Here is a 56,196-nt window from a genome sequence, read left to right on the forward strand (position 1 = left end):
TCCGTAGGGAGCCGAAGGCGTACGAGGATGACGCAGGGGCAGTCCGGAGCGAAGGCTCCGGACCGCAATCGTTGACCCGCGCACCCCAGGCCCCCAACGCACAGTGCGCCTAAAGAACCAAATCCACCCCCACGGCACACAACGCCTAAAGAACCCAAATCCAACCCCATCCCACCTCAAGACCCCAACCCATTCCCATCAAGGAAAACCCGCAATAGAAAACCAGAATACCCACCCCGACAATTTCTATTACCCCCAACTCGCCCCGCCCCCTAGACTCCCCATATCCCCCACCCGGAGAGCAACATGCCCGCCTACGGCCCGCCATTGAATTTCCAGCGCTGGATTCAAGACCACGCTCATCTTCTCAAGCCGCCGGTTGGCAACCAGCAGATCTGGCAAGACGCCGACTTCATCGTCACCGTCGTGGGCGGCCCGAACCATCGCACCGACTATCACGACGACCCGCTGGAAGAATTCTTCTATCAGATCAAAGGCAACGCCTGGCTATCGCTCTGGGTCGACGGCAAACCCGAACGTGTCGACCTCAAAGAAGGCGACATCTTCCTCTTGCCGCCACACGTCCGCCATTCCCCGCAACGCCCTGAAGCCGACAGCGCCTGTCTCGTCATCGAACGTCAGCGCCCCTTGGGAATGCTTGACGGCTTCGAATGGTATTGCCCACATTGCGGCCACCTCGTCCATCGCGTCGAAGTGCAGCTAAAGAGCATCGTCACCGACCTGCCGCCGCTGTTCCAGGCCTTCTACGCCAGCACCGAACAACGCACCTGCCCCGGCTGCGGTGAAGTCCACCCCGGCAAAGGCCACACACAGCAGCCCCACCCCACCCAACACGCCACACCCGCCTAACGCCACCACCCAGCGAAGCCGTTCCCATGATTCAGAAAATCGACATGCATGCCCACTTCTTTCCGCCCATCACGCGGCAGGAAGCGGCGGCGCTTGATCCCGTCAACGCGCCCTGGCTGCGCCCCGATGGCGACGGTTCCACCGGCCAGATCATGGCGGGCGACCGGCCGTTCCGCCCCGTTGACGCCACCTTGTGGGACCCGGCGCTGCGCATCAAACAGATGGACCGCCACGGCGTCGACCTACAGATCCTGTGCGCCACGCCCATCATGTTCGGCTACACCTACCCCGCGCAGGCCGCGGCTGACTGGGCGGCGCGCATGAATGACCTGGCGCTGGAACACTGCGCACATGCGCCGACGCGCTTGAAAGCGCTGGCGCAAGTGCCGCTGCAAGACCTGGACCTGGCCTGCAAGGAAGCCACGCGCGCACGCGCAGCAGGACACCTGGGCGTGCAGATCGGCAACCACGTCGGCCCGCGCGATCTCGACGACGACACGCTCGTGCAGTTTCTGATCCACTGCGCCCACGACAACATCCCCGTGCTCGTCCATCCGTGGGACATGATGACCGACGGCCGCATGAAGAAATGGATGCTGCCGTGGCTCGTCGCCATGCCCGCCGAAACGCAGCTGGGCATTCTGTCGTTGATTCTGTCGGGCGCGTTTGAACGCATTCCCCGCAGCCTGAAGCTGTGCTTCGCGCATGGCGGCGGCAGCTTCGCGTTCCTGCTGGGCCGTGTCGATAACGCCTGGCGGCATCGCGACATCGTCCGTGAAGATTGCCCGCAACTGCCCTCGTCCTACACCGACCGCTTCTACACCGACAGCGCCGTCTTCGACCCGCACGCGCTACGCCTCTTGATCGACGTCATGGGCGAAGACCGCGTGCTGCTCGGCTCCGACTACCCCTACCCGCTAGGCGAGCAGGAAGTCGGCCGCCTGGTCACGCATGCCGAGCTGGTGCCGGGCGTGCGGCAGAAGATTCTGTTCCGCAACACGATGACGTTCTTCGGCCTGAACGCGTAACACGTCACGCACGACCGCGCAGCGCAGCACAACGCAACGCAACGCAGCACAACGCACCACCACACCACGACCGTGACACACGGCAACTCAAGGGAAACCATCATGACACGCACCTCCATGCTGACCGCCGCCGCGGTTGTGGGCTTGACGCTATCGGCCACTGCCTTGGCCGATGTGAAGATCGGCCTGTTGACGACCTTGACCGGCCCCGGCTCCGTGCTCGGCCAGGACCAGCTGGATGGCTTCATGCTGGCTGTGGACCAAGGCGGCGGCAAGCTGGGCGGCGTGCCGGTGCAGGTCATCAAGGAAGACGATCAGTTCAAACCCGAAGTGGGCGTGCAGGCCGCGCGCAAGCTGGTGCAAAGCGACAAAGTGCCGATCATCACCGGCGTGGTGTATTCCAACGTAATGCTTGCCGTGGTGCGCCCGGTCACCAGCGCTGGCGTGTTCCTGGTGGGCTCGAACGCCGGCCCCACCAATCTGGCCGGCAAAGACTGTTCGCCGTATTTCTTTTCAACGTCGTGGAACAACACGCAGCGCCACGAAGGCAGCGGTGAAATGGCCAACCAGATGGGCTTCAAGAAAGTCTATCTGCTGGCGCCCAACTACCAGGCCGGCAAAGACGCCATGGCTGGCTTCAAACGCTTCTATAAAGGCGACATCGCCAACGAAGTGTTCACGCAGGTCAACCAGCCCGACTACTCGGTGGAACTGGCCGCGCTGGCCGACGCCAAGCCCGACGCCGCCTACGTGTTCTTTCCCGGCGGCATGGGCGTGAACTTCATCAAGCAGTATCGGCAGGCGGGGCTCTTTGGCAAGATTCCGCTGCTGTCGGTGGACACCATCGACGGCGCTACGCTGCCCGCCCTGCAAAAAGATGCGCTGGGCGCCGTCACCAACGTGCCCTACTCGCCTGACCTGGACAACGCCGCCAACAAGGCGTTTGCCGCAGCGTTCCGCCAGAAATACGGCCGCGAGCCGTCCAGCTACGCCGCGCAATCGTTCGATGCCGCGCAGCTGATCGGCTCGGCGCTGAAGAAAACCGGCGGCAAGACCGACGACAAAGACGCCTTGCGCAAAGCGATGGAAGCCGCTGACTTCCCCTCGGTGCGCGGCGAATTCCGCTATCAGCCCAATCACTTCCCGGTGGCCGGCTTCTTCCGCGCCGACGTCGAAGCGGGCGCGGATGGCAAGGTGGCGTTCGTGAACAAAGGCCCGATCTTTCCGGACCTGGCCAAGGTCTCGGACCAGTACGCCGCCCAGTGCGTCATGAAGTAATTGCCATGTCGATGACGCTGCTGCTGGTGCAGACCTTGAACGGCCTGCAACTTGGCATTCTGCTTTTCCTGCTGGCGGCCGGCCTGACGCTGGTGTTCGGCATCATGAACTTCATCAACCTGGCGCACGGTTCGCTCTACATGATGGGCGCGTTCATCGCGGCCACCGTGTTCCGCCACACCGGCTCGTTCCTGCTGGCTGCCGCCGCCGTCATCGCGGGCATGGCGGCGCTGGGGCTGCTGCTGGACCGCATCGCGCTGGCGCGCCTGTATCCGCGCGAACACCTGGACCAGGTGCTGGCCACCTTCGGCTTGATCCTGTTCTTCAATGAGCTCACGCGCATCATCTGGGGGCCGGCGCCCATCAGCATGGGCCTGCCGTCTTGGCTGTCGGGCACCATCGACATCCTGGGCGTCACGTATCCGCTGTACCGCTTCCTGATCATCGTGGTGGGCTTGCTGGTGGCGGCCGGCTGCTATGTGCTGATCCACCGCACACGGCTGGGCATGCTGATTCGCGCCGGGTCCACCGACCGCATGATGGTGGGCGCGCTGGGCGTGAACATCGCGCGACTGAACACCTTGCTGTTCGTGCTGGGCGCGGTGCTGGCGGGTTTGGCGGGGCTGATGGCAGGACCCATCCTGTCGGCCCAGACGGGCATGGGCGAACCCATTTTGATCCTGACCTTGGTGGTCATCGTCATCGGCGGCATCGGCTCGGTGCGCGGCGCGTTTCTGGCCGCGCTGATGGTGGGGCTGATCGACACGCTGGGCCGCGCATTGCTGCCGACCTTGCTGCGCGCCGCCTTGCCACCCGCCGCCGCCAACGCGGCAGGCCCGGCCATTGCGTCGATGCTGATCTACGTGGTGATGGCGCTGGTGCTGGCCATGCGGCCGCAAGGCCTGTTTCCCGTCAAGCACGGATAAGGAGAACACCATGCTTCAGTTCTCTCCGCGCACCCTCGTCGCCACCGCCCTGTTGCTGTTGCTGGCGCTGGTGCCCGCCTACGCGCAATGGCAGGGCGAACCTTTTCTGCTGGCGCTATTCGGCCGCGTGCTGGTCTACGGCGTGGCGGCGCTAGCGTTGAATCTGCTGCTGGGGTTTGGCGGCATGGTCAGCTTTGGCCACGCGTTGTACCTGGGGCTGGGCGCGTATTCCGTCGGCGTGATGTCGCACTACGGCATTGAAAGCGGCTGGCTGCATCTGGCGGGCGCGCTGGGCGCGTGCGCCGTCGTTGGGCTTGTCAGCGGCTACGTGGTGATGCGCACCTCTGGCATCGCCTTCATCATGATCACGCTGGCGTTTGCGCAGATGTTTTATTTTCTGGCGACGGGGCTGGATGGCTTTGGCGGCGACGACGGCATGTCGCTGTTCGCCGGCAGCGACTTCGGCCTCTTCCGCCTGGATACGCCGCTTGCGCTGTACTACGCGGCGTTTGGCGTCATGCTGGCCGTGCTGTGGCTGATGCACCGCCTGATCCACGCGCCATTCGGCATGGCGTTGCGCGGCTGCCAGGCCAATGAACGGCGCATGCGCGCACTGGGCTTTCCCACCTTGCGCTACCGGCTGGCGGCCTACGTGATATCAGCCATGATCTGCGGCGTGGCCGGCGTGCTGCTGGCGAACCTGACCATGTACGTGTCGCCATCCTATCTGGCGTGGACGACGTCCGGCGAGTTGATCGTGATGGTGGTGCTGGGCGGCATCGGCACGCTGTTCGGGCCGGTCGTCGGCGCGCTGACGTTCCTGCTGCTGGAAGAAGGCCTGAAGCTCTTAACCGGCCATTGGATGCTGATCATGGGCCTGCTGATCGTGGGCGTGGTGCTGGTATCGCGCCGGGGTGTGTACGGAAACTTGCGCGACACGCCGTGGCGCAAGCGCGCCGCGCCACTGCGCACGCCATCAGGAGAAACGCGATGAGCGCCGCGCTGCAAGTCGACAATCTGGTCAAGCGCTATGGCGGCCTGACCGTCACCGACAAGCTGTCTTTGAATGTACTGCCGGGTGAACTGCATGCCGTGATCGGGCCAAACGGCGCGGGCAAGACCACGCTGATCGGCCAGCTCAGCGGGGAACTACGGCCCGACGCCGGACGCGTGCTGCTCAACGGCCGAGACATCACACGCATGCCGGTGGAAAAGCGCGTGCGCCACGGCCTGGCGCGTTCGTATCAGATCACCTCGGTCTTCAAGCCCTTCACCGCGCTGGAAAACGTGGTGATGGCGGTGCAGGCGCGGCGCGGCCACAGCTTTCGGTTCTGGACGCCCGTGCTGTCCACCGCGGCGCTGACCGAACCCGCCCACGATGCGCTGGCGCTTGCTGGTTTATCCGCCCGCGCCCACACCCCTGCGGGCGAGCTTGCACATGGTGAGTTGCGGCAACTGGAGCTGGCCATGGTGCTGGCCTGCCAACCGTCGCTGCTGTTGCTGGACGAACCGATGGCGGGCATGAGCCAGCACGAATCCGAAGCCATGACCCGCCTGCTGCTGCAACTGCGCGGGCACTACACGATTCTGCTGGTGGAACACGATATGCAAGCCGTCTTCGCGCTGTCTGATCGCATCACCGTGCTGGTCTACGGCAGCGCGCTGGCGTGCGGCACGGCGGACGAGATTCGCAACAACGCACAGGTGCGCGAATGCTATCTGGGCAGTGAACGGGGAAGCGGCGGAGCCAGAGCCAGCGCCAGAGCTAGAGTCAACGCCAATGCCAAAGCAACACACCCGCAGGAGACCGCCGCATGAGCACCCTGCTATCGCTACGCGGCGTGACTGCGCACTATGGCGCCAGCCAGGCGCTGTTCGGCATCGACCTGGATATCGGCCCCGGCGAGTTCGTGACTTTGCTGGGCCGCAACGGCATGGGCAAGTCCACCACCGTGAAAGCGGTGATGGGGCTGACCCGCGCCACCCAAGGCACCATCACCTTCGACGGGCGCGACATCAGCCGGCTGCCCGCCTATAAGGTCGCGCAATGCGGCATTGGCCTGGTGCCCGAAGGCCGCCATATCTTTCCCAACTTGTCGGTGCGCGAAAACCTCATCGCCACCGCCCACAACCGCCAAGGCGCCGCGCAACCGTGGACGCTGGAACGCGTCTACGCGTTGTTTCCGCGCTTGTCGGAACGTGCGCGGCACTTGGGCAGCCACCTGTCGGGCGGCGAACAGCAGATGCTGGCCATCGGGCGGGCGCTGTTGACCAACCCCCGGCTGCTGATTCTGGATGAAGCCACTGAAGGGCTGGCCCCTGTCGTGCGCGAAGAAATCTGGAACGCCCTGGACACCTTGAAGCAGACCGGGCTGGCGGTGCTGTGCATCGACAAAAACCTGGAACCGCTGCTGGCCACGGCCGACCATCACGCCATCGTGGAAAAGGGCCGCGTGGCATGGACCGGATCGTCGCAGGCGTTTTTGGATGACGAGCCCCGGCTGCTGCAATACCTGGGTGTGTAGTTTTAGGGCCGCCGCACCGGCGGCGCCACGCCCAGCCGCTGGCTCCACGCCTGTATCTCGTCCCATAGCGCAGGCGGCACGGGGATGCCGTCGCGTTGGCGTTCACGCTGCGCCACGGCTTCCGGGTCGCCCGGCAGGCGTGGCGCGCCCGGTGCTTGCGACAACTCCATCGCCATCGCCGCGACCACACCTGCCAACGCCGCACCGCCAGCAAAGCGCGCCGGGTCGATCACGATGAAGAACGCGCCAAGCTCGCGCGGCCGCTCTAACTCGGCGTACATCGGCGAAATATGCGGGCCGAACGGATTGCCGTTCAGCGGCCCGCACAGCAGTTCGATCATCATCGCCAGCCCGTAGCCCTTGTAGCCGTATTCCTCGCCGCCCAAGGGCCGCAATGCGCGCACCTGTTCCGCATCGGTGCAATCAACGCCCTGCGCGTCCAGCGCCACGCCAGGCGGCAAGCCCACGCCGTCGCGCCGCGCGTTCATGACGCGGTTCCACGGAATGGCGGTGGTGGCCATGTCCAGGCACAGCGGCTCGGCGCCCGCGCGCGGGAACGCCAGCGAAATGGGGTTGGTGCCAAAGAACGCCTGATGGCCGCCGAAAGGCGCGGCGATGGAATCCGAATGCGTGAAGGCGATGCCGATCAAGCCCTGGCGCGCCGCCGCGCGGCTATACAGACCCACGGCGCCGCAGTGCGACGAATCGCTGACGCCGACGGCCGCGATGCCCGCCTCGCGCGCAAGGTCGATGGCAAGCGCATTGGCGCGGTGCGCCACCACAATGCCCTGCCCCTGTCCGCCATGCAGCTGCGCGGTGCCGGGTCCGGTACGTTCAACGCGCATGTCGGGCTGCGCCAGGATGGAGCCCTGCGCGACGCGGTTCAGGTAATGCGGCAGCCGGGCGATGCCGTGGGAATCAATGCCCCACAGGCTGGTCTGCGCCAGGCTGGCCGTCAGGCAGCGCGCATCATCGTCGGTAAAGCCCTGCACGCGCAGGCAATCGTTGCCCCAGCGTTCCCACTCAACGGCGTCCACTCGGCTTTCCGCATGCATGCAGCGCTCCTTAAGTTGCGGCCTCCACGGCGTGCATCACGCCATGCTCGCGCAGGGTTTCCAGATGGGTCGCCAGCGCCTCGACGAATTCGGGCGATTTGCCCAACTCACCGAAGACCGGTTTGAAGCTCGCCAGCACCATCGCCCGGCGGTGCGCGGAAGCCGACGGCGCCGATGCCCGCGCCGCCACATCGGCGCGCGACACCAGCTTGGCCAGACGCGCCGCCAGCGGATCTTGAATGACGTAGCGCCCGCCCTGCTCATCGACACCGCGCAGATAGTGCAGCCACGCCGCCACCGCAAGCGTCAGGCGCTGGATGTCGTCGCCCGTGCGCAGCCGGTCGCGGATCGTGTCCAGCAGCCGTTGCGGCAATTTCTGCGATCCGTCCATGGCGACCTGCGGCGTCGGATGCCGCAGCGCCGCGTTGGCGATGCGCGCCAAAAAGCGGCGGCGGTATTCCTCCAGCCCGCTGTCCGGAATGCCCTTCAACGTGGGCGCAATTTCCAGCCGCATCATCGCGTCGACAAAGTCGCGCAGCGCCGGGGTCTGGACCGACTGGCTGATCGTCTCGTGCCCCAGCAGCGCGCCCAGATAGGCGAAGGTGGAGTGCGGGCCGTTCACCATGCGCAGCTTCAGGCGTTCGTATGGCGCGGCGTTGCGCACGAAGGTCGCGCCGCCCTGCGTTTCCCATGCAGGCCGGCCGGCGGCGAATTTGTCTTCGATCACCCAGTTCAGATAGGGCTCGCCCACCACAGGCCAGGCGTCTTCCACGCCCAGACGCCCGGTGATGCGCTGGCGGTCTTCGTCATCCGTGCCGGGCACGATGCGGTCGACCATGGAATTCGGAAACGTGCAGTGCGTGTCGATCCACGCCGTCAGCGCCACGTCTACGCGCAGCGCAAAGGCCAGCACCAGGCTGCGCAGCATGTCGCCGTTGCCACGCAGGTTGTCGCACGACATCAAGGTGACTGGCGGCAGGCCGCGCTCGCGGCGCAGTGCCAGCCCGTAGACCAGGATGCCGATCGTGCTGCGCGGGCGATGCGGGTTTTCCAGGTCGTGAAGAATGTCGGGGTCGTCCCAGCGCAGGTAGCCGGTGGCGGGTTCGTGGCTGTAGCCTTTCTCCGTCACGGTCAGGCTCACGATGCGCGTTTGCGGATAGGCAATGCGCTCTAAAACGGCGTTGGGGTCTTCTTCGGCCACCATCACGCGCAGCACCGAGCCCACCACACGCAGCTGTTCGCGCGTGTTGCCGTCGGGGCCGCCGTCGCGTAGCGCCAGCGTGTACAGGCCGTCTTGCGGCGTCAACGCGTCACGCGTGGCGGCGCTGCGCAGCGACACGCCCAGAATGCCCCAGCTCAAATCGCCACTGGCCTGCATCGCCAGATCCGTCAACACCGCCTGATGCGCGCGGTGAAAGGCGCCCAGCCCCAGATGCACGATGCCGGGCGTCAGGCGGCTGCGGTCATAAAGGGGTTTTTCCACGTCTGCGGGCAGGCGCGGCAACGACTCCGTATTCAAACGTTCAAGCATGGTTGACCAATGGCGTAAGGCGCCATGCACCTGTCGGATGACCGGCCAGTCGGCGCGCGATGAGGATATCCGTAGACGCCGTTTTCTTCGACACCGCGACAGTGACCAAATGCAACGGCGGCGCCCACGATGCCGCCGCTACATCACCGCGCCCAACGCCCAAGGCACGAATTCGTTTTGGCCATAGCCGTGTTCTTCGCTGCGCGTGCGGTGCCCCGACGCGGTTTTCAGCATCAGCTGGAAGATGCGCTCGCCCATCTGCGCCACGCTTTGCGCGCCGTCGACGACTTCACCGCAATTGATGTCGATGTCGTCCGACTGGCGCTGCCACAACGCCGTATTGGTCGACAGCTTCAACGACGGCGCGGGCGCACAGCCGTAGGCCGAGCCGCGCCCGGTGGTGAAGCAGATCAGGTTGGCGCCGCCCGCGACCTGGCCCGTGGCGGACACGGGGTCGTAGCCCGGCGTGTCCATGAACACCAGCCCGCGCGTGCGCACGGGTTCGGCGTACTCGAACACGTCGGTCAGGTTCGTGGTGCCGCTTTTGGCGATGGCGCCCAGCGACTTTTCCAGAATGGTCGTCAGCCCGCCTGCCTTGTTGCCGGCCGACGGGTTGTTGTCCATCTCGGCGTCGTTGCGGGCGCAGTAGTCTTCCCACCAGCGCACGCGCGCCAGCAGCTTGTCGGCAATGGCTGGGGTTTCGGCGCGGCGCGTCAGCAGGTGTTCGCCGCCATAGATTTCGGGCGTTTCGGACAGGATGGCGGTGCCGCCATGGCGCACCAGCAAGTCCACCGCTGCCCCCAACGCCGGGTTGGCGCTGATGCCCGAATAGCCGTCAGACCCGCCGCATTGCAGACCCACGGTCAGGTGGCTGGCGGGCACCGGCTGGCGGCGCACCTGGTTCGCCTGCTCCAGCATTTGCTCCACCAGTTCGATGCCGCGCGCCACCGTCTTGCGTGTGCCGCCCGTGTCCTGAATGTTGAAGGTGTGCAGCAAGCCACTTTCGCGCAAGCCCTCTTGTTCCATCAGGCCGCCGATCTGATTCGTTTCGCAGCCCAGCCCCACCACCATCAGCCCGCCAAAATTGGCGTGCCGCGCGTAGCCGCCCAAGGTCCGGCGCAACACGCGCAGCGGTTCGCCTTCGCTGCCGGTGGCGCAGCCCGCGCCGTGCGTCAGCGCCACCACGCCGTCCACGTTCGGACAGGACGCCAGCGCTTCAGGATGGATGTCGCGGCGAAAGTGGTCGGCGATGGCGCGCGCGACCGTGGCCGAACAGTTCACGCTGGTCAGGATGCCGATGTAGTTGCGCGTGGCGACGCGGCCATCGGCGCGCACGATACCGTCGAAGGTGGCGGGTTGCGCCACGTAGTCGGTGGGATGCGCGCCCTGCCCCACCGCGTAGTCCCGTTCGAAGTCCGAGAACTCCAGGTTCTGCGTATGCACGTGCTGGCCCGGCGCGATGTCTTGCCGCGCCACGCCAATGATCTGGTTGTAGCGGCGCACCGGCTGGCCCGCCGCGATGGCGCGCACGGCCACTTTGTGACCGGGCGGCACCAGCCCCTGCACCGTCACCCCTTCGCCTTCCAGCCGCGTGCCGCTGACGAGTTGCCGCCGCGCGATCACGACGTTGTCCGCCGGGTGGATGCGTATCACTGCCATGTCTGCGTGGGACATGAGACCTCCGGAAAGTTAAGGGGTGCGCGGGGCGATGACCTTCACCGAAATCGACGGGGAAGGGTCAACGCAAATTGCAGACGGGGGCTTCATGGGAGGGCTTGACGAGGCTACCCATCGATCAGCGCCGGGTCCCAGGCATGCACGCGCTGGCGCTGTTCACCCAGCCCTGCGATGCCCAGCTTCATCTCGTCGCCCGCTTTCAGGTACACGGGCGCGGGCTTTTGCCCCATGCCCACGCCGGGCGGCGTGCCCGTGCTGATGAGATCGCCCGGATACAGCGTCATGAAGCGGCTGACGTACGCCACCAGTTGCGCCACGCCGAACACCATCGTGCGGGTGCTGCCGTTCTGAAAACGCTTGCCGTTCACTTCCAGCCACATCTCCAGGTCTTGCGGGTTGGGGATCTCGTCCGCCGTGGCCAGCCACGGGCCGATGGGGCCGAAGGTATCGCAACCCTTGCCCTTGTCCCACGTGCCGCCGCGTTCAATTTGATATTCCCGTTCAGACACGTCGTTCACGATGCAGTAGCCGGCCACGTGCTTCATGGCGTCGGCCTCGCTGACATAGCGCGCGCGTTCGCCGATGACCACCCCCAGCTCCACTTCCCAATCCGTCTTGACGGAATCCTGCGGCAGCACGACCGGGTCGTTCGGGCCCACGACTGCGGACGTGGGCTTCATGAAGATGACGGGCTCGGCCGGCACGGCCAGGCCGGATTCCGCCGCATGATCGGCGTAGTTCAAGCCGATGCAGATGAACTTGCCCATGCCACGCCACGGCGGCGCGACGCGGCCGGGGTTGGCCACCAGAGGCAGCGATGCCGGGTCCAGCGCGCGCAATTCGGCAAGCCGCACGCCGGCCAGCGTTTCGGCGGTGATGTCGGGCAGTACGCCAGACAGGTCGCGCACATTGCCTTGCATGTCGATCAGGCCGGGCTTCTCGGCGCCCTTGGCGCCATAACGCATCAATTTCATATCGGTTCCTTGTTGCGAAAAATGGGTGCGGTCAGTTGGACCAGCCGCCGTCGATCACCTGCGTGGTGCCGGTGGTGAAGGCGGATTCGTCACTGGCAAGATACACCGCCAGCGCGGCAATTTCTTCGGTGCGGCCGATGCGGCCCATCGGTTGGCGTGCGGTGAATGCGGCTTCAACGGCGGCAACGGGCTGCCCGCTGGCCTGCGCCTGCGCGTCAATGCGTTGCCGTAACGATGGGGATTCCACCGTGCCGGGGCAGATGGCGTTGCACCGGATGCCCTGGGCCACGAAGTCGGCGGCCACGGCCTTGGTCAAGCCGATGACGGCGGCCTTGGTCGCGCCATACGCGCAGCGGTTCGGCGCGCCTTTGATGCTGCCCGCTACCGACGCCATGTTCACAATCGATCCGCCGCCGCGCGCCAGCATGCCGGGCAGGCAGGCGCGCATCAGCCGGTACATGGACCGCACATTCAAATTGAACGAAAAATCCCACGCGTCTTCATCGCAATCCAGAATGGTGCCGGCGTGTACGAAGCCCGCGCCGTTGAACAGCACGTTGACCGGCCCCGCGCCCTCCACCAGCGCTTGAATGGCGCGGCCGTCGGTCACATCCACCACTTGGGTGCGGCAGCCCGACAACGTGCCTAACGCGTCAGCATTGATGTCCACGGCCAGCACATCCGCGCCTTCGCGCGCAAACGCTTCCGCTACCGCGCGGCCGATGCCTTGGCCGGCGGCAGTGACGATGGCGGTCTTGCCTTGCAGTCTTTGCGACATGAGTACGCGCTCCTTATTTGCCGGCCATGCCCATGGCGGTGGGCAGCCACAACGTGATCTGCGGGATGTAGGTAATGGCGATCAGCGCCACGAACAGCGGCACCAGCCACGGCAGAATGGCCATCGTGGTGCGTTCAACCGATAGCCGCGCCACCCGCGCCAGCACGAACAGCACCATGCCCATTGGTGGATGCAGCAGGCCGATCATCAGGTTCAAGGTCATGATGAGACCGAAGTGGATCGGGTCGATGCCCAGCTTCAACACGATGGGCAGCAGGATCGGAACAAGAATGGTGATGGCGGCGATGGTGTCGATGAAGCAGCCGACGATCAGGATCAGCACGTTCGCCATCAGCAGAAACACCCACTTGTTCTGCGTCACGCTCAGAATGGCGTCGGTCAGCGTTTGCGCGGCTTGCGTGGTGGTCAGCAGCCACGCGAAGACGGATGCCGCCGTCACGATGAACAACACAGAGGCGGTCGTTTCGATGGTGTCGAAGGTGGCTTTGGCCAAGGTCTTGAATGTCATTGAGCGATAGCGCACCAAGCCCAGGAACAACGCCCAGATCACCGCGGCCACGGCGGCTTCGGTGGGCGTGAACCAGCCCAGCGTCATGCCGCCAATCAAGATCACCGGCGCCATCAACGCCATCACCGCAGAAAAGTTGAAGCGCCAATCCAGCGCCAGCAGCGCCACGAATGCAATGCCAGTGGCCACGTTGGGCGACACGCCGGCTAGCGTCATCAGCCAGATCGACAAAGGAAACGACAGCACAATCAGCACTTCCAGGCCCGCGCCGCCCAGCCGCTTCCAGTTGAAGGCCACGTCACCGCCCCAGTTATTACGGCGGGCGTAATAGGCCACGGTCAGCATCATCAGGATGGTCAGCACCGCGCCCGGCAACAAGCCGGCCAGGAACAGCGAGCCGATCGACACGTTGGCCATCATGCCGTAGATAACGAAGGGCAAAGACGGCGGAATGATGGGGCCCAACGTGGCCGAGGCCGCCGTTACCCCGACGGCGAATTCCGTTTCGTAGCCATGATCTTTCATGGCTTTGATTTCGATGGTGCCTAGCCCCGCGGCGTCGGCAATGGCCGTGCCGGACATGCCGGCAAACACCACCGAGCCGATGATGTTCACCTGCCCCAGCCCGCCGCGCATCCAGCCCACCAACGCGACCGCAAAGTTATAGATGCGGCCGGTGATGCCGGCGATGTTCATCAAGTTGCCGGCCAGAATGAAGAACGGCACGGCCAGCAAAGGAAACGATTCGACGCCCGCAATCATGCGCTGCGCGACCACCACATCCGGCACGCTGCCCGAGATCAATACGAACAACAGCGATGCGCCTGCCATGGACACCGCCACCGGCAAGCCCAGAATCATCAACAGCAGAAAGGTTCCAATCAGTGTGCCCATGAGTCGCTCCTGGAATGGCACTGCGGATACATAAGGGTGTGGCGCGGCGCGCCGTTCAGTCGAGCGACTCGTAGGCCGCCGGGTTTTCCAGAATCGAATAGCCCTGCCGCCAGTTCTGCACGGACACTTGAAGGGACCGCAGGAACATCATGACGAAGCCCGCCAGCGCAACCCAGTACACGTAGGACTTGTTCCAGAACAAGGTGGTCATGGGCTCGTCGCCCACCAGCACGATGTAGCGATACGTCAGCCACACGGCATAGCCGAAGAAGGCCGAGCGCAACACGTCGATCAACGTAGACAGCACGCGGCTGACAGGTTTGGGCAGGTAGCGGTACAGGAAGTCCACCTGAATATGGCGGCAGGCGCGCACGCACATCGCAGCGCCCAGGAACACCACGCCAATCAGGCAATACACCGCCAACTCTTCGGTCCACGCGTACGAATCATTCAGCACGTAGCGCGAGAAGAATTGCAGGAAGACGAGCCCCGCCATCGTCCAGAATATCGCCAGGCAGATCCAGTCTTCGGGCGCGTAGCCGGCCAGGCTGACTTCGTGATGGTCGGCCTCTTCGAAGCTATGGACGATCTCGTCGACGGATGACTGATGCGGGCCGGGTGGCGACGCGGCGTGGCCGGGCGCCGGGGTCGGGCCATGGTTGACGGCCGCCATGGGCGCCGCTTTTGCGTTCACGTGCATGAAGTTCCCCTGGTCGGAATCGGGTATCGAGCGCCGGGTATCAAACGGTGGCCGGCAACGGCGGGCCAACACGGCCCGCCGCCGCGGCTTACTTCACCGCCTGGATCTTTTCCCAATCCGATTTCTGATAGCCGTACTGCTCGAACGGCACCTTCTCCAGCACGGTCTTGCGGAAGTCGTCGACGTTGACTTCGGCCACGTTCAAGCCGCGCTTCTTGAACACTTCGACCATTTTCTTTTCGCTGTCGGCAACTTCGGATGACGCCTTTTCCGCTGCCTGCTGCGCAACCTCCGCGAAGATCTTCTTGTCTTCATCAGACAAGCTCTTCCACAACTTGCCCGAGATCACCGTGTTCAGGTGGTCAACGATGTGGCCCGTCAGGATGATGTTCTTCTGCACTTCGTAGAACTTCTTCGCTTCGATGGTGGTGAGCGGGTTTTCCTGCGCTTCCACCGTGCCGTTCTGCAAGGCCAGGTACACCTCGGCGAACGCGATGGGCGCGGTATTGGCGCCACAGGCGCGCGGCATGGCCAGGTAGGCGGCCACGTCCGGCACGCGAATCTTCATGCCCTTCATTTCCGAACACTTGGTGAAGGCGCGATTCGATGTCGTCTGGCGCGTGCCGTAGTAGGTGGTGGCGACGATGTGGTTGCCGCTTTTTTCGTCGTAGCCGCCCGTGAGCTCCTTGTAGATGTCGCTCTTGGTGTAGGCGATCAGGTGCTCGGGGCTGCGGAAAGTGTAGGGGTAATAGGTGACGCCGATGCGGGGAAAGCTCTTGGCGGCGAAGCTGGAGCCCGAGATGATCATATCCACCGTGCCCAGCGTCAGCCCCTGGTTGATGTCGTTCTCCTTGCCCAGCTGAGAGGCGGGGTAGACATCGATGTGATAGCGGCCGTTCGTGCGTTTCTCGATTTCCTGCGCCGCCCACACCGACGAGGTGTGGAAGGGTTCGGAAGTCTCGTACACATGCGCCCATTTCAGCTTGGTTTGCGCCAGCGCGCTGCCACTGACGGCGAGCGCGACGGCGGCAAACAGCACTTTGATAGCGTTGCCTCGATTCATGTTGTCTCCTCTCTTTGAGGTAACGGACGCGGCGAATGTTGTTGTGAGCCGGCCCGCTTTATGTTTCACATCGGGATATCACCTACAGGTTGCACCTTCGTACTGCGACTACGGTTCCCCGGTGGCGTCAGGACGCCGCCGGCTCTTTGCTATCCACGCGCATTGTCTCGGCCCCGCCTGGCCAGCTGGCGGTCAAGCGGTCGAACGAGCAGGAAAGATGGTGATGCATCGCGGCGCGCGCGGCGGTTTCGTCGCCCGCCGCGATGGCGGTGATGACGCGGCGATGCTCGGTAATGGCGACGGCCCAGCTGTCGGGGTTTTCGAAGTAGTCGCCCAGCTTCACGGACAGGGGGTTGTGGCGTTCGTCGAAGAGTTCGCCCACCACGCGCACCAGCACGGCGTTGTTGGCCATTTCGGCCACGCGCAAGTGAAACAGGCGGTCGCCGCGGATGGGCACGTAGCCTGCGCGCGCTTCCTCTTCCATGGCGCCTACGGCTTCCAGCAGGCCATCCACCAGCGCCGGCGCCGTGTGGCGGGCGGCTTGGGCGGCGAGTTCGCCTTCGATGGTCCAGCGTGCGCGGATGGTTTCAAGCGGGCTTTCGGCGGTCAGGCTCGCGCGCGGCGCGCCGGCGAGGCTCTGCACGTACACGCCGGAACCCATGCGCACTTCCACCCAGCCTTCGACTTCGAGTGCGATCAGCGCTTCGCGCACCGACGGGCGCGACACGCCCAGCTTCAACGCCAGATCGCGCTCCGGGGGAAGCCGCGCGCCCACGGGAAATTCGCCCGCCTCGATCAGCAGACGCAACTGGTCGGCAATCTGGCGGTACAAACGTCGCGGCTCGATGGTCTGAATCGGCATGGGGCGGGAAGCCTTGGGGATACAGCTGGCTGACAGGACGAAAAGGTAAAGTGGCCTTACCAATTGACCAGAATCCTGCGCCTGCTGTCGTTGGGTCACAATTAGGGTTTGCCCATAGCCCTGCTTCGCATCACGCGGGCAACCCTTATCTGTTAAAAAGCCGCCACACCCGGCCCTCTTTCGCAACCATGACCCACGACCCGCAACACTCGCCCTTTAAAAGCAGCGGCGGCGCGCGCCGCATCTTGAATGCGCTGCGTTATTCCTGGCAGGGCCTGAAGGCCGCCGTCAAATACGAAGCGGCCTTCCGCCAGGAACTCGCGCTGGCCGTGCTGATGATTCCGGCGGCGTTCTTCCTGGGGCGGACCACGGTCGAGGTCTTTTTCCTGGTTGGCACGGTCATCATGGTGCTGGCGGCGGAACTGCTGAATTCCGCCATCGAAGCCTTGGCCGATGCTTTGTCCGTGGAACGCCACCCCTTGCTGGGGCGCGCCAAGGACCTGGGCAGCGCAGCGGTGATGCTGCTGCTGATCTTCGCCGGAGCGGTCTGGATAGGCGTTGCCATCAGCCGTTTCGCCATGCATTGACACGGGTGGCGCCCCATGGGGGGTGCGCCGCTCTTTATACTGGGAGCCATGATGCCTAATTCGACGTCAGCACCCTCTGAGCGCATCGTCATCGTTGGCGGTGGCGCGGGCGGCCTGGAACTGGCCGCAAAGCTTGGCCGTATTCACGGCCGGCAACACGTGACGCTGGTCGACAGCCGTCCATTCCATATCTGGAAACCGTCGCTGCACGAAGCGGCCGCCGGCACGCTGGATATCCACCAGGAAGGCTTGTCCTATCTGATGCTGGCCCACATGAACGGCTTTTCGTTCGCGCAGGGCCGCTTGCTGAGCGTGGATCGCGCGCGCCGCCAGATCGTGGTGGATGCCGTGAACGACTCGCAGGGCCAGGAAGTCCTGCCGCGCCGCGACCTGGGCTACGACACGCTGGTGCTGGCGCTGGGCAGCACGTCCAACTTCTTCAATACCCCCGGCGCGGCCGAACACGCCGTCACGCTGGACACCACCGAAAACGCCGAACAATTCCGCCTGACCATGCTGAAAGCCATGGCGCAGGTGGACTTGGCCAAGGTGCGCAACCCGTCGGCCCGGCTGGACCTGGTGATTGTGGGTGGCGGCGCCACGGGCGTTGAACTGGCGGTTGAGCTGACCGAAGCCAGCCATGTGGTCAGCGCCTACGGCCTGCCTAACTTCCGTGCGGAACGCGACCTGGCGATCACGCTGGTTGAAGGCGCACCGCGCATTCTGTCGGCCCTGCCCGAGAAAATCTCGGAAGCCGCCACCAACCGGTTGACCGAGCTGGGCATTGGCGTGGAAACGGCGTGCCGCGTATCGGAAGTAACCGCCAACAGCGTGAAGACCGCCGACGGCCGCGAATTTCCCGCGCAGCTGTGCATGTGGGCGGCCGGCATCAAAGGCCCCGCCCTGCTGGCCGACCTGGACCTGCCGCTGAACAAGCTGGGCCAGCTGGAAGTCAACGAACGGCTGGAAACGGCCGACCCGCACATCCTGGCGCTGGGCGATTGCTGCTCGGTACCCTGGCGTGACGGCCGCACCGTGCCTGCCCGCGCGCAAGCCGCGCACCAGCAGGCCGATTACCTGGCCAAGAAGCTCACCGCCCGCCTGCGCCGCTCGGCGGAACCTGCCGGCCCCTACGTCTATCAAGATCACGGGTCGCTCGTGTCGCTGGGCCAGGACGCGGGCGTGGGGTCCCTGATGGGCAAGCTCGCCGGACGGGGACTGTTCGTAAGCGGTACACTGGCGCGCTTGATGTACATGAGCCTGCACCTGATGCACCACAAAGCGGTGCTCGGTATCTCACGCACCGCCTCCCTGGCCCTGGCTCGCCTGCTCATGCGGCGCACGCGCCCCCGGGTCAAACTGCACTGAACTCCCCCATGAATTTCCTGCAAAAACTCGAACACGCCTGGACCACCAGCAACTCGCTTCTGCAAGTGGGCCTGGACCCCGACCCCCAACGCTTTCCGCGCGAATTGCAGGACAAGCCGGACGCCATCTTCCAGTTCTGCCGCGACATCGTCGACGCCACCGCGCCGTACGCATGCAGCTTCAAGCCGCAGATTGCGTACTTCGCCGCGCACCGCGCCGAAGACCAGCTGGAAGCGCTGTGCCAGCACATCCGCGACAAGCACCCCGACTTGCCGATCGTGCTGGACGCCAAGCGTGGCGACATCGGCTCCACCGCCGAAAACTATGCCCGCGAAGCCTACGAACGCTATCAGGCGCACGCGCTGACGGTCAGCCCCTACATGGGCCTGGACTCGGTCGAGCCCTACCTGGCGTGGCGTGACCGTGGCGTGATCGTGCTGTGCCGCACGTCGAACCCCGGCGGTTCCGATCTGCAATTCCTGAAGATGGATAACGGCGAGCCGCTGTACCTGCACGTGGCAGGCCTGGTGGCCGACAAGTGGAACGCCAACGGCCAGTGCGGCCTGGTGGTGGGCGCAACGTTCCCGAACGAGCTGGCGGCGGTTCGCCAGCGCATTGGCGACGCCCTGCCCCTGCTGGTGCCGGGCATCGGTGCGCAAGGCGGCGACATCACCGCCACCGTGAACGCCGGCGCCAATGCCGCCCGCAGCGGCATGATGATCAATTCGTCACGCGCCATCATTTACGCCAGCGGCGGCGACGATTGGCGCGAGGCCGCCGGCCGCGCCGCCATGGGCCTGCGCGACGCGATCAACGCGGTGCGCTGATCCCGGCGTCGTCGCCAAAAAAAACGGGTTGCATGCGTGCAACCCGTTTTTTTTCAGCGCGGCTTAGCGTCGTTCGGCGGCATGTCGTGTTGCTCAGTGCCGCTTAGCGCCGATTCACCGGCGCGCCCAGAAATTCCAACACCCCTCGCAGCGCAAATTCCACCGCCGCGTGGCGCACCTGCGTGCGATCGCCGGGGAACACGTGCGTGACGGCGCGGCTGGTAATGCCTTCGCCCACGCGCATCGCAAACCCAAAGCACACCATGCCCACCGGCTTGCCCGGCGTGGCGCCGCCCGGCCCGGCGATGCCGGTGGTGGACACGGCCACGTGCGCGGCGGGTGACACCAGCAACACGCCGTTGGCCATTTCCAGCGCCACCGGTTCGCTGACCGCCCCGAAGTGATGCAGGGTATCGGGCGACACATCCAGTTCCGTCACCTTGGCGTCGTTGCTGTAGGTGACAAAGCCGCGCTCGAACCAGTCGCTGGAACCGGCCACCGACGTCATCGCGCCGGCCAGCAGGCCGCCCGTGCAAGACTCCGCCGTGCCCAACATCCAGCCATGGCGGCGCATGGCGTCGCCCAGCCGTTCAGCCAGACCCACGATGGTGGCTTCCGCCAACTGCTCCGCCGATAAATTCGAACGGGTGGTTCCTTGCGGTTCGCTCATCCCAAGACTCCTGTGCGTGCAATCAATGCCATGACCAGCAAGGCGTAGCCGGCGGCGACGATATCGTCCCACATTACGCCGAAGCCGCCCTTGATGTGGGCGTCAAAAAACTTGATGGGTGGCGGCTTGACGATGTCGAAGGTGCGAAACAGCGCAAACGCCAGCAACTGCGACAACCAGCCTGCGGGCGTAAGCCAAAGCACCAGCCAGAACGCCACCATCTCGTCCCAGACCATTCCGACATGATCCGACTGCCCAAGTTCACGGCCCACACGATGGCAGGCCCAGCAGCCGTATAAAAAGGCCAGCGCCAGGAACACGCCAATGGCCAGATCCGACGCCGCAGGCGCCGCCGCCACCCAGATGCCCCAAGCAAGCAACGTGCCCCAGGTGCCAGAGGCCGGGCGGATCAGGCCGCTGCCAAAGCCGAACGCGATCAAACGGCCAGGATCGCGGCACACCCAGGACAGGGCGGGATAGACAGCCCGCGAGCGTTCGCGCATGGAGACGGATGGCTTATCGGAAGAGGACATGGATGCGAGGCGGAGTAAGAGGGAACGAAGACAGGGATTGCGCGGGGTCAGGGTCTGGGTCAGGATCTGGGTCTGGATCAGGGTCAGGGTCTGGGTCTGGATCAGGGTCTAGGTCAGGGTCAGGGTCTGGGTCAGGACGCGGGGAAATGGTCGAAGCCGGCAGGCAGGTCGGCCAGCGGATGGCCCTGGCTGTCCATCACGCGCAGCCCGGCTTGAGACAGCGTTTGGCCGATGCGGGTGACGCGGGCCTGGGCTGCGCGGGCGGCGGCTTCCACGGCATCGCGTTTGGCCGCCGGAGCGGTAAAGCACAACTGATAGACGTCACCGCCGCCCAGCACCGCGCGGCGGCGCAGCGCTTCGTCCATGGCGGACACGGCGGCGGCCACCGGCAGGCTCGCTTCATCCAGGCTTGCGCCCAGCCGGCTTGCAGCCAGGATGTGGCCCAGGTCCTGCAACAGGCCGTCAGACAAGTCGATCGCCGCATGCGCAATGCCGCGCAACGCCAGACCCAGCGCCACTTGCGGCTGCGGCCATTCCAGCGCGCCGCGGGTGGCGGCCAGCAAAGCGTCGTTCGCGGCGTACTGGCCATCCAGCAGGCGGTAGGCCACATCGGCCGCGCCCAGTTCGCCGGACACCCAGATGTCGTCGCCCGCTTCTGCGCCATCCCGGCGCAGGGCTTGTCCGGCCGGCACTGCGCCGAACACGGTGACGCTGATGGCCAGGTCATGCGCGCTGCGCGTGGTATCGCCGCCGATCAGCGGGCAGCCATGGGCATCGGCCAGCGCGTGAAAGCCTTCGGCGAACGCGGCCAGCCACGGCTCTTCCAGACGCGGCAAGGCCAGCCCCAACACGCAGCCGATCGGGCGCGCGCCCATGGCGGCGAGATCCGACAGGTTCACGGCCAGGGCCTTGTGGCCCAGCGCGCGCGGGTCCACGTCGGGAAAGAAATGCCGGCCTTCCAGCAGCAAGTCGGTGCTGGTGGCGACTTGTTCGCCGGGCGGCACGGGAAACAGCGCGCAGTCGTCGCCCACGCCCAGCAGCCCTGCGGGCGCGGTGCGGGTGAAATAGCGCGCGATCAGATCAAATTCGGACGCCACGGCAACTCCGAAAACCCGGCAGGCACGCCGGCACGATTATCAAAAGCCGAAGGGGTCAGGCGCAGGCCGCGCCTGCCGCACCGGATAAGGGTGCGCGCAGGGCGGCATGCGCCTGACCCCTTCGACAGGCGGTCAAGCCCCGGTTCAGCGCCGTTGCTGCGCCGCGGCCTGGACCTCGTTCGCACGCACGTCGGCAGCCAGTTTGTCGAGCACGCCGTTGACGAACTTGAAGCCGTCGGTACCGCCAAACGATTTGGCCAGCTCAACCGCTTCGTTGATGGCGACCTTGTACGGCACTTCGACATGATGAATCAGTTCGAAGCTGCCGATCAGCAGGATGCCATGCTCAACGGGCGACAGCTCGGCCAGCGGGCGGTCGATGTAGGGCGTGAAACGCTCGCGCAGCGTGGGCGCTTCGCGCAGAACACCATGCAGCAAGGTCTTGAACCATTGCGCGTCGGCCTCGGAAAAATCCTCGGTGTCGCGCAAATGGGCGTCGATCTCGCCGGCGTCCTGCGTGCCTTCGCCACCGCGCAGCAGCCACGCGTACACGCCTTGCAGCGCGAATTCGCGTGCACGGCGGCGAGCGCTGCGCGCATTGGCGCGGGCTTGCGCCGCGCTATCAGCGCTTGTCGTCGTCTTCTTCGTCGTCAAAATCTTCGTCCTCGTCTTCGTCGTCTTCGTCTTCGTCTTCTTCCTCGGGTTCCAGCGCCGCCACCAGGTTGGCCATTTCAACGGCCACCTGAGCGCAATCGCGGCCCTTGCCGGCGGCGCGGGCTTGCGCCTGCTCGTCGGTGTCGACGGTCAGAACGCCGTTTGCGACGGGGATGCCGGTTTCCAGGGAGATACGGGTGATTGCCGTGGCCGTTTCATTGCTGACCACTTCAAAGTGATAGGTCTCGCCACGGATGACCGCGCCCAGTGCAATCAGGGCGTCGAATTCAAACGTTTCGGCCATGTGGGACAGGGCCACGCCCAGTTCCAGGGCGCCGGGAACGGTGGTGACCATGACGTCACGTTCGTCCACGCCCAGTTCGGCCAGTTCTTTCAGGCACGCTTCAAGTTCGGCTTGGCCGATTTCTTCATTGAAGCGGGCGCGTACGATGCCGATGTGCAGCCCTTCGCCGTTCAGGTCGGGGGTAAGGATGTAAGGGTTCATGTGTCGGCCTTCAGTGTGTTGCGGGAGTATTCTGCGGGTCGCAATCGTAACCCGTAATGGTCAGCGAGAATCCGGCCATGCTGGGCATCTTGCGCGGCCGGGCCAGCAGCCTCATTTGGCCCACGTTCAGGTCGCGCAGAATCTGGGCGCCGATGCCATAAGTGCGCAAGCCGAAGCGGTCGGTGCTGGCGGCGGCAGCAGCCTGGGCCTTCGGGTCGTTCCAGCCGGCAATCTGGCCAAACAGGTGTTCCGTGGACGATTGGCAATTCATCAGCACCAGGACGCCTGCGGGCGAAGCGGCAATGGCCTCAAGGGCCTGCGCCACGCCCCAGCTGTGCGGGCTGGCGCCGGTGTCCAGCACGTCCAGCACCGAGGCCGGCTCGTGTACGCGCACCAGCGTTTCGACGTCGGGGGTCACGTTACCATGCACCAGCGCCAAATGGGCGGAGCCGGTGGCGGCGTCTTCATAGGCCACGGCCTCGAAGGTGCCCCACGCCGTTTGCATGGGGCGCTTGCCCACGCGCTTGACGATGGATTCGTGTTCGCTGCGGTACTGGATCAGGTCGGCGATGGTGCCAATCTTCAGGTTGTGCTGGCGGGCGAATTCCACCAGGTCCGGCAAGCGGGCCATGGTGCCGTCCGGCTTCAGAATTTCGCAGATGACGGCGGCAGGCGTCAGGCCGGCCATGGCCGTCAAGTCGCAACCGGCTTCCGTGTGGCCAGCGCGCACCAGCACGCCGCCGGGCACGGCGCGCACCGGGAAGATGTGGCCGGGCTGGACCAGGTCGGACGGCTTGGCGTCGCGCGCCACCGCTACCTGAATGGTGCGGGCGCGGTCGGCGGCCGAAATGCCGGTCTCGACGCCTTCGGCGGCTTCGATCGACTGCGTGAAATTGGTGCCGTAGCGCGTGCCGTTGCGGGCCGCCATCATGGGCAATTCCAACTGGCGGCAGCGTTCTTCGGTCAGGGTCAGGCACACCAGGCCGCGGCCATGGGTGACCATGAAGTTGATGGCTTCGGGCGTGACGAATTCGGCGGCCATGACGAGGTCGCCCTCGTTTTCACGGTCTTCTTCGTCAACCAGGATGACGATGCGGCCGGCACGCAGCTCGGCGATGATCTCGGCAACCGAAGCGATGCCGAAGGATTCCGGCTCGGAGCCGGGCAAAGAGGACAACTGGACGGACATGGCGGGCACGCAAACCAGGCGGGAAAGCCCGGATTTTACCGCTCTCGGCGCCAGAATCCCTATTCGCCCGCCAGAAGGCCGCCCGGCGGGGGCATCCGGTTAAACTTTCGCCCGGAGATCCCCCTATAAATCGAAGGAAAAACCTCATGCAAGCCCTTGCGGCCATGCCCTTGACCGTCGCGGCGGCGGTTCGCGTCGTGTTGACCGATATCGATGACACGCTGACCACCGAAGGCCGCCTGCCGGCCGACGCCTACGCCGCGCTGGAGCGCCTGGAACAGGCCGGCATCCAGGTCGTGCCCATTACCGGCCGCCCGGCCGGCTGGTGTGACCACATCGCCCGCATGTGGCCCGTGCGCGCCGTGGTGGGGGAAAACGGCGCGTTCTACTACGCGTATGACCGCAACGCGCGCCGCATGACCACGCATTACTGGACGGACGCCGCGTCGCGCCAGGCCAGCCGCAAGCAATTGGACGCCATCCGCGACCGCGTGCTGGCCGAGGTGCCTGGTGCCGCGGTGGCTAGCGACCAGGACTACCGCGTGGCCGACCTGGCCATTGATTTCTGCGAAGACGTGCCTGCCCTGCCCGATTCGGCCATCAGCAAGATCGTCCAGATCTTCCATGACGCCGGGGCGCAAGCCAAAGTCAGCTCCATCCACGTGAACGGCTGGTTTGGCGACTACGACAAGCTGACCATGACCCGCACGATGTTCCAGCGGGAATTCGGCCAGGATGTCGCAAGCGCCTTGGACAGCACGCTGTTCATCGGCGATTCGCCCAATGACGAACCGATGTTCGCGTACTTCCCGATTTCGGTCGGCGTGGCCAACATCCAGGCCCAGCTGCATCGCCTGACGGACCGCCCGGCTTATGTCGCGGCGTTTCACGGCGGCGCGGGCTTTGTCGAGATGGCCAACCGGCTGCTGGCCGCGCGCCAGGCGTCGCAGCCAACCCAAGCCCAACCGGCATAAGGTCAGACACACCGTGGCCACCACCAAGCCCTCCTCCTCTGCCGCCGCCAATGACGGCCGCCGCAGCATCCAGTCCATCGAAGTGGGCGTGCCGTTATTGTCCGCGTTGGTGGACGCCGGCAAGCCCCTGAACCTGCGCGACCTGGCCGCAGGCGCCGGCATGACGTCCGCCAAAGCCCACCCCTATCTGGTGAGTTTCATCCGCGTGGGGCTGGTGCAGCAGGACGCCATTACCGGCCAGTACGAGCTCGGCCCCTTCGCCTTGCAGATGGGGCTGGTCAGCCTGCAACGGCTGGATCCGGTGCGCATCGCCATGCCCGAGATCGCCACGCTGCAATCCGAAATCGGCCACACGCTGGGCATTGCCGTGCTGGGATCGCACGGCCCCACGATGATCCACATGACCGAAGCCAGCTACCCGGTGCACGTGAACATGCGCAAAGGCACGGTGATGTCGATGCTGCACACGGCCACCGGCCTGGTGTTTGCCGCGTGGCTGCCGCCCAAGGTCAGCGAGCACTACATTGCCCGCGAAGAAGGCGACACGGCAGTCATTGCCAGCGTGCCGCCCCCGCGCAAGGCATCGCGCGCCAACATAGAGGCGCAACTGGCCGACATCCGCGTGCACGGCATGGCCCGCGCGTTGGGCAACCCGCTGCCCGGCGTGGATGCGCTGTCGGTGCCGGTGTTCGACAACACCGGCAACATCGTTCTGGCGCTGACCAGCCTGGGTCCCACCGGCCTGTTCGACGTGGCGTGGGACGGCGCCATCGCCCGGCCGCTGCTGGCCTGCGCGCAAGAGATTTCGCGCAAGCTGGGCTATCGGAATTAAGACTTTCGTTCGGTTGTTCGCAAAAAAACGAACATAAAACGAACAATTCGAACAAAAGTCGAAAACAAAGGCAGGGACTTTCCCAAGTGTGCCTGTCCCCTCTTGTGTGTTTGAATTCAGGAAATATTCAAATTCATCCCATAAGAGGAGACAAACCATGCACGCGATGCGTCTATTGCAAGCGGCCGCCCTGGCCGCATTCGCTTTTGGCGGCACGGCCGCCCAGGCCGCCGACACCTGCTCCAACCGCGGTGATCTGGACCAGATGTACTGCGACGCCAACAAGGATTTGGTGGCGGACACGCCCGCCGACGCGTCCAAGCAGAAGACCCCGTCTACCCTGGTGTTCACCTACACCCCGGTGGAAGACCCGGCGGTCTACGAAGACATCTTCAAGCCCTTCACCAAGCACCTGTCCGAATGCACGGGCAAGCGCGTCGTGTTCTATCAAGTGCAAAGCAACGCCGCCGAAATCGAAGCCATGCGCTCGGGCCGCTTGCACGTGGGCGGTTTCTCGACCGGCCCCACCGCCTTCGCCGTAAACATCGCGGGCGCCGTGCCGTTTGCCGTGAAGGGTTATGCCGACGGCTTCCAGGGCTACAACCTGATCGTCATCGTCAAGAAAGACAGCCCCTACCAGAAGCTGACCGACCTGAAGGGCAAGAAGCTCGCGCACACCGCACCGTCGTCGAACTCCGGCCACATGGCGCCCGTGGCGCTGTTCCCCAAGGAAGGCCTGACGCCGGACAAGGACTACAAGGTGGTCTTCTCGGGCAAGCACGACCAGTCCGTCATGGGCGTGAACTCGGGCGATTACGACGCCGCCGCCGTGGCCTCCGACGTTTTCAAGCGCATGGTCGAACGCGGCCAGGTCAAGGAAGCCGACTTCCGCGTGATCTACCGCAGCGAAAAATTCCCCACCTCGTCGTTCGCCTACGCGCATGACCTGGAGCCGAAGTTCCGCGACCAGATGCTCAAGTGCTTCTACGACTACCRCTTCCCCGCGGAAATGTCGAAGGCCTTTGATGGCGCCGACCGCTTCTATCCGGTGACCTACCAGAAAGACTGGGCCATCGTCCGCCAGGTGGCTGAATCGGGTGGCGAAAGCTTCAACCGCGCCGCCTACGACCGCGAATCCGCAAAGAGCAAGAAGTAATCCAGCATGACGACGTCGCTACGCATTTCCGGCCTGGTCAAGGAATACCGGGCCGGCCGGCCGGTTCTCAATGGCATCAACCTTGAAGTCGCCGGCCAAGGCCTGACCGCCATCATCGGCCCTTCCGGCACCGGCAAAAGCACGCTTCTGCGTTGCATCAACCGGCTGATCGAACCCACCCAGGGCGAGATCGTGTTGCAGTCCAAGGAAGGCACCGTGGACCTGGCCCGTGTGCGTGGCGCGTCGTTGCGCCGTGCGCGCCGGCGCATCGGCATGGTGTTCCAGGAATACAACCTGGTTGAACGCCTGACCGTCATGGAAAACCTGCTGACGGGCCGGCTGGGCTACACCTCGGCGCTCAAGGCCTGGATGCGCCGCTTCGAACCCGAAGATATCGAGCACGCCTACAAGCTGCTGGATACCGTCGGCCTGGCGGGCTTTGCCGACCAGCGCGCGGATGCCTTGTCGGGCGGCCAGCGCCAGCGCGTAGGCATCGCCCGCGCGCTGATGCAGCGCCCGCAACTGCTGCTGGCAGACGAGCCGACGTCGTCGCTCGACCCGAAGACCTCGGTTGAAATCATGGAGCTGCTGTCCGTGCAGGGCAGCGCCACCGGCATTCCCGTCATCGTGAACATTCACGACGTGGAGCTTGCGCGCCGCTACGCCACCCGCATCGTCGGCATGTCCGGCGGGCATGTGGTCTATGACGGCGACGGCCAGGGGCTGGATGCCACCATGCTCAAGACGATCTACGGAGGCGAGTCTTGGCTGGAATGACGCACCCTCAGGGCAACCGCCCCTTTGCCATGTCCGGGCGCGCCAAGGCGGGCCTGGTGCTGCTGCTGATCTACACCGTGTATGCCGGCGCGCAGCTGGATTTCAGCTGGGCGCGCTTTGAAACCGGCATGGGGCATGCGTCGACGTTTCTTTCGCGCATGTTCCCGCCCAATTTCGAAAAGCCCGCCACCTTGTGGAAGGGCATTGCGGAAAGCCTGGAAATTGCCGTGCTGGCCTCGGTGCTGGGCATTCTGTTCGCGCTGCCCGTGGGCCTATTGGGCGCGCGCAACATGATGCCGGCCTGGGTGTCGTGGCCCGCGCGTTCGCTCGTAGCCTTGTGCCGCGCGCTGCACCCGGTCATCGTCGCCATTCTGTTCGTCAAGGCCGTGGGCTTTGGCGCGCTGGCGGGCATTCTGGCGTTGACGGTGGCGTCTATCGGCTTCATCGGCAAGCTGTTCACCGAAGCCATCGAAGAGATATCGCTCAAGCAGGTGGAAGCGGTGCGCGCAAGCGGCGCGTCGTTCGCCAACGTGATCATCTTTGGCGTGCTGCCGCAGGTGTTCGCGCGCTTCATCGGCTTTGCCACCTATCAATTCGACTCCAACCTGCGCAACTCCACCATGGTGGGTATCGTGGGCGCGGGCGGGGTGGGCGGCACGCTGTTCTCGGCCTTCCAGCGCTTTGATTACGACTTCGTCAGCGCCATCCTGCTGACGCTGATCGCCATCATCATGCTGGGCGAAATCATTGCGGGCTTCGTGCGCGCCGTGTTCCTGGACAACCTGGGCTTTGACCGCATCCTGCAAGGCCGCTTTGCCGGCGCACGCGGCATCAGCGCCGGCAAACCGCCGGCGGCCCGCAAGGCGGAGGTGGAAGAATGAACACCCATGCCTCTACCTTGAACCCGGCCGGTTCGCCACGCGTGTGGCAGCGCTACAGCATGGGCCAGCGGCTGCTGCGCTTTGCGCTGTATCTGCTGGTGGTGGCCGCCATTGTGCAAGCCATTCGCGGCGTGGAAGTCATACCGGAGTTCCTGTATGACGCCCCCGAGCAGATGGCCGACCTGTTTCGCCGCATGTGGCCGATCGACTGGGCTTACTACCCGGATGGCGTGCACAACGCGCTGATCGAAACGCTGCACATCGCCACACTGGGCACCATTCTGTCCGTCTTCATGGCGGTGCCGGTGGGCCTGCTGGCGGCCAACAACCTGACGCCCAGCAAGACCATCAACATGCTGGCCCGGCTGATTCTGGTGTCCAGCCGCTCGGTCAATTCGCTGGTCTGGGCGCTGCTGTTCATCGCCATCTTCGGACCCGGCGCGCTGGCCGGCACGCTGGCCATTGCGTTCCGCTCGATCGGGTTCGTGGGCAAGCTGGTGGGCGAAGCCATCGAAGAGGCGCAGCGCGGCCCCATCGAAGCCGTGACCGCCACGGGCGCCAGCAAGGGTTCGGTGCTGTGGTACGCCTACTGGCCGCAGATTCGTCCGGCGTTCTGGTCGATTGTGCTGCTGCGCTGGGACATCAACGTGCGCGAATCCGCCGTGTTGGGGCTGGTGGGCGCAGGCGGCATCGGCATGGCGCTGGACACGGCGCTGAACCTGTTCCAGTGGGATCGTGTGGCGCTGGTGCTGGCCGCGATCTTCGTGGTGGTGGTGCTGGCCGAAATCATCATTACCCAGGCGCGTAAGCGAATCTTGTGACGCACGCTGTGGTGCGCATCCTGTAGTGCGCATCCTTTATGCGCATGCTTAGCGTCCCTGTTTAACGCTTGTCGGTTTCCCCTGACCAGCGCTCCTTGGCGCCGCCCTTGAAAAGGGGCGGCGCTTTTTTCTTGTCGCGGTTGCGGTGCAGCTTGTCCGGCGATTGCGAACACGTCTATGCTCAATGTGAACAAAATATGAACGGTCATCAAATCCCGCCCCCGGGTTGATTAAGATCTCGGCTTTTGCCGTTGGACACCCATCGCCATGTCGGAACAGGAATTGAAGCTGCACGTGCCCACGGCGTCCCGCCAGGCCGTGCTGCGCGAAATCAAGCAACGCGAAGCCACGCGCGTCCGTTTGCATGCCATGTATTTCGACACGCCCGAACGCGAACTGGCGCGGGCGCGCATCGCGATCCGCTTGCGCCAGGAAGGCAGCGACTGGGTGCAGACGCTGAAGATGCCGGGCATCAACGCCATCACGCGCATTGAACTGAACCATCCCCGCCCCGGGCCCGTGCTGGATTTGTCGGTCTATGCCGGCACCGAAGTTGAAAGCGCGCTTGCCGCCATCAAAGGCGAACTAGGCCTGCGTTATGAAACCGACGTGCAGCGCCTCTTGCGCAAGGTCCGCACGCGCTACGGCACGGTGGAACTCGCGTACGACACCGGCATCCTGCGCGCGGGCGCGTTGGAACTGCCCATTTCCGAACTGGAATTCGAACTCGTGTCCGGCCGCCCCGCCGCCATCTTCGCCACCGCGCGCGGCTGGCAGCAGCGCCATAGCCTGGTGCTGGACCCGCGCAGCAAATCTGAACGCGGCGACGCGCTGGCGCAGTTGGCAGAACGCCTGGCCGACGTAGACGCCGCGCCGGGCGACGATCTGGAAACCCGCCGCGCCCAAGCCATTGCACAATTCTGGGCGCCGCGCACGGCAAGCTCCGTCAAGCTGCGCGACGACATGACGCCGTCGCAAGCCATGGGCCGCATCGCCGCCGAATGCCTGGACCAGATCGCGCGCAACGCTTCAGTGCTGGCCGAAGTGGACACCGAAGGCGTGTACCGCGCCGGCAATTCCGAACACGTGCATCAATTGCGCGTGGGCGTGCGCCGGCTGCGTTCGGCGTGGAAACTCTTCGACGGCTGGATTGCGCCGGTGCCGGACGCGCTGCTGGAAGGCGCGCGCACGCACTTCGGCGCATTCGGCGCCAACCGCGACCAAGACGTGTTGAACGAAACCGTGGCGCCCGCGCTGATGCGCGCCGGCATGCCCGTGATTCCGATGGAAGCCCCGCCGCCTGAAGAAGACGCGCAGACCATCGCGGGCGGCAAGGGCTTTCAAGCCTGGTTGCTTGAGTTGCTGGAATGGAGCCTGGAGGTGCCGCCCGCCATGCCGGCCAACGACGGCATGACGATCGCCAACGGCACGCCCAGCGACGCCGCGCCCGAACCCGCGATCCGCCTGGAAGGCGGGGTGGCTGGGCCGAGCGTCAAGCCCACCATCATCCCGATGCTGGCGCCCGAACCCGAGCCGCAACGCTTGCACAAGCAGCTGGCTCGCCGCCTGCATCGCTGGCATAGCAAGGTGGCGGATCAAGGCACGCAATTCGCCACGCTGGACATTCCCACGCGCCACGAGCTGCGCAAGCGCGGCAAGCGGCTGCGCTACAGCCTGGCGTTCGCCGAATCGCTGCTGCCCGCCGCCAAGCTGCGCGGCTATCGCAAGCTGCTGTCCAAGGTGCAGGACGTGCTGGGCGAGATCAATGATCTGGCGGTAGCGCGCGACTACTACGAGTCGTGTACGGCCACGCATCCGCAAGCCTGGTTCGCGCTGGGCTGGATCAGCGCACGCCTGGAAGAGCTGGCGGTGGATGCCCAGAAGGCGTTCGAGGAATTGGCAAAGAGCAAGCCGTTCTGGAAGTAACCGGGGTCGGGCGCGCGGGCGCCTGCGCTACCCGATTTTCACGACAGCCGCTTGTGCGGCTTGCACCTCGACACGCATCTCGCACTGCGTTTCAAAAAAGGGGCCATAGACAGCAACGGGTCAGCTTGCTGTCAAGTTAACGACATCCGTGGCACCAATACTGGATCGCTGTCGTCCGGCCAACACGCGCCGGGCGCCTTCGTGGCCCGCAGCATCCGCCCGGCATTCGTCCTCTGTGACGGCAACGGCCCTGCGCGCCGTCAGCCCATCCACATAGACCGAACCATGGAAACCACTTCCCCCTTGCTCGCCCATGCAAGACGAGGCCTGTTGGCCTTCTGCGCCCTGTCGCTTGTGTTCACGCTGTCCGCTTGCGGCGGTGACGACAACGACTCGGACGAACCCGCTCCCCCCACGACGCCGACGACGCCCGCCCCGCCCCCCGCGGCGTGCGCCACGCATTGCGCCCCATGAGCCCGTTCATCGCAGACCCGCAGGAGACACAGCCAATGTCGTTCGACGCATCCAAACGCAAGTTCTTCAAGACCACGCTGGGGGCCACCGCCGCCGTCAGCGCCTTGTCGATGTTCCCGCCCAGCATCCGCCGCGCGCTGGCGATTGAAGCCAGCAGCCCCACCGGCACGATTCAGGACGTCAAACACGTCGTGCTGCTGATGCTGGAAAACCGTTCCTTTGACGGCTACTTCGGCACATTCCCGGGCGTGCGCGGGTTTGGTGACCGCTTCCCCATTCCGCTGGCCAACGGCAAGAACGTGTTCCACCAGACACGCAGCGACGGCACGGAAGAATTGCCCTATCACCTGGACGCAGCGCTGGGCAACGCGCAGCGCGCGGGCAGCACGCCGCACTCGTGGCCGAACTGTCAGGCCGCGTGGGACCACGGCCGTATGAACAAATGGCCCAGCGCCAAGCAGCCGCTGTCGATGGGCTATTACGAAACCGCCGAAGTGCCGTTCCACCGCGCGCTGGCCGACGCCTTCACGCTGTGCGACAACTACCACTGCTCGATGCACGCCGGCACGATCCCCAACCGCTTGTTCTTCTGGACCGGCACTAACGGCCCATCGGGCGATAACGTGTCGGTGGTGATGAATGAAATGAACGACGGCGCCGACGTCGGCCCATCCACCGAAGGCTGGACGTGGACGACCTATGCCGACCGCCTGCAAGCCGCCGGCGTCAGCTGGAAGGTCTACCAGAACATCCCCGACAACTTCGGCTGCAACGAAATGATGAGCTTTCGGCACTGGCGCGCCGAGATCGAAAAAATGCCGGCAGACCGCCAGGTCACGAACCAGGGCGGCCCGGCCTACAACCCCGCCATCGACGATCAATTCAGCCCGCTGGCCAAGGGCTTCGGCAACACGATGCCCGACGGCGGTTTCCTGCAAAGCCTGCGCGACGACGTCGCCAACGGCACGCTGCCCGAAGTGTCGTGGATCATTCCGCCCGCTGCCTACAGCGAACACCCCGGCCCCTCCAGCCCGGCCAAGGGCGCGTGGTACATCCAGGCGGCGCTGGACGCGCTGACGCAATCGCCCGAGGTCTGGAGCAAGACCGTGTTCCTGGTCACCTACGACGAGAACGACGGCTTCTTCGACCACATGCCCACGCCGTCCGCGCCGTCACGCAACGACGACGGCACGCTCGCCGGCAAGTCGACGATGACGGACGCCGAGATGGCGTTTGAATACTTCACGTATCCGCCCGCCACGCCCAAGCAGCTGACTGCCGACGGCAAGCCCTTCGGCCCCGGCATGCGTGTGCCGATGTGGGTGATATCCCCCTGGAGCCGTGGCGGCTGGGTCAATTCGCAAGTGTTCGATCACACGTCTGCGCTGCGCTTTCTTGAGCAACGCTTCGGGGTTGTCGAACCCAACATCAGCGCATTTCGCCGCGCCGTGTGCGGTGACCTGACGTCCACCTTGAATTTCGTGTCGCCCAACAGCGCCAGCATGCCGACCTTGCCGGGCCGCACGACAAAGACGGACGCCGACGGCCTGACCACCTGGCAGGAAGCGCAGCCCGCCATCGCGATTCCGACGCAGCAGACGCTGGCCAAGCAAGCAGAGGGCACACGCCCGTCGCGCGCCCTGCCCTACGAGCTGCACACCAGCGCGCGCGAAGCGGCGCGTGAAAACCGCGTTCAATTGCTGTTCGCCAACGCCAGCACCGGCAAGACGGCTGCGGTTTTCCATGTATACGACAAGCTGCATCTGGACCGCATCCCGCGCCGTTATGTGGTCGAGGCAGGCAAGTCGCTGGACGACGTCTGGGACGTATCCGCCGACAGCGGCAAGTACGACTTGTGGGTGCTTGGCCCCAACGGCTATCACCGCGCCTTCGCGGGCGATCTGCTGCAAACGGGGGGAACGCAGCCCGAGATCCAGGTCTGCTATGTGCCTTGTGACGACCCGCAGATGCAGGTCAAGCTGCACAACAACGGCAGCGCGGCCTGCACGTTCACGGTGCAGGCCATGGCGTACCGCAACGATGGGCCATGGACGGTCACGGTCGACGCGGGCCAGGTCGGCGAGTTGAGCTGGCCCGTCACGGACAGCGGGCAGTGGTACGACTTTTCCGTCGCCTGCAACGGCTACGCCGCCTTCCAGCGCCGCTTCGCCGGACGCATGGAGACGGGGAAAGATGCCGTCAGCGATCCGGCGATGGGGAAGATGGAGTAAGGAATTCGCCGGCGATCAATGGATGATCTGCCGGCGATTCGTTGAGGATCAATCGGCCTTCAGTTGGCGATTAGTCTGCAAGCAGCGCCGCGGCGAATTCGTCCGCGACGAAGGGCTGAAGGTCTTCCAGGCTTTCACCCACGCCGATCCAGTACACCGGAATCGGGCGCACGCCCTGGCTGCCCGCCGCCACGGCAGCCAGCGTGCCGCCCTTGGCGGTGCCGTCCAGCTTCGTCACGACGAGGCCCGTCAGATTGATGGCCGCATCAAACGCGCGGATCTGCGCCAAGGCGTTCTGCCCCGTGTTGCCGTCCACCACCAACAGCACTTCGTGAGGCGCTGCCGCATCCGCCTTGCCGATGACGCGGCGGATCTTCTTCAGTTCTTCCATCAAGTGCAGCTGCGTGGGCAAGCGGCCGGCGGTATCCACCATGACCACGCCCATGCCGCGCGCGCGGCCCGCGTTCACCGCGTCAAACGCGACGGCGGCGGGGTCGCCGCCATCCTGCGAAATCACGCTGACGTTGTTGCGGCTGCCCCATTCCACGAGCTGCTCGCGGGCGGCAGCGCGGAAGGTATCGCCCGCGGCCAAGAGCACGCTGGCGCCCTGGCGCTGGAACGTGTGCGCAAGCTTGCCGATGGAGGTCGTCTTGCCCGCGCCGTTCACGCCGGCAATCATCACCACCAGCGGTTTGGCGCTGGTCAAGTTGAAGCCGCGTTCCAGCGGTCGCAGGTGATCGGCCAACAATTGGCGCAGCGCCGTCTTGACCTTGGCCGGGTCTTCAATGCGTTCTTTCTTGACGCGCGCACGCAGCGCGGTCAGCAGCTTCTCGGTGGCCTCCAGGCCCGCATCGGCCATAATGAGCGCCGATTCGAGTTCCTCGAACAGGTTTTCGTCGACCTTGACGCCGACGAAAATGCCGCCAATGCTTTGACCGGTGCGCGACAAGCCCTGCTTCAAGCGCGACAGCCACGACGCCTTCTTGGGCGCCTCGGCAGCGGGTTCAGGGGTTGGAGCTGGGGCTGGGGCTGGGGCTGGGGCTGGGGCTGGGGCTGGGACGACTGCGGCGGGTACCGGTGCAGGTGCGGCAACGACAGGCGGCGGCGTCACAATCGGGGCGGGCGCGGCAGGTACAGGCGCCGGAGCCGCGACTGGCGCATCGGCGCGTACCCGCTCGAAAGCCGGTGCGGGCGGTGCTGCCGGGGTAGCTGGCGCAGGCGACATTGCCGGGGCCACCGGCGGCGTGGCCACGGAGGGAGCGGCAACCGGTGCAGGCGCGATGGGCGCGGCTACMGGCGACGAAACCGGCGGTGAAACCGGAGCAGCAGCAGGAACTGGAGCCGGTGCCGGCGCAGGAATCACCGGCGCGGCGGCGGGTGCTACGGGCGCGACAACGGCGTCCACGACCTCTGGCGGCGGCGCGGGCTGGACCGGCGCGGCGGGCGGAGGGGATTTTTTCTTGAAGAAGCGGCTAAACATGGGTAACAAGTATATTCGTATCGTCGGCGGCCAATACAGGCGCACCCCCATCGTCGTGCCCGACGTGGAGACGCTGCGCCCCACGCCCGACCGGGTGCGCGAGACGCTGTTCAACTGGTTGAATCATCTGTGGGCCGGCGAATTCGCCGACAAACAGGTACTGGATCTGTTCGCCGGCAGCGGCGCCCTGGGTTTCGAGGCGGCGTCACGCGGCGTGGCGCATGTGCAGATGGTCGAGCGGGACAAGACCGCTGCGTCCGCGCTGCGGACACTGCGCGACAAGCTCAAAGCCGACATGATACGCATCCATGTGGGCGATGCGATGCAGGTCGCCGAACGGATGGATGCGTCCCGATTTGACCTCATCCTGTTGGACCCGCCCTTCGGACAGGGCTGGCTGCCGCGCCTGTGGCCGATCCTGCCGGGTATTCTCAGCGAGCATGGGCTAGTCTACGTCGAGGCGGAAACCCCCATCGAAGCCCCCGAAGGATTTCAGATCTTGCGGCAGGACAAGGCAGGCGCGGTGCACTACCACCTGCTGGAATTTGCTGCATTGCGCAAATAGATCAATAATCCGAGCTTCGGAGGATGGTGTACACCACTAATAACGGTACGGAGCTCGCATGATCATCGCTGTATATCCCGGCACTTTTGACCCGCTGACCCGGGGCCACGAAGACTTGGTCCGCCGTGCGGCCACGCTTTTCGACAAGGTCGTTGTGGGCATCGCCCACAGCCGCAACAAGAAGCCTTTCTTCAGCATCGACGAGCGCGTGGAAATCGCCCGCGAAGTGCTGGGCCACTATCCCAACGTGGAAGTGCAAAGCTTCGGCGGTCTGTTGAAGGATTTCGTCCGCGACCAGAACGGGCGCGTCATCGTGCGCGGCCTGCGCGCCGTGTCCGACTTTGAATACGAATTCCAGATGGCCGGCATGAACCGCCATCTGCTGCCCGACGTTGAAACCCTGTTCATGACGCCGTCGGACCAATACCAGTTCATCTCGGGCACCATCGTGCGCGAAATCGCCCAGCTGGGCGGCGACGTCAGCAAGTTCGTGTTCCCGTCCGTGGAACGCTGGTTGCAGGAAAAGGCCAAGGAACGCCGCGAGCAGTCCTGGCCGGGCTGACCCGCCCGCGTGGCACCATCCTTGAAGGGCGCTCAATGCGCCCTTCTTGCGTTTTGCGGCCCGGCAGTACAATCAAGCCGCCTCTGGCTTAACCCTGCTGCCCATCATGGCCCTGCTCATCACCGAAGAATGTATCAATTGCGACGTTTGCGAGCCCCAGTGCCCGAACGACGCAATTTCCATGGGCGATGACTATTACGTCATTGATCCCGACAAATGCACGGAGTGCGTCGGCCATCACGACGAGCCTCAGTGCAAGGTGGTGTGTCCGGTGGAGTGCATTGAACTGCACCCGCAATGGAACGAAGGCCAGGAACAGCTCATGGCCAAGTACCGCCGCCTGACCGGTGCCGCATGAGCGACGCCACACAGACAGGCATCAACCTTCCCCCCGCTTCCCACCACGCCCGCCGCGACATCTCCGCGTCGGCGATCGCGGCTGGCCTCGTGGCCGTGCTGGTCAGCTTTGGCGGCACCGCCGTGCTGATGGTGCAAGCCGGCCACGCGGCCGGGCTGGACGCGGCGCGCATCGGCTCATGGATTGGCTCGCTGAGTCTCGTGCTGGGGCTGGGCGGCGCGTTCTACAGCCTGCGCACGGGTCTGCCGATTGTCATGGCGTGGTCCACACCCGGCGCGGCCTTGCTGGTGACGGCGCTGGCGGGCGTGCCCTTCAATGAAGCCATCGGCGCGTTCGTGCTGGCGGCCGGGCTGACGCTGGCCTGTGGCCTGTTTGGCTGGATCGACCCCATCTTGCGCCGCATCCCCGGCGAAGTCGCCGCCGCGATGCTGGCTGGCGTGCTGCTCAATTTCGGCATGGGTATCTTCACCAACATCAGCAAGCAACCGGCGCTGGTGCTGACGATGTGCGCCGCCTACCTGCTGTGCCGGCGCTGGGCGCCGCGCTACGCGGTGCTGGTGGTGATGGCGGTGGCCGTCGCCCTGGCGTTCGCGCTCGACCTGATGCAGCTGAACCTGCTGGACTGGCGGCTTACCGAATTCGTCTGGACCACGCCCGCCTTCAGCGCGCAGGCTGCGGTCAGCTTGGGGATTCCCTTGTTTGTGGTCGCCATGGCGTCGCAAAACCTGCCCGGCTTGGCCATTCTGCAAGCGGCGGGCTACCGCCCCCCTGCGTCGCGTTTGGTGGCCGCCACGGGCCTCTTGGGCTTGCTGGCCGCCCCGTTTGGCGCGCACAGCGTGACGATGGGCGCCATCAGCGCCGCCATCTGCACCGGCCCCGAAGCGCATCCCGACCCCGGCAAACGCTATATCGCCGCCGCCACGTATGGGCTGGGCTATGTGGGCCTGAGCCTTGTCGCGGGTGCGGTCGCCGTCTTCTTCCAGGCCTTGCCTGCCGCGCTGCTGGCGGCGCTGGCGGGCCTGGCCTTGCTGGGCACCATCATGGGCGGCATGGCCGCCGCCATGGCCAACCCGCAACGGCGCGAAGCCGCGCTCATCACCTTGCTGGCGACGGCGTCGGGGTTCAGTTTCTGGGGAATCGGGTCGGCCTTCTGGGGCCTGGCGGCGGGCCTGCTGGCGCACACCGCATTCGAATACAAGCGGGCGCGCGCCGGGGCATAAACCGCCCCGCCGGCCGCTAGGAAAGCGTCAAGCGCTTCAAAGCAATCACGCCGGCCAGGCGGCCACGGGCGTATCCGGGTGCACTTTCATGATGCGGCAAGGCACCTGCACAAAATTTGAAATCCACGCGGCGGCAAGTTCGCCTTCGTCAACGACGTCAATCGTCTGCTCGCCCACCTTCATGCTGTAGCGCACGCTGTCGTCGTCTTCGATGACGTCCAGCGGAATATCCATGCGCAGCATGCCCGGCGCCTTCAGCACCAGATAGCCCAGGCGCAGCTCCACCGACACGTCGGCAAGCTTGGGGCACAGTTCGCGGTTCAGCCATTGGCCGGAATCGTTGGCCACCAGCCATTGACGGTGATAGGCGGCCGCATTGGGTTGCGGCGTGACGCCGCATTCCGCAATGGGCTGGAAATCGGACGGAACGTCGCGCGGGAGGGAATCGGTGCTCATCGGCCCAGCAGACCCTTCAGCGCCTTGTCCACCGCCGCGCCATTCTTGCCCTTGCCGGTGACCGCTTCGCGCAGCTTGTTCTCCAGGCTGCGTTTGAGAATGCCGCCGATGGCGTCTTTCCACAGCAGCGTGTAGGTGGGCTTGTCGAACGGGCCTTTGAGGTGCACGGGGATGGTCACGTCCTTCAGGTCGATCAGCTCTTTGCCTTCGTCGGTCGCGGCCGGATTGACGACGCGCGCGCGCGCCACCAAGTCCAGCTCATTCTTCACGAAGTCGATGGTGGCCGGATCGCCTTGGGTCACGCGCAGCAACGGCGACACGACGTTCAAGCGCTTGACCGTCGCCACGCCCTTGGTGAAGGCCAGGTCCGCGTCCATCTCCGAGAATTCGGTCTGCTTGCTGGTGTCGGCCGGCACTGTTTCGTTCTGCGATTCTGCCGTGAAAGCGGCCTTCAGCTCGCGCAGCGTCTGCGTCAGGTTGATGCCCTTGACCGCGCCATCGCGCAGGCGCACTTGCACCGTGCCGCCCAGCCCGCTCTTCATGGCGTAGGCGTTGGCGCCCGCGGTCTTCAGGTCCAGCGCCAGGCTGCCGGTGCCGCTCAGCACGTTTTGCTTGGCCAGGTCCATCAGCAAGGGCTCAATGGAAATACCCGCCAGCGACATCTTCGTGGCCAGCTGATTGCCTTGCGCAGCGTCCACCGACAACGCACCCGCCAGCTTGCCGCCGTACAGGCCGGCGGTAAGGCTGGAGATATCGAGCTTGCCCTTGTCCAGTTTGACGGCGGCGGCCACGTCGTCGGCCTTCAGGCCGCGCATGACGAGCTTGCCCACCTTCAAGGTGCCGTTGACGCTGGGGCCAACCAGCGCCGACAGATCAATCGTGTCGTCTGCGGGTGCGGCAGGCGCGGCCGGTTGCGCCGGCTTGGAGTCGTCCTTCTTGCCATCAGCGGGCGGCTTGGGCGGCGCAGCCACAACGGGCGGCACCAGCTTGTCCAGATCCAGCGTGTCCACGGCCAACGCAAAGTTCACGGCGGGCGAGGTAGACAGCTTGGTGATGTCGGCACTCAGGTCGAACTTGCCGCCTTCGAGCACGGCGTTGATCTTGCTGGTGGCCTGATCTTTCAGCAGGTCCACGTTCAAGCTGCCGATCACCGGAATCTGCAGGCTGCCCTTGGGCAGGCCCGGGTCGGTGATGTTGACGTCACCGCGCAACGCCGCCAGGCCGCCGCTACGTTGCAGCAGGTTCAAGGTCAGCGGCGACGCAAAGTTCAGCTTGACCACGCGGTCGCCATTCTTGGACGTGCTGTCCACCTTGGCTTCTTTGATGTCCAGCTCGGCGGCGTTGCCGCTGATGCCGTTCAAACCAAAGCTGGCGTCCAGGCCGCTGACGCGCACGCGGCCGGTCAGCGCTTCACCGGTGGCCGACGCAGGCGAAATATTCAGCGCAGGCGCATCCACCGCCAGCTCAAACGGACCATCCGCCGAACCGCCCTTGGCGCGAATGGCCAGCTTTTCAATCTGCAATTGACTCTTGTGCGGGTCGATTGCCAGCTTCGGCATCGCCACGCTGGCTTCCACGCCGGTGGCGCGCGCGGCGGGGTCGGTGATATCGCCCTGGAAAACCACTTCCAGGCCGGCCACATCCAGCGCCGATTTCTGGCCATTGAAAGCCAGGTTGCCACGCACCGCCAGGCTCTTGGCCTCGGCGCCAGGCAACTTGCCGTCCATGCGCAAGTCCAGCTTCTGGGCGGCGTAGCGCTTGGCGGACGGGTCCAGCGTCAGCAGGGCCTGCCCGGTCAGGTTGGCGTCCACACGCGGGTTGCCGCCTTCAACGCGCGCCGTCAGGCGCACATCGAACGGCTGGTTGAACGTGACGCGGCCGGTGTTGGCGTTGATCTTCGTAACCGCCACGGCCATGCCCGAAATCTCGTCCTGCAACTGCACTTCGCCGTCTTTCAAGTCCAGCCCGGCGATGTCGATCTGCATGTTGTTGCGCGACGCGGGCAAGGTGCCGCTGGTGATGGCTTGGGCCGCAGTCTGGGCGGCGCCTACCAGCGCTTCGGCGGGGTTGGACGGCGCCGTCGTGGTGGCGGACGCGCCGCCTACGAGGTTGCTGAAGTTGAACTGGCCGTCTTTGCCGCGCACCACACGCGCCTTGAAGCCGCTGATGGCCACGTGGTCCACCACGAAGCTGTTCGACAGCAGCGGCCACACGGCCACCGCCAGGCGGGTGCTTTCAATGGACGCGAAGGTGTCGGGGCTATTGGGCTCGGACAGGGACACGCCCTGCACCGACAGACCAATGCGCGGGAAGAGCGAAAGCTCGATCTCGCCATCGATCGTGAGTGTGCGGTGATAGCGTTCCTGGACAAGCTCTTCGAGCTTGTACTTGTACGCGTTGGGGTCGAACGTCAGCAAGAAGATGGCCAGGCCAACGACGGCCACGACAACCAACACCACCAGGCCTATCAAAATGCGCTTGAACCACGTTTTCATTGCCGCCCCGTCGGTACCTCGACTGKAAATCCTTGAATGCCGCCCACCGCGCCAAGCGCGGGGGTGGTGCTGTAGCGGTGGAAAACCACACGCCAATTGGAGCTATCTGCCTTTTAGGGCGAGTCCTCGCTACTGCCGAAAGCCCGAAGCTGCGGCGCCAGAAAGGGAGGATCTACCAGGGAAGGCCTGCTGAAGACGCTGGCATGACCAGCGTGCAGATTTCGCTATCGTAACAAATCAGGCCGCCTTCGCGATGACTTGTCAGGTCATGACACCAAAAACCGGACAAATCACATGCCCTAAAGCCCAAAAAACGGCGCTTTCAGCTGACGGCTTTCTGTCTGGCGGCTTGTAGGACTAGAATAATTGATCAATCAATTATTGATGCATCCAACAATGTCCGCCCCCGCCCCCAGTACCCCGCATTCGCCCGGCCAGATGCTTCCTTTCCGGCAAACCCTGCTTGCCATGCTGGGCATGTGCTTCGTCATGATGATGGTCGCCATCGACCAGACCGTGGTGGGCACCGCGTTGCCGACCATTGTGGCCGAACTCAAGGGCTTCGAACTGTATGCATGGGTAGCGACGTCTTACCTGCTGACCTCCGTCATCACCGTGCCCATCTTCGGACGGCTGGGCGATTACTACGGACGCAAGCCGTTCGTGGTGGCCGCCATCATCCTGTTCACGCTGGCCTCGGTGCTGTGCGGCGCGGCCAACAGCATGCTCACGCTGGTGCTGGCCCGCGCCTTGCAAGGTATCGGCGGCGGCATGCTGGTGGGCACCGCGTTCGCGTCCATCCCCGATCTGTTCCCGGACCCGCACGTGCGGCTGCGCTGGCAAGTCATGCTGAGCTCGGCCTTCGGTATCGCCAACGCCGTGGGGCCGACGCTGGGCGGCGCGTTGACCGAACACTACGGCTGGCGCTCGGTGTTCTATGTGAACTTGCCGATCGGCATTCTGGGCTTGTGGTTCGTGTCGCGCTATTTGCCGCACCTGCGCAACCACACATCGGGCAAGGTCCGGCTGGACTGGCAAGGCGCCGTGCTGATCGCGCTGGCGCTGGGCAGCCTGCAATTGCTGGTTGAACTGCTGCCCAAGGAAGGCTTCAGCACCGCCCTCGTGCTGCTGGCCGTGGGCAGCATCGCCGCGTTCGCGCTCTTGATCTGGTGGGAAAAGCGCTGCCCGCACCCGCTGCTGCCGCTGGACATGTTCCGCAACCGCGGCCTGGCCACGCTCTTCACGCTGGCGCTGCTGGTAGGCGTGACGATGTATTCGCTGCTGTTCTACGCGCCGCTGCTGCTGCAAGGCGGTTTTGGCCTGTCGCCCCAGGATGCAGGCTTGCTGATCACGCCCATGGTCGTTTTCATCACGGTGGGCAGCATCATCAACGGCCGCATCATCACGCGCATTCGCAATCCCAACCGCATGCTGTACGCGGGCTTCTTGCTGATGGCGCTGTCCTGTTTGGGTATTGTCACTACCCATAGCTATACGTCACATGGGCTGATCGCCGCCTACATGCTGATGGCCGGCCTGGGCATGGGCTTCATCATGCCCAACCTGACCGTGTTCGCGCAGCAGACGGCGGGCCGCACGCATCTGGGCATCGCCACGGCGCTGTTGCAGTCGCTGCGGATGATTGGCGGCATGCTGGGCACGGCGGTTGTGGGCACGATGGTCAGCCACAGCTACTTCAGCGGCGTGGAATCCACGCTGCATGGCGCATCCGCGCAATGGCTGCCCGAATTGAACGACCCGCAGATGCTGGTGAACCCGGCGGCCCAGACCCAGTTCCTGGCACAATTGGCGCATCAAGGCCAGGACGGGACGTCGCTGATCGAGATCGCGCGGGTCGCGCTGGTGGGCGCCATTCATGAAGGGCAGCTCATCGCGCTTGCCGTCGCCATCTTCGCGCTGTGGTGCGTGCGCCGCGTGCCCCTGGTGCAATTGGCGCGGCCTCCCAAAGCGGAGCCGGCCAGCGTCGGAGAATAGCTTTTGCCCAAACAACAACAAGGCCTGCAAGTCATCCAGCACATGGGGCAGACGTACCGCGTCATGCAAAGCGCATTCAGCAGCAAGGTGGGCCACGCCCTGCCCCGCTGGCGCATCCTGCTGGCGCTGCATGAATGCGGACCTTGTTCGCAAAAGCATCTGGCCGAACGCTGCCGCCTGGACCCCGCGTCCTTGACGCGGCAATTGCAGGCCATGCAAAAGCTGGGATGGATCTCGCGCGCCGTGGACGCGCAAGACAACCGCCTGACCAACGCCACGCTTACCGAAGCCGGCCAGGCGGTCGTGAACGAAGCCCTGCCCAAGCGCGCGGCCTTCTTTGAAGCATCGTTGAAGGGCTTGTCAGCCACCGACATCGACACGCTGAACCGCGTGCTGACCGTGCTGGAAACCAACTTCGTGCAGGCTGCGGGCGACAAAGACCGCGCGTGAACGCTGGCGTGCGTGCGGCAGGATCAGAACGGCACATCCACGACCGCGTGGTCCAAATACGTCTCTGCTGATGGCGCGAGCTGGCCAGCCCTCGGGAATGCTGGAGGCAAAAAAAAATCGCCGCTATCATGCGGCGATTCTTGAGCCTGTTCACCGCAACCCCAGGTTGTTCACCATGGCGGTTGTGGCGGTTGTGGCGGATAACCGGGTACGGTGGGATTTCCCGGGTAGGAAAAACCGATCAGACGTTGAACAGGAAGTTCATCACATCGCCGTCTTGCACGATGTATTCCTTGCCTTCGGCGCGCATCTTGCCCGCTTCCTTGGCGCCTTGTTCACCCTTGTACGTGATGAAGTCTTCGTACGCGATGGTTTGCGCGCGGATGAAGCCGCGTTCAAAGTCGGTGTGGATGACGCCGGCGGCTTGCGGGGCGGTGGCGCCGATGGCGACCGTCCAGGCGCGCACTTCCTTCACGCCAGCGGTGAAGTAGGTTTGCAGGCCCAGCAGCTTGAAGGCGGCGCGGATCAGACGGTTCAGGCCCGGCTCTTCCATGCCCATGTCGGACAGGAACGCTTGGCGATCGGCGTCGTCCAGGTCCACGATTTCGGATTCGATGGCGGCGCAGATGGCCACGACCGGCGCGTTGCGCGCGGCAGCGAATTCGGTCAGGCGGTCAAGCAGCGGGTTGTTGGTGAAGCCGTCATCGGCGACGTTGCCAACGTACATCGCGCGCTTGGCGGTGATGAAGCACAGCTGGGCGATGTCGGCCTGTTCTTCCGTCGTCAGGTCCAGCGCGCGGATCGGCTTGGCTTCGTTCAACTGGGCAATGCACTTTTCCAGCACGGCCACGATGCGCTGCGATTCCTTGTCGCCCGAACGCGCGGTCTTCTGATGACGCAGCAGCGCTTTTTCAGCGGTTTGCAGGTCAGCCAGGGCCAGTTCGGTTTCGATGACTTCGATGTCGGCGATCGGGTCGACCTTGCCGGCCACGTGGATCACGTTGGGATCTTCGAAGCAGCGCACGACGTTGACGATGGCGTCGGTTTCGCGGATGTGCGACAGGAACTGGTTGCCCAGGCCTTCGCCCTTGCTCGCGCCGGCCACCAGGCCCGCGATGTCGACGAATTCGACGGTGGCGGACAGGATGCGTTCGGGCTTGACGATTTCAGCCAGCTTCTGCAGACGCGGGTCCGGCACTTCGACCACACCGACGTTGGGTTCGATGGTGCAGAACGGATAGTTCTCGGCGGCGATGCCGGCGCGGGTCAGAGCGTTGAAGAGAGTCGATTTGCCAACGTTGGGCAGGCCGACGATGCCGCATTGCAGAGCCATGGGAATCCTGTGTAAGTACGGTATTGATCGTTAACGTTCTAGTTTACCCCGGGTGGGGCAAACGGCTCTTTCGCCAGCACGGGGATACGGCCCCGCTATTTGGCGATCGACGGCGCCCAGCGCATGACGGCCCAGATCATCAAAATGGGGCCCGCGTTGAACGTGGCGTGCAGCAAGATGGCCGCCCCGATGCCGCGGCGCACGCGCATCCAGCCCAACACCAGCCCGGTCAGCCATTGCGGCAGCACCAGCAACGGCATCAGCCAATACGGCGTCTTGCTGTAGACGAAGTTGGTCAGGTGGACGGCGGCGAACGTCAGCGCGATCAAATGAAAGACCAAGCCAAAATGCGTCAGGTAATACCGCCGCCAAGGGGTGTCCCAGCCCGCAAGCGGCGCAGCGCGGCCGCGCGCACCCCAGATAGCCAGGATGACGAATGCGGCCAACAGCAGCCCCGTCCACAGCTTCGGGCCGTACAGCACGACGGGCATCAGCGCAGGCACCAGCCACAGCGCCTGCAATGGCCGTCGCAAGCCGTAGCGAAACAGCATTTCTTCGACCAGCGGCGCCCACAGCACGGCCGTCAGCCACGGCAGGTTGGCCGGATCGATCCGGTGCGTGGCGCCGCCCAGGCCGGCCGCCATCACGGCGACCGGGCCCAGCGCAAATAGATTCAACGCCCAGAGCAAGCCCGCCCAGGCCAGCAAGCGGCCAGGCCGGATACCCGGCCACCAATCCGCCCACAGGCCGCTGCCCATCGTGCGCCCCGGCAGCCGCGACGCGGGACGCGGATGGCGGATAAAGCGCCAGAAGTCCGCGGCCTCGTCACGGAAACGCGTCTTGCCAACGGAAGCGAGCGGCTTGGGCTGGAGCATCAGGCGACGTTGCCGCTGTGCAATTGACGCGTCGCCAGCGCGAAATCACCCGCCAGCATCGCCGGCACGACGGCGCGGCAACGGTCGATGACGGCTTCGATTTCTTTTTGTTCATCGCGGCGCGGCGGATGCAGCACGAAGTCCGCCACTTGCTGCGCCAGGTTCAAGGTGCGCGGATGGCCGATACCGATGCGCAGGCGCCAGAAATTCGGACTGCCCAGCACCGCCTGAATATCCTTCAAGCCGTTATGGCCGGCGTGTCCGCCGCCCTGCTTGAGCTTTACCTGGCCCGGCAAAAGATCCAGTTCGTCATGCAACACCAACACCTGCTCCGGCTCCAGCTTGTAGAAGCGAGCCAGCGCGCCGACCGCCTGGCCGGATTTGTTCATATAGGTGATGGGTTTGAGCAGCAGCACGTTGTCTGCGCCCAGGCGCGACTTGGCCACCATGCCGAAAAAAGATTTCTCAAGCGCAAAAGAAGTGCGCAAGTCGTCCGCCAGGTGGTCGGCCAGCCAGAAGCCGGCGTTGTGCCGCGTGGTTTCGTAGTCGGGACCGGGATTACCCAATCCCACAATGAGGCGTATGGGAATAGACATGATGGAGGGTGTTTAAACCAAAAAACCCTGCGCATGCAAATGCACACGCAGGGTTTCGAGCATAAGCCGCAGAAAGCCCGAAGGCTTTCCGACAAGACTTAGGCAGCCGGAGCGGCTTCGGCTTCGTCGTCAGCGGCGGCAGCGCCACCCTTGACGATGGCGGCAGCCAGCAGCGGGTTGTCTTCACCGCCGTGGGGAACGTACGTCACGCCCATCGGCAGCTTGATGTCAGCCAGGTGGATCGAAGCGCCAGCCAGGATGTTGGTCAGGTCGACTTCGATGAATTGCGGCAGAGCCTTCGGCAGGCAGGTGATTTCCAGTTCGGTCGTCACGTGGCTGATGATGGCGCCCGACAGCTTCACGGCCGGCGAGATTTCAGCGTTCACGAAGTGCAGCGGCACCTTGGTACGCAGGGCTTGGTTGGCGTCCACGCGCTGGAAGTCCACGTGCAGGACTTGCGGCTTGTAGGCGTGCCATTGAACCGAACGCAGCAGAACTTGCTCTTCCTTCGCGCCTTCGAGCTGCATTTGCAGGATCGATGCGTGGAATTCTTCCTTACGCAGGGCGTGGTAGATCTCGTTGTGGTCGAGTTCGATGTTCAGGGGGGCAGCCGTACCACCATAGACAATGGCGGGAACGCGGCCCGCGCGGCGCAGGCGGCGGCTCGCACTCGAACCCTGGACGCTACGCGCAGTGGCGATAAATTTCATGGAAAACTCCAAAAACAAAATAAGGTGAAGAGGCTTCACCAGTTAACGGCACGGCGCGCAACATGCGCGCCGTGTTGGTTGCGCCTTGCCGCGACCAGCAAGGTGCAAAAACTAGGGTGGGCTGTGGCCCGGCTGACGCGCCAGGCGTCAGTCGACGAACAGCGAGCTGACCGATTCCGCGTTCGAGATACGCAGGATGGTCTCGCCCAGCAGCGCGGCGCACGACAGCTGGCGAATCTTGCCGCTGGCCTGGCCTTGCTCGGAGAGCGGGATGGTGTCGGTGACGACCAGTTCGTCCAGTTCCGACGCTTCAATGCGGTCAATGGCGCCGCCCGACAGCACGGGGTGCGTGCAATAGGCGTAAACGGCGCCGGCGCCGCGGTCTTTCAGGGCCTGGGCCGCCTTGCACAGCGTGCCGGCGGTGTCGACCATGTCGTCCATGATGATGCAGGTACGGCCGTCGACTTCACCGATGATGTTCATCACTTCCGACACGTTGGCGCGCGGACGGCGCTTGTCGATGATGGCCAGATCGGCTTCCAGTTGTTTGGCCAGGGCGCGGGCGCGAACCACGCCGCCGATGTCCGGGGACACCACGACCAGGTTCGAGAAATTGCGGCGCCAGATGTCGCCCAGCAAGATCGGACCGGCGTAGATGTTATCCACGGGGATATCGAAGAAGCCCTGGATCTGGTCAGCGTGCAGGTCCATCGTCAGGACGCGGTCAACGCCAGCCACTTGCAGCATGTTGGCCACAACCTTGGCCGAGATCGCAACGCGCGCCGAACGCGGGCGGCGGTCTTGGCGGGCATAGCCGAAATAGGGAATCGCGGCGGTGATGCGGCCAGCCGAAGCGCGGCGCAGGGCATCAACCATGACCATGATTTCCATCAGGTTGTCATTGGTGGGAGCACAGGTGGGCTGCAGGACGAAGACGTCCTTGCCACGCACGTTCTCGTTGATTTCGACCATCACTTCGCCGTCCGAGAAGCGACCAACGGTCATCTTGCCCAGGGACATATCGAGGTGGTTGACTACGTCCACGGCCAGCCGAGTGTTGGCCGTGCCCGTGAAGATCATGAAGCTATCGTTTGCCATGATGGATGATGCGATGGTCGTTTTAAGACACTAACGAGGTGATGCGGGGTGAAAACACCAGCGGACCCGGAAAATAAAAAAGCTGCTGAACCCGGGCCAGTGTCTTACAGGCGTGTTCAACAGCTTTTTTATGTATTCGGTTGGCTGGGGAGGAAGGATTCGAACCTTCGCATGCCGGAATCAAAATCCGGTGCCTTAACCAGCTTGGCGACTCCCCAACTATCTTGCAATCCAATTCCGCAACGGATGTTCAGTTAAACCAGTACAAGCCTGCACTAACCGAAACCGTGGATGCGTTGTGCTGTTTGTTTCAACAGCGCCGCGCATTATAGCGGATATTTCTGCTTTTGCCAAAACGGCTTCAGAAAGTTCGGAAAACTCGGCGAATAAACATGCGCCTGATCCCGACATGCGTACAGGGTAACCCTGTTCTGCAAGCCACCGCGATGCCCTGAAAACTTCAGGATAAAGACGGTGAACTACCGGCTCCAGATCATTTTTCCCGAAGGAAAATGTTGGCGAAGCAAGAAAGTCCGCTATTGTGATGTAAGAAGAATCCCTTGTCAAATCGGGCGCTGAAAATATCCCTACGGTCGGTACGCTCGTGTCCGGCTGCGCCACCAGGTAAGCCCGTTCCGGCAGCGTGATGGCGGTGAGATCTTCGCCCACGCCTTCTGCGAATGCCGACTGCCCGAACACGAACACCGGCACGTCTGCGCCCAGCGGCAAAGCCAGCGCCATGAGCTCGCGCCGCGTAAGGCCCGTGCCCCACAATTTGTTCAACGCGATCAGCACGGTGGCGGCGTCGCTCGACCCACCGCCCAGCCCGCCGCCTTGCGGAATGCGTTTCTCCAGCGCGATCTGCGCGCCCTGCCGCGTGCCGGTGGCGCGCTGCAGGGCATGGGCCGCGCGCAAGGTCAGGTCATCGGCTTCTGACACGCCCGGCAATTCTGCGGCGCGGCTGATGACGCCATCGGCGCGCAGATCAAAGTGCAGCGTGTCGCATAGGTCAATGAAACGGAAGACCGTCTGCAGCAGGTGGTAGCCGTCGGCGCGGCGGCCCACCACATGCAGGAACAAGTTCAACTTCGCGGGAGCAGGTACGTCGTAGAGCGTCACGGAAAAACAACCGATGCGGGACAAGCCCCCATTCTAGCCACGCGCCGCGCCCTCTGCCGTGTAGTACGGCACGTGAACCCGCGCAAGCGGCGTGCGACCACGCAGATGATCGGCAATTTTTTCCGCCATCATGATGACCGGCGCGTTCAGGTTTCCCGTGACGATGTCCGGCATGATCGACGCATCAATCACGCGCAAGCCTTGCAGCCCATGCACGCTGCCGTAGCCATCCACCACCGCCATCGGGTCCGATGCCGCACCCATCTTGTTTGAGCACGACGGGTGATACGCGGTTTCGGCCTGCGCGCGCACGAACGCATCAAGATCAGCATCGCTTTTCACATTCACCCCCGGTGAGATTTCGCGGCCCGCGTAGGGCGCCAGCGCGGGCTGCGCAAAGAGCTCACGCGTGATGCGCAGCGCCGCGCGGAATTCACGCCAGTCCTGCTCGTCAGACATGTAGTTGAACAGGATGCTGGGATGGTCCTGCGGTGAACGCGAGCGGATATGCACACGCCCCCGGCTGGGCGAACGCATTGATCCCACGTGCATCTGGAAACTGTGCACCTTGATCGGATTGGAGCCGTTGTAATTGATGGCGACCGGCAGGAAGTGATATTGCAAATTCGGCCACGGAAAATCGTCATGGCTGCGTATGAAGCCGCCGGCTTCGAACTGATTGCTGGCGCCCACACCCGTACCCATGAACAACCACTGCGCGCCGATCTTCGCTTGGTTGTGCAGCTTCAGGGATGGCGCCAAGGAAACGGGCAGCTTGCATTCATACTGCACGTAGAGCTCAAGGTGATCCTGCAAGTTCGCGCCCACACCGGGCAGCTCGTGCAACACCGGCACCCCCACGTCACGCAACAACGCGCCGGGGCCGACACCTGAGCGTTGCAGAATCTGCGGCGACGCGATCGCGCCCGCGCACAACAGCACTTCGCGCAGCGCATGGCTGCGATGATGCTGCCCGTGCTGCTGCCAGGCCACGCCCACGGCGCGCTGGCCAGAGAACAGAATCAGATCGGTCAACGCGCGTGTGACGATCGTCAGGTTCGTGCGCCTGCGCGCCTGATCCAGATACCCGCGCGCCGTGCTGGCGCGCCTTCCACGCGGCGTGACCGTGCGATCCATCGGCCCAAAGCCTTCCTGGCGATAGCCATTCACGTCATCGGTTGACGCATAGCCTGCCTGCGTGCCCGCCTGCACCATCGCGGCGAACAAGGGATTGTTGTCCGCCTTTGGTGTGGTGACGCTGACCGGCCCGCTATCGCCGTGATAATCGCAGCCGCCCACATCGCGGCTTTCGGCCTTCTTGAAGTACGGCAGACACGACAGGTAATCCCAATGCGCCAGGCCATCGATAAGCGCCCAATGGTCGTAGTCCAGCGCATTGCCGCGGATGTAGCACATGCCGTTGATCAGTGATGACCCGCCCAGCCCTTTGCCGCGCCCGCAATCCAGGCGGCGGCCGTTCAGATGCGGTTCGGGATCGGTTTTATAGGCCCAGTTGTAGCGCGTGCCTTGCAAGGGCATCGCTAGCGCAGCGGGCATCTGCGTGCGGAAATCCAGCCGATGATCCTGGCCGCCGGCTTCCAGCAACAGCACGGTGGTTCCAGGATCTTCGGTCAAGCGTGCTGCCAGCACATTCCCGGCGGAGCCTGCGCCGATGATGATGTAGTCGTACTCCTTCTTGATGGACATCGTCTTCTCCCCCCTGCACACGGAAAGCGGAACGCCAGGCGTGACCGCCCGGCGAGACCTGCGGCAATGAAGCGCCGAGCCGGGTCAGAAGACAGAGGCGAACGACCCCAGCTCGACTTGCACGGACTTGGTCTGCGTGTATTCGGCCAGCGCGGCCAAGCCGTTTTCGCGGCCGATGCCCGATTGCTTGTAGCCGCCCACCGGCATCTGCGCGGGCGATTCGCCCCACGTATTGATCCAGCAAATGCCGGCCTGCAAGTGATGCGCGATGCGGTGGGCGGTATTCAGGTCGTTGCTGACGACGCCCGCCGCCAAGCCGTAACGGCTATCGTTGGCGCGCTTGATGACTTCGTCTTCGTCGTCGAAAGAAAGAATGCTCATCACGGGGCCAAAGATCTCTTCCTGCACGATCTCCATGCTGTCGTTGCAGTCCGTGAATACGGTGGGCGCCACGTATGCGCCCTTGGCAAGCGCGCCTTCGATCATGCGCACGCCGCCTGCCAGCAGATTGGCGCCTTCGCGCTTGCCGATCTCAATCCAGCTCAGCACATGGTCCATATGCGCAAAGCTGACCAAGGGGCCGAAGTTCGTGCGCGGGTCGCAAGGCTCGCCCACGCGGATGCGCGCCACGCGCACCAGCACCGCGGCTTCGAATTCGGCCTTCATTGAGCGATGCACGAACACACGCGTGCCATTCGTGCACACCTGGCCCGAGCTGAAGAAGTTGGCCATCACGGCGATGTCTGCTGCGCGGTCGACGTTGGCGTCCGGCATCACGATCAATGCAGACTTGCCGCCGAGCTCCAGCGTGACGCTCTTAAGCGATGACTGGGCCGCCGTGGCCATGACATGTTTGCCGGTATCGACCCCGCCGGTGAACGATACCTTGGCGATGCCGGGGTGGCTGGTGAGCCAGTCACCGATCTCGCGGCCACTGCCCAGCACCACGTTGAACACGCCATTGGGCAAGCCGGCTTGCGTGTAGATCTCGGCCAGCCGCAACGCCGTCAGCGGCGTGATTTCAGCGGGTTTGAAGACCATCGCGTTGCCCGTCGCCAATGCGGCAGCGGACTTCCACATCGCGATTTGAACGGGGTAATTCCATGCGCCGATGCCCGCGATGACGCCCAGCGGTTCGCGCCGGGTGTAGAAGAAACTGGTCTCGCGCAGCGGCGCCTGCACGCCTTCGACAGCGGCGGCCAGGCCGGCGTAATACTCGATGACATCGACGCCCGTGGCGATGTCCACCAAGCGCGTTTCCGACAGCGGCTTGCCGGTATCCAGGGTTTCGAGTTCGGCCAATTCATCATTGCGCTCGCGCAGCAACTGCGCCGCCTTGAGCAGCACGCGCGATCGTTGCGCGGGCGTGCGCGCCGCCCAGACCTTCTGCCCTTCCTGCGCACTGGCCACGGCGCGGTCGATGTCTTGCCGGGCGGCCACCTGCACTTCCGCCAAGACCACGCCGTTGGCGGGATTCACCGTGGTGATGGTCTTGCTGCTGATGGCGTTGGTGCGCCGGCCGTGGATGTAGAGCTGTTGGATAGGCAAGGGCATGAGGGTCCGTCCTGTCGTCAGAGTGAGGGCGGGCCCAAGGCCGGACTACCCCCGGATTGGCTGCGAGCAAGCAGCAGGTCTACATAGTCGTAAGCGATGGCGCGCGCGTGATCCCCGATTACCGCCGCGCCCATCAGGCTGCCGCGCAGCCACAGCCCGTCGATCATGGCGGCCAGCCCGCGCGCCGCAATGCGCGCATCGGCCAGCGGCATGACACGCAGAAACTGGCAACACAGGTTGGAGTACAGCCGGCGGTCGTTGGCGCGCTGCAAGCGGCGCAAGCGCGGCTGGTGCATGCTGGCCGCCCAGAACGTCAGCCAGGCGCGCATGGCGCTGCCCGAGACTTGCGTGGGCACGAAGTTGCCATCGACGATGGCGCGCAACTGAGCGCGCGCATCGGGCGCCGCGGCGGCACGGGCGCGCGATACGGAGTCGCGCAAGTTACGCAGCAGTTCGCGCATGGTGGCTTCCAGCAAGCCGTCTTTGTCGCCGAAGTAATGGCTGATGATGCCGGTGGACAGCTTGGCCGCGCGGGCGATGTGGGCGATGGAGCTTTCCGCCAGGCCGACTTGATCGATGGAATCAAGGGTGGCCTGAATCAGTTGATTGCAGCGGATGGGCTGCATTCCGACTTTTGGCATGGTGGGCGCGGTTCCTGGTGTGACGGTGGGCGGGGCCGAGAGGCGGTTCGCCGGGCTGCGATGGAGTCTAGTTTATATTGATTGATCATTCAATATAAAACCGGTAAGGTCCGCCAAACGACGGCGAAAGATGCATCGGAACACGCGGCAGCCCATGCAGCAACCCATGCGGCAGAACAATCAGCAGAACATTCAGCAGCGCCCGCCGCCGCACACAACGAACGACCACAATGCAGCACCCAGGCAGTACCACCAGACGGGGAGACGGCGGTGCAACAAGACGGGGACAGCACGACGCAACAACCAGGGGCCGCGCCAGCCAGGCGCGTGTGGCTCGCGCACACGAACCCCGTCGTTTTCCTGAGCGCTTCAGGCGCCGTGCTGCTGATCGGCGCCCTGCTCATCACCTACCCCGATGCCTCGCTGGCTTGGCTGGAGACGGCTCAGTGGTTTGTGGCGGCGCACTTCGGCTGGTACTACATGCTGGCGATGGCGGCGAGCGTGGGCTTCGCGCTCTGGCTCGCGTTATCGCGCCACGGCGCGCTGCGCTTGGGCGATGACGACGAGTCCCCGGAATTCAGCTATCTATCGTGGGTGTCGATGCTGTTTTCTTCCGGCATCGGCATCGCGCTGGTGTACTACGGTGTGTACGAACCCCTGGACCATTTCCTGTTGCCGCCCACCGGCGCGGGCGGCACCACGGAAGCCGCGCGCAATTCGCTGACGTTGACGTTTCTGCACTGGGGCATTCACGGCTGGACGCTGTACGCGCTGACCGCAACGGCGCTGGCGTACTTCGCGTATCGGCGCAACCTGCCGCTAGCGCTGCGCTCGCCGTTGCAGGGCCTGTTGAACCGGCCGCTGCCCAAAAGCGTAGGGCATGCCGTCGATGGCTTTGGCGTGCTGGCCACCATCGTGTCCATGGTGACCAACCTGGGGCTGGGCGCATTGCTGCTGCACGCCGGGTTGACGTACCTGCTGGGCGTACCCAATACGGCGGCAGTGCAGGCGCCCATCGTGATCATCATGATGACCGTGGCCACGGGCGCGGCGGCGCTCGGCATCAAGCGCGGCATTGCCGTGCTGTCCAACATCAACACCTATCTGATGGGCTTCCTGCTGCTGTTCATCTTCCTGGCCGGCCCGACCCGCCTGCTGCTGGACGGGCTGGTGCAAAACCTGGGCGACTACCTGAACGCGTTCCTGGGCAAAAGCTTCGACCTGTACCTGTATGACCTCAAAGCCGAGCGCTGGACCAGTTCCTGGACGATCTTCTACTGGGCGTGGTGGATCGGCTGGGCGCCGTTCGTGGGCATGTTCATCGCGCGCATCTCACGCGGGCGCCGCATTCGCGAATTGATCTTCGGCGTGATGCTGGTGCCGCTGGGCTTCACGTTGGCGTGGCTGTCCATCTTCGGCAATACCGCCATTGATCTGGTGATGAACCAAGGCGCGGCGGCCCTGGGCGACGCCGCCATGACCAACCCGCCGATGGCGTTCTACAAGCTGATGGAATATTTGCCCATGACGAACCTGGTCGCCGCGGTGGGCGTCGTGATGTCGTTCATGCTGTTTCTGACGCCGGTGGACTCAGGCACGCTGATGATCGCCAACCTGTCGGCGCGTGACGCCGACGCCGGACGCGACGCACCCATCTGGCTGCGCATCTTCTGGGCGGTGCTGACAACAATGCTGGGAATTGGCCTGCTGCTAGCGGGAAACTTCAATGCCATGCAGACCGCGGTGGTGCTCTGCGGCCTGCCGTTCTCAGTGGTGTTGTTGTGCTACATGGCGAGCCTGTACCGGTCGCTCGCGCGCGACAACCCCGAACCACGCAGCCAGCCCGCCGTGCGCTGACGGCGGGCGCTCAGGGCTGGCAGGATCAGACCTGATTCACGATCAGGGCTGGTTCACGACCAGCCGCACCATGATGCGGCGGCCCGGCTCCTGGCGTTGCAGAACCAGCAGCTGCGGGCCCTTCGTGTCATAGCGCGACAGATTGGCTTGCCAGCCACCTTGCTCGAAGGCCGTGGGGCGGCCCAGGTCATCACGCTTGATCTCTGTGGCTTCCGGGTCAGCCGGCAGCTTGCCGCGCAGCCAGTCGCGCAGGCCGGATACCGGCATGCTGCTGCCCAGCGCGTCTTCCGCCAGCGCGTCGGGGTTATCGGCCGTCAGGCGCGTGCCGTCGGCCTTGGTCAGGCTGGCCGAACCGGGCTGGCCTTCGACGCGGGCTTCGGTAGAACCCAAGGGGTTGGTCAGGTCCAGCACATAGCGCCGGCCATCGTCCGACCACGAAAAACCGCCCTGCACGGCGTTCTGCTTGCCGCTTTCTTCATTCACCGTGATGGCGAAGCGGCCGATGCGCGAAAACGCATCGGCGCTGGCGCCTTCAATCGGTTTGGGCGTGGTGGTGCAGGCGGCCAGGGCCATGGCCAACATCGCCATCAGCGCCCAGCGCAGCCACGCTGCCGCGCCCGCCATGCGTTGCACTACTGCCCTCACAGACGAACTCCCAGACGCTTGACGACGTCCTGGACGGTCTTGTTCTTGGGATCTTTCATGAGCGCGGCGCGCAGCAGCTCGGTGGCCTGATCGCGCTTGCCCTGGGACCACAGCACTTCGGCCAGGTGGGCGGCGATATCGGCTTCCGGACGCACGCTGTAGGCGCGGCGCAAGTATTCCGCCGCGGACTCCGATTCGCCCATGCGGTACTTGACCCAGCCCATGCTGTCCAGAATGAACGGGTCATTGGGCGACAGTTCCAACGCCTGGGTGATCAGGTCCAGCGCT

General features: G+C 64.5%; 54 protein-coding genes and 1 tRNA gene (1 of these 55 only partly in view). 25 read left to right on the forward strand and 30 right to left on the reverse strand.

From position 1 onward, the window contains the following. Positions 1 to 306: 306 nt before the first annotated feature. The 7 genes from AC1DB0_RS23715 to AC1DB0_RS23745 all read left to right on the forward strand — a co-directional run bounded on the left by AC1DB0_RS23715 (position 307) and on the right by AC1DB0_RS23745 (position 6,627). Positions 307 to 870 carry a 3-hydroxyanthranilate 3,4-dioxygenase gene (locus tag AC1DB0_RS23715; RefSeq protein WP_175170873.1) on the forward strand — a complete coding sequence of 188 codons (564 nt, stop codon included), beginning with the start codon at positions 307 to 309 and terminating at the stop codon, positions 868 to 870. Between the two features lie 26 nt (positions 871 to 896). Next, on the forward strand, positions 897 to 1,898 hold the full coding sequence (locus AC1DB0_RS23720) for an amidohydrolase family protein (RefSeq protein WP_476758093.1): 1,002 nt from the start codon (positions 897 to 899) through the stop codon (positions 1,896 to 1,898). A gap of 102 nt (positions 1,899 to 2,000) precedes the next feature. Beyond that, complete coding sequence (locus tag AC1DB0_RS23725; RefSeq protein ID WP_175170874.1) at positions 2,001 to 3,176, forward strand: ABC transporter substrate-binding protein; 1,176 nt, start codon at positions 2,001 to 2,003, stop codon at positions 3,174 to 3,176. A 5-nt stretch (positions 3,177 to 3,181) separates the two neighbouring features. Continuing rightward, the gene (locus tag AC1DB0_RS23730) at positions 3,182 to 4,102 is read left to right on the forward strand and encodes a branched-chain amino acid ABC transporter permease (RefSeq protein ID WP_175170875.1); all 921 of its coding nucleotides are present in this window, start codon (positions 3,182 to 3,184) and stop codon (positions 4,100 to 4,102) included. A gap of 10 nt (positions 4,103 to 4,112) precedes the next feature. Further along, the gene (locus tag AC1DB0_RS23735) at positions 4,113 to 5,096 is read left to right on the forward strand and encodes a branched-chain amino acid ABC transporter permease (RefSeq protein ID WP_346551463.1); all 984 of its coding nucleotides are present in this window, start codon (positions 4,113 to 4,115) and stop codon (positions 5,094 to 5,096) included. Further along, positions 5,093 to 5,920, forward strand: coding sequence for an ABC transporter ATP-binding protein (locus tag AC1DB0_RS23740; RefSeq protein WP_254600670.1), 828 nt, complete (start codon positions 5,093 to 5,095; stop codon positions 5,918 to 5,920). The genes AC1DB0_RS23735 and AC1DB0_RS23740 overlap by 4 nt, the downstream gene beginning before the upstream one ends. After that, positions 5,917 to 6,627: an ABC transporter ATP-binding protein gene (locus AC1DB0_RS23745; RefSeq protein ID WP_476758094.1), complete on the forward strand. Its 711-nt coding sequence runs from the start codon at positions 5,917 to 5,919 to the stop codon at positions 6,625 to 6,627. Before AC1DB0_RS23740 ends, AC1DB0_RS23745 begins: the two co-directional genes overlap by 4 nt. Positions 6,628 to 6,629: 2 nt before the next feature. On the opposite strand, the gene AC1DB0_RS23750 is transcribed toward AC1DB0_RS23745, so the two are convergent. The 9 genes from AC1DB0_RS23750 to AC1DB0_RS23790 all read right to left on the reverse strand — a co-directional run bounded on the left by AC1DB0_RS23750 (position 6,630) and on the right by AC1DB0_RS23790 (position 16,690). Further along, entirely contained in the window at positions 6,630 to 7,682 is a 1,053-nt protein-coding gene (locus AC1DB0_RS23750; protein WP_476758095.1) for an Ldh family oxidoreductase, read from the reverse strand. 10 nt (positions 7,683 to 7,692) lie between these two features. Then, complete coding sequence (locus tag AC1DB0_RS23755) at positions 7,693 to 9,213, reverse strand: mannitol dehydrogenase family protein (protein WP_476758096.1); 1,521 nt, start codon at positions 9,211 to 9,213, stop codon at positions 7,693 to 7,695. A gap of 138 nt (positions 9,214 to 9,351) precedes the next feature. After that, positions 9,352 to 10,887, reverse strand: a complete 1,536-nt coding sequence (locus tag AC1DB0_RS23760; RefSeq protein ID WP_054423114.1) for a UxaA family hydrolase — start codon at positions 10,885 to 10,887, stop codon at positions 9,352 to 9,354. Between the two features lie 110 nt (positions 10,888 to 10,997). Next, positions 10,998 to 11,864: a fumarylacetoacetate hydrolase family protein gene (locus AC1DB0_RS23765; protein ID WP_476758097.1), complete on the reverse strand. Its 867-nt coding sequence runs from the start codon at positions 11,862 to 11,864 to the stop codon at positions 10,998 to 11,000. 31 nt (positions 11,865 to 11,895) lie between these two features. Next, positions 11,896 to 12,642 (reverse strand): SDR family oxidoreductase, encoded by a 747-nt coding sequence (locus AC1DB0_RS23770; protein WP_054423116.1) that lies wholly within the window; start codon positions 12,640 to 12,642, stop codon positions 11,896 to 11,898. A gap of 13 nt (positions 12,643 to 12,655) precedes the next feature. Then, positions 12,656 to 14,065, reverse strand: a complete 1,410-nt coding sequence (locus AC1DB0_RS23775; RefSeq protein WP_006227624.1) for a TRAP transporter large permease — start codon at positions 14,063 to 14,065, stop codon at positions 12,656 to 12,658. A gap of 55 nt (positions 14,066 to 14,120) precedes the next feature. Further along, entirely contained in the window at positions 14,121 to 14,765 is a 645-nt protein-coding gene (locus AC1DB0_RS23780; protein ID WP_476758098.1) for a TRAP transporter small permease, read from the reverse strand. Between the two features lie 88 nt (positions 14,766 to 14,853). Next, positions 14,854 to 15,828: a sialic acid TRAP transporter substrate-binding protein SiaP gene (locus AC1DB0_RS23785; protein ID WP_175170882.1), complete on the reverse strand. Its 975-nt coding sequence runs from the start codon at positions 15,826 to 15,828 to the stop codon at positions 14,854 to 14,856. 127 nt (positions 15,829 to 15,955) lie between these two features. Then, the gene (locus AC1DB0_RS23790; protein ID WP_054423117.1) at positions 15,956 to 16,690 is read right to left on the reverse strand and encodes a FadR/GntR family transcriptional regulator; all 735 of its coding nucleotides are present in this window, start codon (positions 16,688 to 16,690) and stop codon (positions 15,956 to 15,958) included. A gap of 188 nt (positions 16,691 to 16,878) precedes the next feature. Here AC1DB0_RS23790 and AC1DB0_RS23795 point away from each other — a divergent pair, with 188 nt between their 5' ends. From AC1DB0_RS23795 to pyrF, 3 genes are read left to right on the forward strand one after another with little or no spacing between them, the layout of a single operon-like run. Beyond that, positions 16,879 to 17,277, forward strand: coding sequence for a diacylglycerol kinase (locus AC1DB0_RS23795; RefSeq protein WP_054423118.1), 399 nt, complete (start codon positions 16,879 to 16,881; stop codon positions 17,275 to 17,277). A gap of 48 nt (positions 17,278 to 17,325) precedes the next feature. Then, on the forward strand, positions 17,326 to 18,645 hold the full coding sequence (locus AC1DB0_RS23800) for an NAD(P)/FAD-dependent oxidoreductase (RefSeq protein ID WP_175170883.1): 1,320 nt from the start codon (positions 17,326 to 17,328) through the stop codon (positions 18,643 to 18,645). 8 nt (positions 18,646 to 18,653) lie between these two features. Next, positions 18,654 to 19,472: an orotidine-5'-phosphate decarboxylase gene (gene pyrF / locus AC1DB0_RS23805; RefSeq protein ID WP_006227618.1), complete on the forward strand. Its 819-nt coding sequence runs from the start codon at positions 18,654 to 18,656 to the stop codon at positions 19,470 to 19,472. Positions 19,473 to 19,575: 103 nt separating this feature from the next. Here the strand turns inward: pyrF and AC1DB0_RS23810 are convergent, their stop codons facing one another. From AC1DB0_RS23810 to ribBA, 6 genes are all read right to left on the reverse strand, one after another. Further along, positions 19,576 to 20,142, reverse strand: a complete 567-nt coding sequence (locus AC1DB0_RS23810) for a CinA family protein (RefSeq protein WP_054423120.1) — start codon at positions 20,140 to 20,142, stop codon at positions 19,576 to 19,578. Continuing rightward, positions 20,139 to 20,645 (reverse strand): phosphatidylglycerophosphatase A family protein, encoded by a 507-nt coding sequence (locus AC1DB0_RS23815; protein ID WP_342066278.1) that lies wholly within the window; start codon positions 20,643 to 20,645, stop codon positions 20,139 to 20,141. Before AC1DB0_RS23815 ends, AC1DB0_RS23810 begins: the two co-directional genes overlap by 4 nt. Before the next feature lie 161 nt (positions 20,646 to 20,806). Beyond that, on the reverse strand, positions 20,807 to 21,772 hold the full coding sequence (thiL, locus tag AC1DB0_RS23820) for a thiamine-phosphate kinase (protein ID WP_342066264.1): 966 nt from the start codon (positions 21,770 to 21,772) through the stop codon (positions 20,807 to 20,809). Between the two features lie 144 nt (positions 21,773 to 21,916). After that, complete coding sequence (nusB, locus tag AC1DB0_RS23825) at positions 21,917 to 22,426, reverse strand: transcription antitermination factor NusB (RefSeq protein WP_175170885.1); 510 nt, start codon at positions 22,424 to 22,426, stop codon at positions 21,917 to 21,919. Then, positions 22,395 to 22,931, reverse strand: coding sequence for a 6,7-dimethyl-8-ribityllumazine synthase (gene ribH / locus AC1DB0_RS23830; protein WP_054423123.1), 537 nt, complete (start codon positions 22,929 to 22,931; stop codon positions 22,395 to 22,397). The genes nusB and ribH overlap by 32 nt, the downstream gene beginning before the upstream one ends. A 10-nt stretch (positions 22,932 to 22,941) precedes the next feature. Beyond that, positions 22,942 to 24,120, reverse strand: coding sequence for a bifunctional 3,4-dihydroxy-2-butanone-4-phosphate synthase/GTP cyclohydrolase II (gene ribBA / locus AC1DB0_RS23835; RefSeq protein ID WP_054423124.1), 1,179 nt, complete (start codon positions 24,118 to 24,120; stop codon positions 22,942 to 22,944). Between the two features lie 146 nt (positions 24,121 to 24,266). Between ribBA and AC1DB0_RS23840 the strand changes: the two genes are divergently transcribed. The 8 genes from AC1DB0_RS23840 to AC1DB0_RS23875 all read left to right on the forward strand — a co-directional run bounded on the left by AC1DB0_RS23840 (position 24,267) and on the right by AC1DB0_RS23875 (position 34,192). Then, entirely contained in the window at positions 24,267 to 25,094 is an 828-nt protein-coding gene (locus AC1DB0_RS23840; protein WP_342066263.1) for an HAD-IIB family hydrolase, read from the forward strand. A gap of 13 nt (positions 25,095 to 25,107) precedes the next feature. Next, positions 25,108 to 25,926, forward strand: a complete 819-nt coding sequence (locus tag AC1DB0_RS23845; protein ID WP_054423126.1) for an IclR family transcriptional regulator — start codon at positions 25,108 to 25,110, stop codon at positions 25,924 to 25,926. 157 nt (positions 25,927 to 26,083) lie between these two features. Next, positions 26,084 to 27,082, forward strand: a complete 999-nt coding sequence (gene phnD / locus AC1DB0_RS23850) for a phosphate/phosphite/phosphonate ABC transporter substrate-binding protein (RefSeq protein WP_476758753.1) — start codon at positions 26,084 to 26,086, stop codon at positions 27,080 to 27,082. A gap of 6 nt (positions 27,083 to 27,088) precedes the next feature. Next, positions 27,089 to 27,859, forward strand: a complete 771-nt coding sequence (phnC, locus tag AC1DB0_RS23855; protein WP_447982618.1) for a phosphonate ABC transporter ATP-binding protein — start codon at positions 27,089 to 27,091, stop codon at positions 27,857 to 27,859. After that, on the forward strand, positions 27,856 to 28,740 hold the full coding sequence (phnE, locus tag AC1DB0_RS23860) for a phosphonate ABC transporter, permease protein PhnE (protein WP_054423129.1): 885 nt from the start codon (positions 27,856 to 27,858) through the stop codon (positions 28,738 to 28,740). The genes phnC and phnE (AC1DB0_RS23860) overlap by 4 nt, the downstream gene beginning before the upstream one ends. Continuing rightward, a complete protein-coding gene (gene phnE, locus AC1DB0_RS23865) occupies positions 28,737 to 29,561 on the forward strand; it encodes a phosphonate ABC transporter, permease protein PhnE (protein ID WP_342066261.1) in 825 nt (274 codons plus the stop codon). The genes phnE (AC1DB0_RS23860) and phnE (AC1DB0_RS23865) overlap by 4 nt, the downstream gene beginning before the upstream one ends. A 267-nt stretch (positions 29,562 to 29,828) precedes the next feature. Then, a complete protein-coding gene (locus AC1DB0_RS23870; protein ID WP_476758099.1) occupies positions 29,829 to 31,487 on the forward strand; it encodes a CYTH and CHAD domain-containing protein in 1,659 nt (552 codons plus the stop codon). Between the two features lie 509 nt (positions 31,488 to 31,996). Then, entirely contained in the window at positions 31,997 to 34,192 is a 2,196-nt protein-coding gene (locus tag AC1DB0_RS23875) for a phosphocholine-specific phospholipase C (RefSeq protein ID WP_476758100.1), read from the forward strand. 70 nt (positions 34,193 to 34,262) lie between these two features. On the opposite strand, the gene ftsY is transcribed toward AC1DB0_RS23875, so the two are convergent. Then, a complete protein-coding gene (ftsY, locus tag AC1DB0_RS23880) occupies positions 34,263 to 35,417 on the reverse strand; it encodes a signal recognition particle-docking protein FtsY (RefSeq protein ID WP_476758101.1) in 1,155 nt (384 codons plus the stop codon). Positions 35,418 to 35,670: 253 nt separating this feature from the next. Between ftsY and rsmD the strand changes: the two genes are divergently transcribed. From rsmD to AC1DB0_RS23900, 4 genes are all read left to right on the forward strand, one after another. Next, positions 35,671 to 36,237: a 16S rRNA (guanine(966)-N(2))-methyltransferase RsmD gene (rsmD, locus tag AC1DB0_RS23885; protein WP_175170890.1), complete on the forward strand. Its 567-nt coding sequence runs from the start codon at positions 35,671 to 35,673 to the stop codon at positions 36,235 to 36,237. 58 nt (positions 36,238 to 36,295) lie between these two features. Next, entirely contained in the window at positions 36,296 to 36,799 is a 504-nt protein-coding gene (gene coaD, locus AC1DB0_RS23890; protein ID WP_046807920.1) for a pantetheine-phosphate adenylyltransferase, read from the forward strand. Between the two features lie 106 nt (positions 36,800 to 36,905). Continuing rightward, on the forward strand, positions 36,906 to 37,157 hold the full coding sequence (locus AC1DB0_RS23895; protein WP_006221659.1) for a YfhL family 4Fe-4S dicluster ferredoxin: 252 nt from the start codon (positions 36,906 to 36,908) through the stop codon (positions 37,155 to 37,157). Beyond that, positions 37,154 to 38,377 (forward strand): benzoate/H(+) symporter BenE family transporter, encoded by a 1,224-nt coding sequence (locus tag AC1DB0_RS23900; protein WP_054423135.1) that lies wholly within the window; start codon positions 37,154 to 37,156, stop codon positions 38,375 to 38,377. Before AC1DB0_RS23895 ends, AC1DB0_RS23900 begins: the two co-directional genes overlap by 4 nt. A gap of 45 nt (positions 38,378 to 38,422) precedes the next feature. On the opposite strand, the gene AC1DB0_RS23905 is transcribed toward AC1DB0_RS23900, so the two are convergent. Together AC1DB0_RS23905 and AC1DB0_RS23910 are read right to left on the reverse strand one after the other, a co-directional pair. After that, positions 38,423 to 38,833 (reverse strand): MOSC N-terminal beta barrel domain-containing protein, encoded by a 411-nt coding sequence (locus AC1DB0_RS23905; RefSeq protein WP_054423136.1) that lies wholly within the window; start codon positions 38,831 to 38,833, stop codon positions 38,423 to 38,425. Continuing rightward, positions 38,830 to 41,328, reverse strand: coding sequence for an AsmA family protein (locus AC1DB0_RS23910; RefSeq protein WP_454669784.1), 2,499 nt, complete (start codon positions 41,326 to 41,328; stop codon positions 38,830 to 38,832). Before AC1DB0_RS23910 ends, AC1DB0_RS23905 begins: the two co-directional genes overlap by 4 nt. Before the next feature lie 396 nt (positions 41,329 to 41,724). On the opposite strand from AC1DB0_RS23910, the gene AC1DB0_RS23915 reads away from it, so the two are divergent. Next, on the forward strand, positions 41,725 to 43,323 hold the full coding sequence (locus tag AC1DB0_RS23915) for an MDR family MFS transporter (RefSeq protein ID WP_175170892.1): 1,599 nt from the start codon (positions 41,725 to 41,727) through the stop codon (positions 43,321 to 43,323). 3 nt (positions 43,324 to 43,326) lie between these two features. After that, the gene (locus tag AC1DB0_RS23920) at positions 43,327 to 43,773 is read left to right on the forward strand and encodes a MarR family winged helix-turn-helix transcriptional regulator (protein WP_054423139.1); all 447 of its coding nucleotides are present in this window, start codon (positions 43,327 to 43,329) and stop codon (positions 43,771 to 43,773) included. A gap of 241 nt (positions 43,774 to 44,014) precedes the next feature. Here AC1DB0_RS23920 and ychF read toward each other — a convergent pair whose 3' ends face one another. The 10 genes from ychF to betI form a co-directional block, all read right to left on the reverse strand. After that, positions 44,015 to 45,106, reverse strand: coding sequence for a redox-regulated ATPase YchF (gene ychF / locus AC1DB0_RS23925; RefSeq protein WP_054423140.1), 1,092 nt, complete (start codon positions 45,104 to 45,106; stop codon positions 44,015 to 44,017). 95 nt (positions 45,107 to 45,201) lie between these two features. Beyond that, a complete protein-coding gene (locus tag AC1DB0_RS23930; protein ID WP_476758102.1) occupies positions 45,202 to 45,981 on the reverse strand; it encodes a CPBP family intramembrane glutamate endopeptidase in 780 nt (259 codons plus the stop codon). Then, positions 45,981 to 46,577: an aminoacyl-tRNA hydrolase gene (gene pth, locus AC1DB0_RS23935; RefSeq protein ID WP_054423142.1), complete on the reverse strand. Its 597-nt coding sequence runs from the start codon at positions 46,575 to 46,577 to the stop codon at positions 45,981 to 45,983. The genes AC1DB0_RS23930 and pth overlap by 1 nt, the downstream gene beginning before the upstream one ends. Before the next feature lie 98 nt (positions 46,578 to 46,675). Next, the gene (locus AC1DB0_RS23940) at positions 46,676 to 47,287 is read right to left on the reverse strand and encodes a 50S ribosomal protein L25/general stress protein Ctc (RefSeq protein ID WP_054423143.1); all 612 of its coding nucleotides are present in this window, start codon (positions 47,285 to 47,287) and stop codon (positions 46,676 to 46,678) included. Between the two features lie 147 nt (positions 47,288 to 47,434). Beyond that, the gene (locus AC1DB0_RS23945; protein ID WP_006227587.1) at positions 47,435 to 48,385 is read right to left on the reverse strand and encodes a ribose-phosphate pyrophosphokinase; all 951 of its coding nucleotides are present in this window, start codon (positions 48,383 to 48,385) and stop codon (positions 47,435 to 47,437) included. A gap of 141 nt (positions 48,386 to 48,526) precedes the next feature. Further along, positions 48,527 to 48,603 (reverse strand) — tRNA-Gln (locus AC1DB0_RS23950). Between the two features lies 1 nt (position 48,604). Next, positions 48,605 to 49,504 (reverse strand): 4-(cytidine 5'-diphospho)-2-C-methyl-D-erythritol kinase, encoded by a 900-nt coding sequence (gene ispE, locus AC1DB0_RS23955; RefSeq protein ID WP_476758185.1) that lies wholly within the window; start codon positions 49,502 to 49,504, stop codon positions 48,605 to 48,607. Between the two features lie 33 nt (positions 49,505 to 49,537). Further along, positions 49,538 to 51,211 (reverse strand): choline dehydrogenase, encoded by a 1,674-nt coding sequence (betA, locus tag AC1DB0_RS23960; protein WP_476758103.1) that lies wholly within the window; start codon positions 51,209 to 51,211, stop codon positions 49,538 to 49,540. 84 nt (positions 51,212 to 51,295) lie between these two features. After that, positions 51,296 to 52,765: a betaine-aldehyde dehydrogenase gene (gene betB / locus AC1DB0_RS23965; protein ID WP_054423145.1), complete on the reverse strand. Its 1,470-nt coding sequence runs from the start codon at positions 52,763 to 52,765 to the stop codon at positions 51,296 to 51,298. A 17-nt stretch (positions 52,766 to 52,782) separates the two neighbouring features. Continuing rightward, the gene (betI, locus tag AC1DB0_RS23970) at positions 52,783 to 53,406 is read right to left on the reverse strand and encodes a transcriptional regulator BetI (RefSeq protein ID WP_175170901.1); all 624 of its coding nucleotides are present in this window, start codon (positions 53,404 to 53,406) and stop codon (positions 52,783 to 52,785) included. A gap of 270 nt (positions 53,407 to 53,676) precedes the next feature. On the opposite strand from betI, the gene AC1DB0_RS23975 reads away from it, so the two are divergent. Beyond that, positions 53,677 to 55,263, forward strand: coding sequence for a BCCT family transporter (locus AC1DB0_RS23975; RefSeq protein WP_476758104.1), 1,587 nt, complete (start codon positions 53,677 to 53,679; stop codon positions 55,261 to 55,263). Between the two features lie 42 nt (positions 55,264 to 55,305). Here the strand turns inward: AC1DB0_RS23975 and lolB are convergent, their stop codons facing one another. Next, complete coding sequence (lolB, locus tag AC1DB0_RS23980; RefSeq protein WP_054423147.1) at positions 55,306 to 55,887, reverse strand: lipoprotein insertase outer membrane protein LolB; 582 nt, start codon at positions 55,885 to 55,887, stop codon at positions 55,306 to 55,308. A 17-nt stretch (positions 55,888 to 55,904) separates the two neighbouring features. After that, on the reverse strand, positions 55,905 to 56,196 hold the 3' end of the coding sequence (locus tag AC1DB0_RS23985) for a tetratricopeptide repeat protein (protein ID WP_476758754.1). The gene runs 1,595 nt beyond the window's last position; 292 of the gene's 1,887 nt are visible here — the last part of the coding sequence; its start codon lies beyond the right edge, outside the window; the stop codon is at positions 55,905 to 55,907.

The organism is Achromobacter sp. 10T422 (genome assembly GCF_056394065.1).

Coding starts and splice junctions, on each gene's coding strand:
- AC1DB0_RS23790 (WP_054423117.1), bottom strand. CDS start 16,690: ATGCCGATTCAGACCATCGAGCCGCGACGTTTGTACCGCCAGATTGCC.
- AC1DB0_RS23745 (WP_476758094.1), top strand. CDS start 5,917: ATGAGCACCCTGCTATCGCTACGCGGCGTGACTGCGCACTATGGCGCC.
- ftsY (WP_476758101.1), bottom strand. CDS start 35,417: ATGTCGCCTGCGCCAGCTACCCCGGCAGCACCGCCCGCACCGGCTTTC.
- betI (WP_175170901.1), bottom strand. CDS start 53,406: ATGCCAAAAGTCGGAATGCAGCCCATCCGCTGCAATCAACTGATTCAG.
- ribH (WP_054423123.1), bottom strand. CDS start 22,931: ATGAACCCTTACATCCTTACCCCCGACCTGAACGGCGAAGGGCTGCAC.
- AC1DB0_RS23780 (WP_476758098.1), bottom strand. CDS start 14,765: ATGCACGTGAACGCAAAAGCGGCGCCCATGGCGGCCGTCAACCATGGC.
- AC1DB0_RS23940 (WP_054423143.1), bottom strand. CDS start 47,287: ATGAAATTTATCGCCACTGCGCGTAGCGTCCAGGGTTCGAGTGCGAGC.
- rsmD (WP_175170890.1), top strand. CDS start 35,671: ATGGGTAACAAGTATATTCGTATCGTCGGCGGCCAATACAGGCGCACC.
- AC1DB0_RS23840 (WP_342066263.1), top strand. CDS start 24,267: ATGCAAGCCCTTGCGGCCATGCCCTTGACCGTCGCGGCGGCGGTTCGC.
- AC1DB0_RS23720 (WP_476758093.1), top strand. CDS start 897: ATGATTCAGAAAATCGACATGCATGCCCACTTCTTTCCGCCCATCACG.
- AC1DB0_RS23785 (WP_175170882.1), bottom strand. CDS start 15,828: ATGAATCGAGGCAACGCTATCAAAGTGCTGTTTGCCGCCGTCGCGCTC.
- AC1DB0_RS23730 (WP_175170875.1), top strand. CDS start 3,182: ATGTCGATGACGCTGCTGCTGGTGCAGACCTTGAACGGCCTGCAACTT.
- ychF (WP_054423140.1), bottom strand. CDS start 45,106: ATGGCTCTGCAATGCGGCATCGTCGGCCTGCCCAACGTTGGCAAATCG.
- AC1DB0_RS23875 (WP_476758100.1), top strand. CDS start 31,997: ATGTCGTTCGACGCATCCAAACGCAAGTTCTTCAAGACCACGCTGGGG.
- AC1DB0_RS23750 (WP_476758095.1), bottom strand. CDS start 7,682: ATGCATGCGGAAAGCCGAGTGGACGCCGTTGAGTGGGAACGCTGGGGC.
- AC1DB0_RS23760 (WP_054423114.1), bottom strand. CDS start 10,887: ATGTCCCACGCAGACATGGCAGTGATACGCATCCACCCGGCGGACAAC.
- AC1DB0_RS23740 (WP_254600670.1), top strand. CDS start 5,093: ATGAGCGCCGCGCTGCAAGTCGACAATCTGGTCAAGCGCTATGGCGGC.
- AC1DB0_RS23775 (WP_006227624.1), bottom strand. CDS start 14,065: ATGGGCACACTGATTGGAACCTTTCTGCTGTTGATGATTCTGGGCTTG.
- AC1DB0_RS23810 (WP_054423120.1), bottom strand. CDS start 20,142: ATGAGCGAACCGCAAGGAACCACCCGTTCGAATTTATCGGCGGAGCAG.
- AC1DB0_RS23800 (WP_175170883.1), top strand. CDS start 17,326: ATGATGCCTAATTCGACGTCAGCACCCTCTGAGCGCATCGTCATCGTT.
- ribBA (WP_054423124.1), bottom strand. CDS start 24,120: ATGTCCGTCCAGTTGTCCTCTTTGCCCGGCTCCGAGCCGGAATCCTTC.
- AC1DB0_RS23900 (WP_054423135.1), top strand. CDS start 37,154: ATGAGCGACGCCACACAGACAGGCATCAACCTTCCCCCCGCTTCCCAC.
- pyrF (WP_006227618.1), top strand. CDS start 18,654: ATGAATTTCCTGCAAAAACTCGAACACGCCTGGACCACCAGCAACTCG.
- AC1DB0_RS23715 (WP_175170873.1), top strand. CDS start 307: ATGCCCGCCTACGGCCCGCCATTGAATTTCCAGCGCTGGATTCAAGAC.
- coaD (WP_046807920.1), top strand. CDS start 36,296: ATGATCATCGCTGTATATCCCGGCACTTTTGACCCGCTGACCCGGGGC.
- AC1DB0_RS23915 (WP_175170892.1), top strand. CDS start 41,725: ATGTCCGCCCCCGCCCCCAGTACCCCGCATTCGCCCGGCCAGATGCTT.
- betA (WP_476758103.1), bottom strand. CDS start 51,211: ATGTCCATCAAGAAGGAGTACGACTACATCATCATCGGCGCAGGCTCC.
- AC1DB0_RS23910 (WP_454669784.1), bottom strand. CDS start 41,328: ATGAAAACGTGGTTCAAGCGCATTTTGATAGGCCTGGTGGTGTTGGTT.
- AC1DB0_RS23905 (WP_054423136.1), bottom strand. CDS start 38,833: ATGAGCACCGATTCCCTCCCGCGCGACGTTCCGTCCGATTTCCAGCCC.
- phnE (WP_054423129.1), top strand. CDS start 27,856: ATGACGCACCCTCAGGGCAACCGCCCCTTTGCCATGTCCGGGCGCGCC.
- AC1DB0_RS23870 (WP_476758099.1), top strand. CDS start 29,829: ATGTCGGAACAGGAATTGAAGCTGCACGTGCCCACGGCGTCCCGCCAG.
- AC1DB0_RS23795 (WP_054423118.1), top strand. CDS start 16,879: ATGACCCACGACCCGCAACACTCGCCCTTTAAAAGCAGCGGCGGCGCG.
- AC1DB0_RS23945 (WP_006227587.1), bottom strand. CDS start 48,385: ATGGCAAACGATAGCTTCATGATCTTCACGGGCACGGCCAACACTCGG.
- AC1DB0_RS23770 (WP_054423116.1), bottom strand. CDS start 12,642: ATGTCGCAAAGACTGCAAGGCAAGACCGCCATCGTCACTGCCGCCGGC.
- AC1DB0_RS23930 (WP_476758102.1), bottom strand. CDS start 45,981: ATGCTCCAGCCCAAGCCGCTCGCTTCCGTTGGCAAGACGCGTTTCCGT.
- AC1DB0_RS23755 (WP_476758096.1), bottom strand. CDS start 9,213: ATGCTTGAACGTTTGAATACGGAGTCGTTGCCGCGCCTGCCCGCAGAC.
- phnE (WP_342066261.1), top strand. CDS start 28,737: ATGAACACCCATGCCTCTACCTTGAACCCGGCCGGTTCGCCACGCGTG.
- AC1DB0_RS23765 (WP_476758097.1), bottom strand. CDS start 11,864: ATGAAATTGATGCGTTATGGCGCCAAGGGCGCCGAGAAGCCCGGCCTG.
- pth (WP_054423142.1), bottom strand. CDS start 46,577: ATGTCTATTCCCATACGCCTCATTGTGGGATTGGGTAATCCCGGTCCC.
- AC1DB0_RS23815 (WP_342066278.1), bottom strand. CDS start 20,645: ATGCGCGAACGCTCGCGGGCTGTCTATCCCGCCCTGTCCTGGGTGTGC.
- betB (WP_054423145.1), bottom strand. CDS start 52,765: ATGCCCTTGCCTATCCAACAGCTCTACATCCACGGCCGGCGCACCAAC.
- phnC (WP_447982618.1), top strand. CDS start 27,089: ATGACGACGTCGCTACGCATTTCCGGCCTGGTCAAGGAATACCGGGCC.
- AC1DB0_RS23725 (WP_175170874.1), top strand. CDS start 2,001: ATGACACGCACCTCCATGCTGACCGCCGCCGCGGTTGTGGGCTTGACG.
- AC1DB0_RS23895 (WP_006221659.1), top strand. CDS start 36,906: ATGGCCCTGCTCATCACCGAAGAATGTATCAATTGCGACGTTTGCGAG.
- lolB (WP_054423147.1), bottom strand. CDS start 55,887: ATGGCGGGCGCGGCAGCGTGGCTGCGCTGGGCGCTGATGGCGATGTTG.
- AC1DB0_RS23735 (WP_346551463.1), top strand. CDS start 4,113: ATGCTTCAGTTCTCTCCGCGCACCCTCGTCGCCACCGCCCTGTTGCTG.